This is a genomic window from Vibrio sp. JZG120 (assembly GCF_053890955.1).
In genome coordinates, this window is the sequence record NZ_JBSRRK010000004.1 from 519043 (window position 1) to 576713 (window position 57671).

Sequence of the window (57671 nt, forward strand, 5' to 3'; positions counted from 1 at the left end):
CTCTCCATTTGCCAGAAGCGTTGTTCGCTTAACTTTTCAAAATGATCGAAATCGATTTCTTGAGAAAGAACGATACCTTTCTGCTCCGCCGCCCAGCGACACAAAGATTCAAAGCCTTCACTTAATTGCGACTTACGAATACTGGGGACAGGTTGGTACTCTGCCATGCCTAACGCTCGTCGAGTAATCAAATCGAAGCCAAGACGAAACACCATTTCCTGCTGACGATGGCGACGTACACGCTCTCCCCCTGTCACCGTTTGCTGTAACGGGATACGCAGTTCTTGCTTAGACAATGAGAGAGAAGAAACCCTCCCCGGTTTCGACATCGGCTGGTATTGTTCCGACTTAATCAAGTGATAACAACAAGGTGAGATGGTCATCGCAGCAATCCCATTCTCACTGCCGTACTGCATTAGACGAACATGGAGGTCACCACACGCATGCAGTGCCACCGCGTGTTGCGTTGGCTTGAATACCGCTTTTGCTTTGCTATCGAACGCGTCACCTTGAATAAACGTCATTTTCCAATGGTGTTCATTCGCAGCTTGTTGCCCCGAATCACACAGTACTTGTTGATATTCGAAACTGGTCACAGGCTGATCGGTTTGTGTTGCCAGGATTCGTCCTAAATAACCTTTCCCTGAACACCACTCTAACCATTCTTCGCCACAGTGTTGTTGAATTGCAGCTTCACCCATCGAGCTGATTTGCTCCAGCTTACGTCCGGGAATGCCGTTGTCTAAACCACGAGCGAGTGCCAAACCATTTAAGGTCAAAGACTCTAAACGCGTGTGATAAGCGAGTTGTTCGAGTTGAGGCACGAACGCGCTTATCGCTTTTAAGGCGAGTTCAGGTTCCGCTTTATACTCTTCGATTTGAGAGGGAGAAAGAGACACTAACCACTGGCACAACTGAGGGTGTTGCTCTTGCCAAGGTAATGAGGTGTGAATGCTACTTTTAAATGGTTCAAACCGCCATAGCGATTCGTTTTCCAATAAGCAGTCATTAATAAATTGAAATTGCGTTTTCATAGTTCCCCCTACAACGAGCGCATTGTAGAGGGAATCGAAACATCAATGAAGTGTTATCTCACTGGGAGCTCGATGTCTTTAAACATCTCTTCGATTTCTGCATTAGATTTCAACGAAATCGCCTGCTCTACCACTGGGCGAGTTAAATGAGGAGCAAAGCGTTCCATAAAATCGAACATGTATGAGCGCAGGAATGTGCCGCGACGGAAGCCAATACTTGTCGTACTAGCCCCGAATAAATGGCTCGCATCTATTGCGACTAAATCGCTGTCCTGCTCTTCATCCACAGCCATGCTCGCAATCACACCAACACCAATACCCATTCGAACATACGTTTTAATAACGTCCGCATCAGTTGCAGTGAACACCACTCTCGGGGTTAAACCTTCACGATTAAATGCGGTATCTAACTCTGAACGGCCCGTAAAACCAAACACATAAGTGACCAATGGATAAGCGGCAAGATCGCTGATCGTTACTTTGTCTTTCTTCGCTAATGGATGATCTTTGGGCACGACAATTGAACGGTTCCAGTGATAACAAGGCAGCATGATGGCATCTTGATATAAGTGAAGCGCTTCTGTCGCAATCGCAAAGTTCGCCGTACCTTTGGCAATCGCCTCAGACATTTGTGACGGCGTACCTTGATGCATGTGTAATGACACTTTTGGGTAGCGAGAAGTGAAACCTTTGATGACATCCGGCAAAGCATAACGCGCTTGCGTGTGTGTCGTGGTGATATTCAGCGTCCCCATTTCTGGGTGGGTGTGCTCCCCTGCTACAGCTTTGATACTTTCTACGCGAGCCAGAATCTCTTGGGAAATACGTACAATTTCTTCACCAGCAGGTGTCACCTGTGTTAAGTGCTTACCGCTACGTTCAAAAATCTGAATGCCTAACTCATCTTCCAGCAACCGAACCTGTTTACTGATACCTGGCTGAGAGGTATACAAGCTTTCTGCCGTCGCGGATACATTCAGATTATGGTTTACAACCTCAACAATATACTTCAGCTGCTGCAGTTTCATCGTAATCCCTTACTTGTTCATGAGAGAATTTATTGGCCACTCGGACGAGCGATATAATAATTAGTTATAACGCGTTCAAATCGAAATGAACAGTAATTTCTAACTTATACCTCAATCACATACTGATAATCCTCAACATAGAAACAATATGCACAAAGTTGAGCCAATAAATGACTGAATTTCTATGATGTGACTTCTATCAGTAGCTAAAACGTGGGAGAGACAAAATAATCAAACAAATAGGGTGCCGAGTAAGATAAGATTCATGTATTCTTTAACGCTAGCCGTAGAAAAGTAAAGCAGACGCAAAGATATGAATATTGGTTTAATAATCGCTTTGGTAGCCATCCTACTGGTGTTGATCCTAGGCTATAACATTATGTTGCAGTATAAGGTCAAGGTAGAGACTGCGAAAAGACAGGAGTCCGCACGCTATGTTGCCTTGATTGATGGCACTGAAGAGTTGATTGGTCATGCGCACCATATCCCTTTTAGCAAGGAGCTGTTGCTATGTCTAAACAATCGTATTCTTGACGCGCTAGAAAGCATGCATGAGCTTGACCCGAAGAATAAGCAGCTTGCTCAACGTATCGAAAACATGAAGCAACAGATTGAGCAACTGAAAGAGAATGGTCCCACTGGCGAGAGTACCACGTTCAAAATGCCGAGCAGTGATAAACAAGCCATCGTCATGCTTAAGTTGGTGAAACGCCTCCGCGATACTATCCGTAACGAACACAATAAAGGCCGTATCGACACCCAGACTTATGTCGCTGAAAATGCGCGTTTAGAAACGATGCAGATTCGTATCAACATCGAAAACGTCATTAAAAGAGCAAACGACTCTATTGCTCGAGGTCAACCTGGCACAGCACTTCAACTGCTACGCAAAGGTATCGATGCATTGAGTACAAAGAGCGATCCCTACTCGATTCAAGCGAAACAGAAGCTTGAAGACATGTTGGGCGACCTAGATAAAAAACGCCAAGATAAAAGTGATGCTGAAATGCAGCAGATCGCCGATAAAGAGCGCGACAATGACATGGAAGCACTCTTCGGCGAGAAGAAAAAGTGGTAACATTCACTTAAGGTCAATAAAGGCTGCAATCGCAGCCTTTTTTCTATCCGTAAGATAGCGGATATGCCCAATTAGAATGTGAAGTACTAAAACTAAAATGATGAATCTAGACGCCTATCAAGATCTTCTTGCTCCCATTAACCAATTTCTGCAATGCAGCACACCTGATGAATGGGTAGAGGAAGCAAAGAAACCAGAAAACCTTCAAACCATTTTATTAGACCACCTACTGTGTGAGCTAAAAGCTGGCCAATCTGCGATGTTTTTAATTCGTAAGTATGCCGTTGACCAATCCAGTTCACATGCTCTGCTTGACTGGTTTAAACCCTATGAAGACTTTGCTTATCGCAATGTAGGCTCACTAGAAACGTTAAAAGGTAAGAGCAATATTTCCAAAGCGATCATGGCTAAGTCCAACTCACCTTACAGCCAAGATTTGATCGATAAAATGGTGCTTTTGATTAAAGAGGAGTTACACCACTTTTATCAGGTTTTAGAGATCATGGAAAGTCGTGGAATTGAGTATAAAAATATTCCAGCAAGTCGCTATGCTAAAGGGCTCATTTCGCATATGAAGACTCATGAACCGGAAACGCTGATCGATAAGCTCATCATTGGTGCGTACATCGAAGCCCGATCTTGTGAGCGTTTTGCCAAACTAGCACCACATATGGATGACGATATCGCAAAATTCTACGTTTCTTTACTGCGCTCAGAAGCACGCCACTATCAAGATTATCTTGTATTGGCAGAGCAAATCGCGGGCAAAGACATCAGCGAACGCATAGCCTATTTTGGTCGAGTTGAGGCGGATTTAATTTCTACGCCAGATACAGATTTTAAGTTCCATAGTGGTATTCCAGCCTAGCGAGCATATTCTCCCAAGATTGAGCATGCTCTGAACTTATTTATATAGACAGAGAATAAATAAGCCGGACATTTCGTCCGGCTTATTTTTTGTAGCAATGAGGTTAGGAATAAAGCTGAAACACAACAACTAGAGCTGGAATGAACCCATTCGAGTTTTCAAGTTGTGCGCTAGGCTACTGATCTGCTGGCAAGCCACAGCCGTTTGCGAAGCTCCCTCAGCCATCTCTGTTGAGGCACTATTAATATGCTCCACACTTCGATTCAGCTCTTCGGATACAGAATTCTGCTCACTACAAGCCGTTGCGATTTGTGTGCTCATTTGCGCTATGTTATCGACAGAATGTTCAATTTCTTTTATCTGGCTATCAGCGTCATTGACTTGCTCAACACACTGAGAAATGCCCTCCTGACAATCACGGCTTGAATGCCCTATTTTGCTGCTGCTCTCTTGTAGTTGATTAACAATTTCCACAATTTGTGAAGTGGAGTCTTGAGTGCGTTGCGCCAGAGAACGAACCTCATCTGCCACAACAGCAAACCCACGTCCTTGTTCACCGGCCCGAGCGGCTTCTATTGCGGCGTTCAGTGCTAACAAGTTTGTTTGCTCCGCAATCCCGCGGATCACATCTACGACCACATTGATATTGTTTGAGCTAGATTCAAGCTCACGTGCCAGTTCATCAGACTCTTGGATCGTATGTGATACACGCTCAATTACTGCGATAGTTTGTTGTAACGTCGCCGTTCCTTGTTTAGCCACTTCCGTTGCCGAGTAAGCAGAGGTCGCGCCAACTTCGGTATTTTGTGCCACTTCACTTACAGCAGCTTGCATTTCTGTCATCGCAGAAGCCACCGAACTAAGTTCAATTTGTTGATTTTGCATACCAGAAGCGGTCTGAGAAGAAATAGCACTCACTTCCTCTACTGCTGCCGTTAGCTGAATCGTTGAGTCATTAATCTCAGAAACCAGCGAATGTAAGTTTGTTTGCATACCGACAAGCTCTTTGAGCAACGTTCCTAACTCGTCTTTGCTCAATTCACTTTCGTCGATTTGATTATTCAATTGACCCTTGGCGATTTTAGAAGCGAATTCCAATGCTCGATCAACAGGCCCGCAAATGACTCGAGAAAGCAGCATGGCAGACATTACCATGACCAATGCGACGACGAGCGAACCAACAGCAGCGCTGTATTGTGTAAATGCCGCTTCATTTTGTACTTCTTCGCCAATCAAATTCACCAACTCATCGTTCAACGCGAGGGTATCATCTAAGCTGCTCAACGCTTTTGAGTAGGTATCGAAACTCGATAAAATCACATCATTTGCACTTTCAGCATCACCTTGGCTTAGCAGTGCGTTGTAAGTCTTCGTTTCTTTGATGTATTGATTCCAGGTTTCTTTAAAAACGTTAAAAGACTGCGTTTCACGCTGATTAAGGTCGAGCTTTTCGTATTCTGCAATACCAGCCTGCACATCAGAACGCCATTGGTCGAGGCCTTTTAACCACTCACCAATTTTGGGGTGATTTGCGTTTGGCAATAAAGAGAACTCATCTTTGCGCACTTTAGTAATATCAACTTGGATACCTTTCAAAATCGCAACAGAAGGTAAGCTTTTATCTGTTAGCACTGAGATGTCTTTATTCAGTGTTAACAAACCTTGTACCAACATTACTGACACTAAACCAAACACGGCAAAAACGGTTAAATAACTAACCGATATTTTCTTTACGACGCTTAAGTCTTTAATACGCATGCACTTTCTCCCTGCAGCCTTTCCAAACCTCTCACTTAAGTGAAAGCTTAACCTCTAAAACACACTGTTTTTTGCGCTCGATATCATTGAGCGCTCTTATATACATCGGCCTGAGAGATCAAATCTTGACCAGTAATTGATATTTTTATCACGTGCTATTTTAGAGATAGGCTCGCATGCTCCGTATTGTGTCTACATTTTTTTATGAGCGCTTCCCGGCGCAACTCTAAGATCTCATCGATGAGTTTTTCTTTAGCGTTTATGCCAAAGTGCTGGGCATAATTTTTGACTTTTTCAATTTCATTAGGCTGTAAGCGGTATACCTCTTTCTTTAAACGAGCTTCTGCTTCGCTTCTAATCAAACCTTGGTCTTGTAGTAATTTAATGATGGTTTCATCGATTGGATTTACTGCTCTAGCCATGGTGCTCCATCTATCAATTTAAGTTCTAGCCATGTGGCTGGATGAATGACGCCGCACAACTTATAGAGCGAAGATGACAACTTGATTGCAGTGAGTACGATTCGTTAACCATCGCTATTATTTACAACCGCTTAAGCAACCATTAACTCTCTACCCCGACTCCTCACCATTGAATAAAGATCACATTCTGATAACAATTTTTAGTACTGGCTTCGATGTCATCCATATTTAACGTGCAAGTAATATTTATAAACAAGAATGATTGCTCTAGTTCAAATGATGGAAAAATAAGATGAAATTATCGCAGTGGGGTCTTTTATTAAGTGGCTTGGTGGCATTGCCAAGCATTGCAGATACAGATGTTTATCTAACCAATAACTCTGATCAGCCTTTAACTATTCAAGTAAAGCACGAAGGCAGTGATTTACTTCAATATGGAGAAGAGTGGCAGCAACATGTACAAGTACTTGGTCCGTGGGAAACCAAACCTGTATTGAGCTTCAATCGTTGGGAGGGCGTGAAATCAAACCAAACTTACCGTTTTGAAACTGTGGTTTCTAGCCCTAAAGGTGAAAGCATAACACTCAATCAAGTCATGGAAGGTCATTGGTATAATTCAACCATTGAATATGGCTTATCGGCGGCCGATGTCGATTTATCTCTTAAAGATGATCGTAATATTCATCGTGCCAACACTAACGCTTTTGGCATCCGAGAAACCGAACTGGCATCTAAGTCAGACAGTACCGCTCGATACGACGATCTTTATTACACGATCACACCAAGCAAAGTAAATGAATCTGTCGATAACGAAGAACAAAACCTTAAGTTGATGACTTACAACATCTGGGCTCTTACGGCTATTGCATCGCACATCGGTGATCGTTACGAACTGATTCCTCAACACGTCAAAGGTTATGATGTATTAGCGCTGCAAGAAGTGTTTGCAAGCGGTCGTGAAGCATTCCTACGTGAGTTAGCTAAGGAATATCCGTACCAAACTAAGATGTTAGATAAAGAAGGCGTTAATATTCATGATGGTGGGGTGATCATTGTCAGTCGCTATCCTATCGTGAATGAAGCGCAATATGTCTTCCCCGACTGCTCTGGCACAGACTGCTTTGCCGACAAAGGCGTGAATTATGCGGAAATTATTAAAGGTGGTCAGGCTTACCATGTGTTTGCTACCCATACCGCATCTTTCGATACAGACACCGCTCGCGAGTATCGTCAGCGCCAGTTCAAACAAATCCGCGCACTCGCTAAATCTCTCAACATTCCTTCAAGCGAAACTGTGGTATACAGCGGCGACTTTAACGTAAACAAAAGAAAGTTCCCTGGTGACTACCAACAAATGATCGCTAACTTAAGCGCCATAGAGCCTCAGTATTCTGGTTACACGGAGTCAACCTTTGATCCCCGCATCAATAACTTCGCAGGTGAAGCGTTATCAGGCGGCGAAAACGTGGAATACCTTGACTATGTCATGGTGAGTAGCGAATACGGTGTGAAATCATTCAATGACAACCGTGTGGACGTGCCGCGTACAACTTCAGAAAGTTTATGGAAACACTACAACCTTTCTGACCATTTCCCAGTTAGCGCAACAATCAAGCCATGAAGAAAATCGCGTTGATAATCATGTCCGCCATTATGGCGGGCATGATGTTTTTAACTTTCAGTCAAGATGGGCAGCAAGAAGCGGCCGTGTCCGCTTCTGCTCCAAAGACAAAAAATAAGAACGTCCCCAGTACATCACTAAAAACAAGCAATATCGCTCCCAGTGTAGATACTTCACCACAGACTGCAGAGCTCCCTTCTGCGGTTCAAATAACGACTGAGAGATTAACTCTGCTCAAAGGGAGAAAACTGGTCGCAGAGCTTGAGTCATTTTGGCATGAGTGCATGTCGAACCGCGACTGTGAGGAACAGTTAGCCTTGCTCGAGCCTTATTTATCTTCAGCACGATTTCAACTTTTGGCGAGCTACCATCAACTCAACAGTCAATGGCAAGAAAGTGTGGGTAATTTGTTGTTTGATGAGCAACAACCACTAGCCTCACGTATTGCACAACTTAAAGCCGAGGCAAGAGGCATTTGGGGCGAGTTGGCTGATGTTATTTTCGCGGATGAATTCGCCCTATACGATTTCAATTTAGAGGCCCAACAGCTCAACACGCAAAGTCCAGAAAGCTTTTTGCAAGCTTTCGAGCAACTCATCATAGACTGGCAAGAAAATACAGAGGCTATCGGGCTTACAAACGACCAAGCAAAATATGAGCGTGCAGTCGCCCTGATACCCAATAGCATGAGCTTTCCAGATCGCCAAACTATCATCGCTGAGCTGCAAAAAACTTACTTAACGAAGGACGAAAGCGAAGAGATTCACGCTCGTGAGCAACAAATTGCCCAGCAAAAAGAGCAAGTCAGAGATTACCAACAAGCATTGCAACAACTTGAGTCCAGACTCAGAAAAGAGAGAGCCACCAGCCATGCTAGTTTATCAGAACCGGAATGGCACAGTTATTACCAACAAGAAATAGCGGATTTTCGCCGCGAGTTCTTTTCTTCTTAAATGTCAGCTTTCATTGATGGGAATTGAAAGTCCAAAAGGCACGTTACGAATAAACAGCCGTGCCTTTTATTCAGAACCTTGTTTTTTAATTCAGAACAAATTTAAACCAAATACATCTTTCACATCAAATAGCACTTTTTCAGTTTTCTCGCGAGAACGCTCACTACCTTGTTTTAAAATATCAATCAGCTGCGCTTTATCATTCAAATACATAGCGCGCTTTTCTCGAATAGGGCGAAGCATCTCTTGTAAGCATTCTTCTAACACTTTCTTGGTCAAACCATCACCTAACCCACCTCGTCGATAATGGTCTTTTAGCTGTTCGACGTAATCTTTATCAGGGTGAAAGGCATCGAGGTAGATGAATACAATATTCCCTTCGACTTGGCCAGGGTCCTCAATTTTCAGATGATTGGGATCGGTATACATAGATTTCACTGCCGCGGAAATCTCCTTTTCGGAGGCCCCTAAGTTGATTGCATTCCCCATGCTTTTAGACATCTTATTTTTGCCATCAGTACTCGGCAAACGAGGTGCATCACTAAGTAATGGACGGCATTCTCTAAGAACCTCTTTTCCACCCAGGTAGTTTATTTTTCTTACGATTTCATTAGTTTGCTCCAACATCGGCAGTTGGTCATCACCTACCGGAACCAACGTCGCGTGGAACCCCGTAATATCGGCAGCTTGAGAAATTGGATACGTTAAAAAACCAGCGGGAATAGAGCGTTCAAAGCCTTTACTTTGAATCTCATTTTTAACCGTGGGATTACGCTCTAAACGCGCAATAGAGACAAGATTGCTGTAATACATCGTTAACTCTGCTAACGCTGGTATTTGAGATTGCAACGTGATCGTGGTTTGTGTGGGGTCGATACCAACGGCCAAATAATCCGCAACGACATTGAGAATATTGGAGGATACTTTTGATGGATTGTGGGCGTTATCCGTCAACCCTTGCATGTCTGCGACTAAGATCGTTTGCTCATGCTCCGTTTGCAATTTGACTCGTTGTTGCAATGAACCGACATAGTGCCCGAGGTGTAACGGACCTGTCGCTCGATCGCCGGTCAGGATAATTTCACGCTGTGGTGTACTTTGAATGGTGTTCATATTTATCTCCAAGTATTTAATAGATCGCTACTGGAGATAAAAAGATCAAACACTCTTAGCTACCATCCAGCAGCTTAAGAATGTGACTATTCCGTGCCGCTCTATTTAGAGCGCCACCAAAAGAAGGTTGTTGATGAAGGGCTAACGTGTATTTTCATGTTTTCAAACTAACAGTACATCAAGCTGAACTCAATCTGTTTTTGTATTGAATTAGCGTGAGTATTCAAAGAGCCTACAGAAACGATTACATTGGTAAAGACATCGCAATGACTAAAGCTGCACCAAACACCGAACCTGAGACAAATGCACAAAGTACGGTTTTGTTGTGTTTCCTTTTCATCGATGAACTCCTATCCATAACCACAATGACCAACCCTTTTATTTAATACGCATGTGGATGCATCACGACAAGTAGTAAACCAACATATCGCGCATAGAACCAGTGCAGCTTTGTTAAACTGGGACCTCGTCCATAACTTGGAATGCAAATGCTTCTGGAAACAACAAAAGAGGAAAATTTCATCACTTTTCTGTCCTGTCTCCCGGAGTTTATGGCTTAATAGACAGCAGGAATATTTTTCTTTTGCTGCGGGTACTTACATGGAAGCTGTTCTACATCAGTTGCAATTCTCTTTGTCGATAACCGGCCCTATCTGCTTAATGTTAATACTTGGCGTGGTGTTCAAACGCATTGGACTGATCAACGATAATTTTATCGAAGTGGGCTCTAAACTGGTGTTTCAAGTTACGCTACCTGCGATGTTATTTGTCAGTATTGTGGCTTCAGAACACGATTTTTCCGCGGCGAGTGGCTTTGTCAATTTCGGCGTCATCGCTAGCATTTCGTTTTTCATTTTCACCTACCTTTCGGTCAAGCTTCTGTTCAAAGCATCGCCTGACCAAGGTGTTCTTATCCAGGGTGGGTTCCGAGCAAACACAGGTATTATTGGCATCGCTTACGTTGCCAATGCGTATGGTTCTCAAGGTGTGGCGTTAGCAGCGCTTTATGTCGCGGTCACCACGTTTATTTACAACGTCCAAGCGGTTATTTGCTTATCTCCCAAAGGCGCAACTTCTGTCCCACAAGCCGCAAAAATGATGGGCCGAACACTGACGAGGAATCCACTGATAATCTCAATAGTCCTAGGGATGGCTTTTTATTTACTCGCTATTCCAGTACCGAACGTTGTTATTGATGCAGGGAACTACTTGTCCAAAATGACACTGCCTTTAGCGCTGTTGTGTACGGGTGGCTCACTCGATTTTAGCTTGATGAGAAAAGAGAAAGGTCCATCTTGGTTTGCAAGCAGTTACAAGCTCATCGTGGCACCCGTAATGATCACTATTGGTGCTTACTTAGTAGGTTTTCGAGGAATTGAGTTAGGTATTCTTTTCTTTATGAACGCTTCCCCAGTGGCAGCAGCCAGTTATGTCATGGCACGTTCGATGGGAGGCAATGCCACATTAGCCGCAAATATCATCGCACTCACTACGGTACTTTCTACCGTCACGTGTACTTTGGGCATTCTATTTCTTAAGTTTTACGACTTAATATAATTGATCACCGATAAAGTAAAGGCGCGCTAGATAGCATTAAGATAAGCTACTGGTCGTGATTTGCAAAAGTGAGCTTTCTTACCAAACGAAAAAACTCCCTCGCTTCTGATTCAGACAAACAAGCGAAAAATTCTTTCTGTAAATTCGTCATGATTTGATGCACTTGCTTTAAAGCATTTGACCCCTCTTTTGTCATGCTTAGCATTTTGAGACGCTGATTCGATTTACTTTTAGAAACTTGAACAAACCCTCGCTTTTCCAAATTATCCACCATTCGCTTTGCTACACTTCGCTCAGTTCGAACCGCGTCAGCCAACGCTTGCTGACTCATGGGTTGAAACTCTTCCAAAGCGGCCAGTGCACTTGCCATCTCGAGTGTCATTAAATTTTGCCGAGAGAGCTCAGCTTGAGCACGGTTGCGATACATTCGCTGCATCACACCGCACACAAACATAGGGCTTTGATCCAAAACGGAAATTGGGGAGATTTTCTGATCTTTCATCGTCGTTTGTTCTTCTTTAGGCTTTCATTCGGTCGGAGGAGTAAGCAGATTCTGCATAAGGCAAAACGCTCCCCCTTCAAGTTTGCGTCAAAGACGGTAACCACCAAGTGAAAACATAAAATAAAGAGCGCCGAAGCGCCCTTTTATCGTGTTTATTATCACCAGTATAACTTAGTTACAGCAACCAAGTCTTACTCGCTTTGCTGAGCCGGTTTAGGATTAGTCTCAGACAACTCTGCCTCCGATTCTTTTCTCGCACGTCGATCAAACAATCGCTCAACCACCACAAAGAAGATTGGCACAAAGAATATACCTAAGATCGTCGCACTGATCATGCCACCAAGTACACCAGTACCTACCGCATTTTGACCTGCTGAGCCCACGCCAGAGCTGATAGCAAGCGGTACTACACCTAGACCAAAGGCAAGCGATGTCATAATAATTGGGCGCAGACGAACACGAACGGCATGCAGGGTTGCTTCGATAAGGCCAGCGCCTTTCTCGTAGTAATCTTTCGCAAACTCAACAATCAGAATGGCGTTTTTAGTTGCCAAGCCGACCGTCGTTAATAAACTCACCTGGAAGAACACATCGTTGTCCATACTTCGCGTCATTACCGCGAGCACAGCACCAAGCACACCAAGAGGCACAACTAACACCACGGCGAAAGGCACTGACCAACTTTCATACAAAGCGGCGAGAACTAAGAATACGACGAGGATAGACAGCGCATATAACATTGGCGCTTGGTTTCCGGAAAGGCGCTCTTCATACGAAATACCATTCCAGTTCACCGTGAAGCCTTCTGGTAGCTTTTCTACCATTGCTTCAATTTCTGCCATAGCTTCACCAGTACTGACGCCAGGAGCTGCGCCGCCTTGGATATTCATCGCTGGCAAACCATCAAAACGCTGCAAAAGAGGTGAACCATACGTCCACTCTCCGCTCGCAAAGGCAGAGAAAGGCACCATCTCACCTTTTGAGTTGCGCACGTACCACGAATCGAAGTCTTTTGGCTGCATACGGTATTCCGCATCACTTTGCATCATGACTTTTTTCACTCGACCGCGATCAATATAGTCGTTAATGTACGCCCCGCCCCATGCCGCTGACAGGATTTGGTTGACGTCATTAATGCTAACATCCAGAGCACGCAGTTTAACGTGGTCAATGTTCACTTTGTACATTGGCGCATCTGCTTGGCCGTTCGGACGAACACCGACAAGTTTCGGGTTTTGTGCAGCCATGCCAAGCAGTTGACCTTGCGCAGCGACTAACGCGTCGTGACCTTTGTTCAACGAATCTTGAAGATAGAAATCAAAGCCTGTCGAGTTACCCAATTCTTGAATCGCAGGAGGTGCAAATGCAAAGACCAGTGCTTCTTTAATGGTTGAGAAGTATCCCATCGCTCGACCCGTAATGGAAGCTGCATCAGCACCCGGCGCTTCACGCTCTGACCAATCTTTCAGACCGATAAATGCCATCCCCATGTTTTGGCCTTGGCCTGCAAAACTAAAGCCCGCAACGGAGAAGACGGATTTCACGTTGTCTTTCTCATCCACAAGGTAAAAGTCACGCATTTTCTCAAGTGTTTTTTCCGTCTGTTCTTGTGTTGAGTTAGGCGGCAAAATAGCCATTGAGAATACTGTGCCTTGGTCTTCATCTGGCAAAAATGACGTTGGAAGGTTCATAAATAACCAGCCAGCACCTGCACTCATTGCCAAAAATACAACCAACATGCGACCTGTGCGTTTTAGAAGTTTAGCAACGCCGGTTTCATAGCCTGCTGTCATCGCATCAAACTTGCGGTTAAACCAGCCAAAGAAGCCTTTCTTCTCTAGAAGCTCAGCATCGCCTTTTTTCAGCAACGTAGCACACAATGCTGGAGTCAGAATTATCGCAACCAAAACGGAAAGCGTCATAGCCGCCACAATCGTTATCGAGAACTGACGGTAAATAACCCCGGTAGAACCAGACATAAACGCCATAGGGACGAATACCGCTGAAAGCGTCAACCCCACACCAATCAGGGCACCAGTGATCTGCCCCATCGATTTTTTGGTCGCTTCTTTGGGCTCTAAACCATCTTCATGCATCACACGCTCGACGTTTTCCACCACAACGATGGCGTCATCCACCAGCAAACCGATAGCCAGAACCATCGCGAACATGGTTAACGTGTTTACGCTAAATCCAGTCGCGTACAAAATAGCGAAGGTTCCGAGCAATACGACAGGCACTGCGATCGTTGGAATGATCGTCGCACGGAAGTTCTGCAAGAACAGGTACATGATTAAGAACACAAGAAGAATGGCTTCTAACAGCGTTTTAACCACCTCTTGAATCGAGGCTTTGACGAATGGCGTCGTTTCAAATGGGTAAGCAATCTGCAACCCTTCTGGGAACGTTGCACTCAGTTGTTCTAAACGCTCTTTCACCGCATTGGCTGTCTCAAGCGCATTTGCACCAGTACCTAATGAAATACCTAAACCCGATGCTGGGAAGCCATTATATTGGCCTCGAATATCATAACTTTCTGCACCACGTTCAACACGAGCCACATCTTTCAAATAAACATTCGAACCGCTGGCGTCAGACTTAAGAATGATGTCTTGGAACTCTTCCACACTGCTCAAACGACTTGCAGACGAAATCGTTGCATTCAACAGCTGGCCTTCCTGCGCAGGTGCTGCACCAAGTTGACCTGAAGAAACTTGCGCGTTCTGTTCACTGATAGCATTTGCTACATCGATTGCGGTCAAGTTGAACTGCGTAAGCTTAAATGGATCCAGCCAAACTCGCATCGCATACTGCGCACCAAACGCCTGCACTTGTCCTACGCCAGTTACACGACTTATCGGGTCTTGAATATTCGTTACAACAAAGTCACCGATATCGTTTTCTGTAAAGTCAGGATCTTCAGAATAAACTGCCACCACCATGAGAAACGCCGTATTGGATTTATTCACGACGATACCTTGGTTTTGTACTTCCATCGGCAATGATGTCAATGCCAATTGCAGTTTGTTCTGCACCTGTACTTGCGCGATATCAGGATCAGCTTCGCTATCAAACGTCAGGGTAATTGTCGCATTACCGAATGCATCACTGCTCGATGATAGGTAGCGAAGATAATCTAATCCCGTCATATTTTGCTCGATAACCTGCGTTACCGAGTCTTCAACGGTTTTCGCTGATGCACCTGGATAACGTGCACTGATGGTGATCGTTGTCGGTGAAATCGTTGGGTATTGCGAGACGGGTAAATTGAATAATGACATTACCCCCGCCAACATCGTTAGAATCGCGAGAACCCAAGCAAATACCGGACGATCGATAAAAAATCGTGCCATGATTACTCCTGTTCACCGTTTTGGATAGTTACAGGACTGCCTGGACCTACCTTTTGTAACCCAGCAGTAATGACTTTATCGCCCGCTTTCAAACCATCAATGATACGCCATTGATTATTGATCGCTTCGGCTGTCTTCACTGGTCTCGCTTCAACTTTGTTCTCACCATTCACCATCATCACTGTCGCTTTGCCTGTCGCATCGCGAGAAACGGTATTTTGTGGTATCAGAATCGCGTCAGGGTCAACACCAGTAATAACCGTCGCACGAACAAACATTCCTGGAAGTAACAAACCGTCAGGGTTTGGGAATTCAGCACGAAGCGTCACGCTACCCGTACTTTCGTTCACATTGACCTCGGTAAATTTCATCGTGCCTTTATGTTCGTACGTGCTGCCATCTTCAAGCATCAATGTAACTTGCGCAGAGTCATCTTCTTGCATATGACCTTGGGAAAGAGCCGCTTTTAAACGCAGCAGTTGCGCGGATGATTGCACAATATCAACGTTGATAGGGTCAAGCTGCTGAATGGTCGCTAATTTGGCTGCTTGGTTAGCCGTAACCAACGCACCCGCCGTCACACTCGATTTACCGATCACACCGCTAATCGGAGCTTTCACTTGCGTGTAATCTAAATTGATTTTTGCCGTATTGATCTTAGCTTTTGCGACTAGGACCTGTGCTTGCGCTTCCTTGTATGCTGCTTCTGCTTCATCCAAATCTTGTTGGCTGATGGACTTTTTGGTGATCAAGGTTCTGTAACGCTTCACTGTGGCATGGGTCGATTCTGCCGCTGCTTGAGCTCGGATTAATTCCGCTTCAGCGCTCAGCAAATCCGCTTGAAATGATGAATCATCAATTTGATATAGGGACTGTCCTTGTTCAACAAGGCCGCCTTCAACAAAATTTCGTTCTGAAATAATGCCTGTAACTTGCGGACGAACTTCCGCTTCTTTGAATGCACGGCTACGACCTGGCAACTCAACAGTTAACGCTTGGCGAGTTGGCTCCACCGTTAACACTTCAACTTCGGTTGCGGGCGCAGGACCACTACCTTGACTCGATCCTTCTTCGCTAGGTTGACATCCAACCACAAAAAGGCTCGACGCAATCAGCAGAGATAGCGTGGTTTTACGTCTCATGAATTTTTCTCTCTTTTACCTACAAGCCTTCAAGATTCCTTGCTAAAAACTTCTAGAATGACTTAATGATGACTAACGGATGTATATCCAGAACAAATTAATTAGGATGATAATTACCCAGTGTTGTACATACAACAAAATTTACAGTTCTATACGCTTACGAAAAACGTTTATGGTAAAGGTGTAATGAAGTTCTCAAATTTGAAGATTTTGGGTTGGAAATCACACTTTCCTGTGAGCAATTGCAATGGTTAAAAAGCAGCAAAAGTGATGATAAAAGCATCATCACGCTGTACAGAGTTTGTCACCGCTGTCTAGGATTATTTGCACCTCTGGTATACAAAGTTAAGTAAAAGAGGGATGTAAATATAGTCGAGCCTTCACAAGTCAGGTTCGACCCTTATCTAAAAAATAACCCGCTCAGAAGCGGGTTATTTCGTCAGTGAGACTGCAGTTCTCAGCTTATACTTTGAACTGACTAACCTGATGATCTAAGCGCTGGGTTTGCTCTGATAACATGGCTAAAGATGCTTGCGCTTGGTTTACGATTTCCACAATAGATGTACTGCTATCTGCAATGCCTTGTACGTTGCTATTTACTTCGTCACTTACCGTACTTTGCTGGCTTGCAGCCGTTGCAATGTGTGTGTTCATCTCGTTCATACGTGAAATCGCGTTTAAGATTTCAGAAAGGGATTGACTCGCTCTCCCTGCCGATTGAATTGTTTCATCACTGCTATTTTGGCTACCACGCATCACTTCTACGGCTTGTCCCGCACCAGATTGTAGCTTTTCAATCATGGTTTGGATTTCACCCGTACTCTGTTGTGTGCGACTGGCTAACGAGCGAACCTCATCTGCTACAACAGCAAAGCCTCGCCCTTGCTCTCCTGCACGAGCCGCTTCAATCGCTGCGTTAAGCGCCAATAAGTTCGTTTGCTCTGCGATACCACGAATGACATCCAATACAGAAGCAATGTTACTCACATCATGATCCAATGTGTTAATGACGTGGCTTGCACTTTCGATTTCACTTGCGAGGCTACGAATTGAGCTAACGGTTTGATCCAAAATAACATTGGTATTGGTAAGTTCATCATTCGCAGTCTGGCTTGCAACCGCAGCTTCGTTGGCGCTATCGCTGACATTTCTGCTGGTGACTTGCATCTCATGCACTGCCGCTGCTACCGCCTCGCTGTCTTTTTGCTGTGAAACGGTCGAGTTCGCGATGGTCGTGGTCAACGAGCTAAGATTTTCCATCTCATTACGCAAGGTATTCGAACTTTCAATTACTTGAGAAACTGTCGCTTGGATTTTAGACACAAACTGATTAAACGCGTTCGCTAAATTGCCAATTTCGTCTTGTGTTTTCACGTCGATTCGCTGGCTTAAATCACCTTCACCAGAAGCAATTTCTGTCATCGCATTTTTGATATCGTTGATAGGCTTCACGACGGTTTGCAACAACAAAAACGCCATCGCAATAGCGGCCAGAATAACAATCACAATGCCTGCTTCAAGAATTAACTCTGCTCTTGATGCAGCTGCAGAGATTTCATCTTTCAATAAGCTTTGTTTTTCTTCTATCGCATCTTTCACAACATTAAGTTGCGCTCTTACCTCGATAAACTGATTTTCAAAGGTGTGTTTGTGTTCGTTGTAGTAACCAAGCCATTGTGATTGAGGTAAACGCAACATCGCTTCATAACTCGCCAACCATTTTTCACCTAGGGAGACAAGCTTTCTCACTTCATTACCGTGCGAAGAAGGCATCACGCCAGCTTGCGATAGCTCAATCATTTTCTCCATACGAGGCAGCGCCTTGTATGCGTTGTCTTTGTATTCACCGATGTGGTGGTCAATATCGGTTTGAGTATCAGAAAGAGCAACACCTTGGATTGCAGATGTAGCTTGGTAAAGATCGCGGTAAGCATCCTCAATCGTTAATAAGTTCGGCACTATCTGTTCGTTAAGTGTTTCACTCAACTCAGATTGTTTCCAACTTGTCATAACGTTTAATACAGAGCTCACAATAAACAATCCAATAATCAGTGACAGCGGAATCACTATCTTCTGCTTGATCGTTAAGTTCTGGAACATGAATAGACTCTCTTTAATTATGGTATACAAACTGCCAGAAATTATATCAAACAAATAGAGTATCCCATTAGGTAAAAGACTCTATTAAACATGATATCTGATGACTTTTTGACAAGCGTTCTAATTTCAACAATTAATTGATTTTATGGAAAATTTAATAAGGAACGCTCATCACAACATGCGAATAAAAACGCACTACCTGTACGGAAAATGTGTAACAAAAGATGAATAAAAAAGGAGGCTTTTTGAAGGGCTTGCCGACTCAATGAGTAATTGAGAATCAATACGATATACAGCTCTGGGATTGAACTTGTCGCGTAATACGAAAAAGCCCCAGCATTTCTGCTAGGGCTCAAATGTGGCGGTGAGTGAGAGATTCGAACTCTCGATTGCAAGCCACCAAGTGTAAATTATTTAATATCAACAACTTAAATATATATCAATCTAAAGTTTTGTACCAGTTTTTTGTACCACCTCTAGCATGCCTAAGGAGCACGACAGGTAAGTGGGATACCTCATACATGTATAAAACACCTACTATCATTAAAAACTAGCAAAGACTGAGCTACCAACAACGCATGATTTCTAATTCTTCTAATGAGCTTTTAGGTTAACTGTACTTGCTCAATGCGTCCTTATAAAGACCATCAACTTCATCTAGGAACCCTTGCTTGCCATCTATAAACTCAGTGAATTTAATGTAAATACTCTTATATATAATATTCTGAGCGGGGTTTTTTATTTTCTCACTATCAAACTTGTCTATCTCAACATTATGAGAAATACATAAGTCCAGCAACCTCAAAGTGTCATCCTTATCAATTTCAATAATACTAGCCCATGTACCATCCCCCTTTAAATAAAGTGCATTTCCATTGGGTTCAATTTTTAAGATTTTCATAATCTTTACCTCTCACTGAATATGGTTCAACACCAGCTTCCAAAGAGTTTATTTGTATCTGGTAATTCTCAATTTTTTTGCCGCAATTAGTTTCTAAGTATTTGCTTGTAGGGTGACCATAGTACACATCATGAATCAACTCACCATTTTCAAATGTCTTTGACGTATAAATTAAGTAATCTGGTGAAATTGAAGCACCAACTGTACTGTTGTGTGTAACAACAACTACTGGCATATTCTTTGATAGGTCTTTTATTTTTTTGTTTACGCTTTCAAATAGAAAAACATTATCAAAAGATGACTCTGGCTCATCGATAAGCAAAATATCAAAGTCTTTTGCATCATGTAGGTTTTTCAACAATCTATATTCTGATCTTTCCCCACCTGAGACCGGAGTCCCATATTTATTTAGTATTTTATATGTGACCTTTGTGAAGAGCTTATATATATCCACATCATCTACACCAGCTTCACTAAGCTTATTCATGTATTCAAAAGGTTCATTGTAGCTATTATAAGCTGAGACAAGCGAGGGCTTCTGTGTCCAGACTTTCTTCAACTCAGATGCACCGCTAAACTTGCCTCTCTCAGCAACAACAGAGTATCCGAATAGATCTTTCCTTCCAATTTCTTTTTCCTGTTTTAAGGACTCAACAAGAAACTTAAACTTTTCTGCTTTCGACCTATTAAGTGCAATTTTTCTAAAGTCTATATTTTCTACCACCTTTAAGCTAGCCTTGTAATTAAGCTCCTCTTGAATTTTCGCCACAACACTGTTTACATATTGCTTTTTTCTATTTGATAAAACATCACTCTTATACTTACAAACCAAGTCAGTATATAAACTCTTTAGTGAATCTCTACTTACAGATTTTTCAATAATGTCAGTATATTGAGTATTCTCAAGTAGGACTTCAACAGATGAAATTAATTCCTCAAGAGTTTTAAGCTGCTTTAGCTGATACTCATGCTCTGAAAACATAACAGTTTTTGAGTAAATATCCTGCCTAGCTTGGTTATTAGCATTATCCATTAGAGAAGATAAATAATTTTCCAAATCCTTTTCATCGCTTTTGATATTTACACTACGCACATCATCTACAACGATTTTAAACTGAGACAAAAAACGCTCTGTATAATCACTTTGGTTACGACTTACAGTTTGGTCAAATTCTTTTTGGTCTCTTTCATCATTACGTTCTAATAGCTCAAACTGCTTGATGTATTTTACATCATCTTCTCCACAATTTGCTGCTATTTGCTCTAAAGTAAATGACTTTCCTGATGAGCGTTTACCTAGAATAACATTTAGACCCGTAGATAGTTTAATCCCTGTATCAGCAATTTCAAAAAACTTGTTCCCTTCACTTCTAGTCAAGCTAACATAGTCTTTCTTAGTCAAACCTCTCTTAATATCACTAAATTCTTTGGATTCAATGTTTATGAATGTACACTTACTTTCAAAAGACTCTAAAGAGTCCCTCATCCTTTGGTCACTAAATAAAACAGGAACTAATGAATCACTATCATTGTATTTCTGGATGAATTTTTTTGCTGACTGCACCTCCCCACAAGTAATACCATCTAGCCCCTTAATGATATTAAGAGGGATTTTAGGTGATTTATCATAATGAGGAATAAGGATATACTTACTCAAATCTTTAAATATATCTCTAAATTCTGCAATTGTAATACTAGGGCTTGGGTATCTTATCAACAACCTTACTTGGTCACATTTAGCACTAAAATCTTCAACATCATTATCATTAGCTATGACTAGGATATGACCTCCCTCTAGGTCAACTTCAATACCAGGAAATACTTTAATACTTAATCCACTTCTGATTTCTTCATATTGAAGCCTATCAAATATATTGTGGTTAGTTATAGCAATACAATCCAAGTCTGATGTAAGTACATATCTCTTTAATGTATCAAAAGAATATTCAAAAGCTGGATCTGATTGTGTGTAAACTGTATGTATGTGAAAGTCGATCTTTATCATCGTTCTTTAAATCCATTTTTAGTACATTATCTCAATCAACTAAAGATTATGTTACAATTAACAATCAGCCTGTATCCACCAATCAAAAAGTCATAACACCACACCCAAAGTCCACTTCCTTCAATAAGTTACCTTACCTGAGCCTCAAGTCAAACTCAATATAAGTAGGTTTAGTATACCCATGAGATATACCTATATGGCTACGGTCAAATCATGGCCGAACAGTACCAGTTGAGGTTAATTTAAATTTATAGGTACTATCGTCTTGAGCACTTATAAGAACCTGATGGGCACAATCAACAGCACATATCGCTTACAGCTACGTCTCTATCTGTTACTAATCATCTTTAGTAACTTGGTAGCGATGATATCCACACATTCGATTAGTCTCCCCCAATTCAGATACAAGCTCATCAAGGCTTAGGGGTTCACCACATACAAAACACTTTTGACTCAATAAAGGCTTAACTGATTCATGAAAATGATGTCTCTGATTATTAGAAAGAGAATCATAGCCCCTACCAAGGTACTGCTTTAAAACACCATGAGTAGGAGAACCTCTTTCGATACAACCAATCTCCACCAAAATTTCAATCGCTTGATCATTAAAGTATTTTTCTGATTCCGTATGGTCTTCCATATCATCTTTTCTCATTTTTGCAAGCTCACCTATTTATCATTATAGGTAACTAATAGTGTATGGAGTATTGAGTAATGCGCTTTCTAGCGGCTCAAAACCATTCGTTTTCGAACCTACCCGCATAGTATGAGACAAAAACGTCTCATAAGTACCCTCTTGACATTTTGACCTAGGCTCATAAAATCCATACTACTTTTTCAGAGTGGTATGCGAGGGCTAATGAGTACGAGGACTTATTTCTATTGTCGAGTCTCTACAACAGAGCAGACAACAGCGAACCAAATACAAGCCTTCAAAGACAGAGGATATGAAGTCAACGAAGCTTTTGTAGTTGAAGATGTTGTATCAGGTGGTGTTTGTGCTTTGGAACGTAAAGGCTTCAGGATTCTTATTGAGCACAAGCTTGTTGCAGGTGACACGCTGGTGGTCTTAAAGCTAGACCGTTTAGGACGTGACAACATAGATGTACAACAAACGATCAAGCTTTTGATGGACAAAGGTATCAATATCCACTGTTTAGATTTACCACATAACGACCTAAACAGCCCTGAAGGTCAGTTAATGTTGAAAATGTTTTTAGCTTTTGCTGAGTTTGAAAAAGATCGTATTAGAGAACGAACAATTGAGGGTCAAGCAAGAGCAAGGGCTGAAGGCAAAACTATTGGTCGTCCTGCCAAAGCAAGTGCAGACAAAGTGGCAAAGCTAAGGAATGAAGGATTGTCCATATCCAAAACCGCAGAGAAGCTTAACATCTCTCAATCAACGGTTAAGCGCCTCTACGCAGAATCAAAGAAGAGTAAGGAGAAAAATGGAAACAACAGTAACTAGCAACGCTAAAGAAGTAATTAACGCCTACACAGACGGTTCATGTATTACGCAGAAATGCATAGGCGGCTGGGCATTCATACTAACCAGAGCAGACAAAAAACTAGAACGCTCTGGACATGAAAGAAAGACCACCAGCAACAGAATGGAACTAACGGCAGCAATTAAAGCGTTAGAGGTTATATATAAGAAATATCCGCACAACCCTATAACAGTCCACACAGACAGCCAGTATGTAAAAAATGGCATTACTACATGGATACGTGGCTGGAAGCGTAATGGTTGGCGTAGGAGTGACAGAAAACCCGTCCTTAACGCAGACTTATGGCAGAAATTGGACGAACTGAACGAATCAATGAATGTTTCTTGGGAGTGGGTAAAAGCACACAATGGTCATCCTCTAAACGAGAGAGTTCACATGCTTGCTTACTCTGCTATTCCACAAAAGTAAAATTACAAAGGTATAACAACATGGAACAAACTACATTAGTTGAAGATTTTATCCTACCAGAAGTTGAACTTAACGAGATAGACAACTATCACCGCATACCTGAAGTCAAAGCATGGTTTGTCTGTTCAGTGAAAAATGCAAAGAAAGCGGCAAAAGATGGCCTACCCGTAATCCGAACGCATGTAGGCAACTGGTATGGTCGTCTATTTTAAAAAATGAACTTTTGTAAATCACATTTTGTGTAAACGTCAGGGGGCGATGCAATCGAAGTAGGAACAAACTCGGAAGCTAACGCCCCCCCTACCCACAATTATCAAGAGGTAGAGTGTTTGTGAGGTTCAATCATACTAACCAACCACAAGATAGAGTTATACCAGCAGTAAACGATGATGAAACAGTGCACTTTAGAGCAAATTGACCCTAGACAGCTTGTTCTCGATGAAAGGTTTCAAAGCAGACAAACACAGTTAATAGCTAAAAGAGCAGACAGAGCAGCTTCAGAAAACAGTAGACAAAGGCAACTCAGAAACATTCTTACCAGTTTAGAGAACGGTAATGGCATTAGGGAACCAATAGAAGCCTATGATATTTACGGTGAGTTGTATGTAGTGAGCGGTTTCCACCGCACAGAGGCATGCCACAAGTTCCTTAAAGACAACCCAAGCCAAAACCTTTTAGTCCCCGTGAAAATTTATCGAGGCTATACAGAAGCAGAGGCTTATCTGGATTCTCTTACTAAGAACGTGGAACACGGTACAGCCTTAGATCAGTCTGAGATATGGCAAAACAAGTTTAAGCAGTCTTTGATGCAGGGGGAAAACCTAGAACCACTTTCAAAGCGCAAAACCGCTAAGTTATTTGATTGCAGTGAATCCCAAGGATTACATATTTTGAACGCTCAGAAAGCCTGTATCGAGGTTGGTTTACCTAATGTGAAAGAGTGGTCGAGTGATTATCAAAAGGCGGCAGAAAAGCTTAGAAAAAAGCTATTAAAGAGATTTGAGGTAATGCCTGACGATTTCGATAAGGATGGGTTTCCAATTATCAGCAGATTATCAAAAGCTTATAAAGGTAATAGGTTTGAGGCTGCTTTATCTGAAGAAGAACTAGAACTCAATGAAATAAGTTATCAGAAAGAGTCCCTCAAGGATTTAATCCAAAGAAACCCTATGGCCTTTAGAAAGGCATTAAATACTTTAGATAAAAGAGCTTTAGGAATTGTCGTAAAGCGTAGTTGGGATGAAAACGAAGTCATTCTAAAGTACGGCGAAAGTGATGGATACGAGAAATTCTAACGGCTCATAGCGAAAATCTAGGAATTACAGCAGACAAAACCAACAGAGATCTTAGCGGTATCCCCAAGCTGGTGGCTATCTTTGAGCAAACGCTAGGGTGGTCACTCGTGACCGCTGAGATCTCTAGGTGGTCACTATAGGAGTATTTAAACTTAAAGATATAAATTTAATATTTTAAAAACAACAACTTAAACAAAAACTTTTCAGAAAAGATGTTTAAACAATAGCACCTGTAAACTCTAACTAAGTAATGTTCTTATAGCCTGCTTAAAGCTAAACGAGGGAGACGGTCGATAGCTTCTTTCTTCGTCTCCAACTCAACCGTACCATATGAACCGCCTACACCCGCTGGAGTATGACCAGTAATAGCGTCACTAACAGTGTCAGCAATACCCAGTCTGCGCAGAGCCGTCTTGAAAGTATGCCTAAACGCATGAGCCGGTTGGGTTGTGTGTATACCTAGAGACCTGACTGTTTGACCCCACCACTTACTGAGTGCCGCTGATTTCTTGCCGTATTTGTTCTCTTTAAGCTCAGGGAACAAGAAGCCGCCTGACTCCGCAACATAATCTAAGAAACCTAGTTCTATCAGATGAGCAGGGATAGGTACGTGTCTCAGTGAAGAGTTATTCTTAACGCTTTGCCCCTCACCTCGACGGATATTGAGGTAATGTATGCCTGAGTCTGATTGGGATACATCTGACTTATGTAGTTGAGACATCTCCTCTAGGCGTGCACCTGTATATCTGCACAACAAAGGAACCCAATAACAAGCCATACCATAAGGTTTACGAGCATTAACATCATTAAATACGTCAGCTTGGAACAGTCGACGCATTTCTGAGTCAGTGTAGCCTTTTCCCTCATTAGCTTCAGTCTTCTTCTCCGCCGTGGCAACACGCACACCTACGTGTGGATTAGAGTCGATGATGCCTAGTTCAACGGCATAGCTAAACACAACAGAGGTCTTGCGTAGACAGTTCTTCACCGTAGTAGCACTTAAAGTCTCTAGACCTTGTATCTTTACAAGTTCAATTTGCTCTAGAAGAGGTCTATTCCTGATACTTGCAACTTTAGACTTAGGTAACTGAAGCAATGTATCTCGAAACTCAACGATATGCGCACGAGTTACTTCAGTAACATCCAGATCTCCGATAACTTCGATTAGACGCTCAATCTGAAGGCCTGCCTCATACAATGCTTTAGCGTCTTTGTCCTTAAGAGTTTCAGACTGGTGATACCTCTTAAACACATTAGATATAGAGTATTGAGATGCCTTTTTACGTTTAGGCTGGTGTTTGTTAGCTAAAGGGTTAACTGACAGAGGTTTGTCTGCAATAGGATTAGATACTGCTTCGTAGCCATAGTCACGGTTGTAACGTGCTCTACATAGCGCTTCGATGCGATGAATGTAGTGATAGAAAGCTACTGCTAATTGACGGAAAGACTCACTGTGAGAAGAGACAACTAAACCCTCTCTATCTAGTTGAGCAACAATAAACTCTTTTAGTTCATCTGCTAGCTCTTGAAGCTGGTCAGGAGTAGCAGTATTAACCTCGTTGCCACATATGGACAAAATATCAGACAAGCCAAATTCACGGACTGTGCCTTCCGCATCTACATCCCTTTTTAGGAAAAGATCGTAGTTACCAGAGGTATCAACTTCATTCTTTACGTGTTCATACCAACGCTCTGCGATGATTGCACAGTCTCTAACATTGAGTTCGACATTGGATGAATTAGATAGTTTTAACTGAGCAACGGCGATCTGCTTCTGCGCATCGAATAGACACTCAGTAAATCGTGGTTTAGCTTCAGAAAGGTTTTTCGTTTGAAGAGATTTCTTGAAGACTGTCTTACCGATTATAGGAACCAGCTTTTTGGGGACAGCCATTCTAAAGTAGTAAACACCAGTTTTAGGATGCTTATAAGGACTTGCCATGATGTTCGACATTGTACCTACTCTTTGTACCAGTAGGCAGCTTACATTAAAACACCAAACCCCTGTATTATAAGAAGTTCTTACACTACAAGGGCTTATAGAATGTGGCGGTGAGTGAGAGATTCGAACTCTCGATACGTTGCCGTATACACACTTTCCAGGCGTGCTCCTTCAGCCACTCGGACAACTCACCGAATCAATTTTTGGTTAGCATCATTGGCTAACGAGGCGCTAATTTAATGATTATGTGCCTGATGGTCAAGGCTAAACATAAAAAAAAGCGCCCTTTTCCACTCGATTGCTCACTAAGTAACTAAATTGAGCAAAACTGGGGCATTTAGATGCCTTGAGAATAACCGGGAACACGGAACCAACGGCGGCACATGTCCAAGAAGTACCCATACAACACACCCATACCGCAAGAAATAATGGCGTTACTTGTCACCGCGGTCACTATTTGGTCTGTAGACGCACCAACTGCGAATAAAATTCCCGCATAAACTGGAGACTGAAAAAGCACATAAGCGACCAGATCAGATACGTTTTTCATAAATGAAGACGGCGATACCTTGTTACCCTGACGTAGTACCCAATCACGAAAAACGCCATACGGCCAAGCAATAGCAATATTCACTGGAATAGATAGTGTACGTGATGCTAAAGATTGCTCAAACGTCATCCCTGAAATCAAAATCTCGACAATCATCCCTGTGATAAAGCAAAAAACAACCATAGCAAAGGTATCCGCTGCGGCGTGACGAATACAAAATGGTCCGCGAGACTTCATTAACCAACCCCTAAAATTAAATACCACCAACAATAAACAAAATAAAACTATCAACCGTCAAACAAATACATGACCAGTTAATAAGGCAATTAAATCACATAAAAAGCAGCGTATGGCACTGTATTTGAAATCAAGTTGTAAATTTATAACCATTTTTTAAAATGAAAGTAGTTTTTTTCACCACCAACAACTAAAAACGCCTAAAATGACGTAAAAATGGTAGAAAAATACGGATTTAACTTACACAAAAAGTGGGATAAGTGATTGTTTGGATGGAGGGTTAGGATAAAGTTCAGGGAATAAACGATCATTCTAATAACTTATGCTACTGAGTTGTAAAAATTCAGAGTATTCCCGATGTGAGCGCAACTGAGAGCCGCACCGTTTCTCTTATGACAGAATCTAACAGCAGCGCTAAGCTAATTGAAAGTAAGGAAAAAATAGACGATTCAGCTAAAGGTTAGGTATGAAGAGTAAAGACAATTCATGATTGCATTGAATCGCGCTATATGGATTAAGCTATGATGATACGAGCAAGAGCGTTAAGGTGTCGATATCATCTTGGTTTGGAGACTGCTGACGCTTTAAGTTACGCCTTATTCGCTCGGCAACTAAAGAAACGTCTTTATTAGCATCAGGGGTGACTTGAGCAATAATCGCTGAAATAGCCTCTAACGCTTCGTTGAGATGACCATTATCTAGAGCAACATAGAAGTTTAGTAGCCACTTTTCCGCATCAAGGATATCCGTTGTATTATCACCAAAGTCCGACTGGTATTGGTATAACCGTGCTGCATGGAGATATAACGCATCATTTAATTCAGACTCCACAATTGGTTTCGCAATTATGTGGTCGGCTCCTACATTTATCATGCGCTCTTGTGTTTCTTTGAATACATCCGCTGTGCAGCCAAAGATCAGTACCGACTTTACAGGCGAACTCATCGCTCGAATGGCTGATATCGCCCCAACACCATCAAGAACAGGCATATGATTGTCCATTAATATCAAATCAAATGACTGAACGGCCACCTCATCGACGGCAAGCTGACCATTTTCAACACTTGTGCACTCAAAGCCTTTGGCTCTTAGGAAAGTTTCCATAATGATCGCATTTGTTCGGTTGTCTTCGACAATGAGCGCTTTCAAACCTTTGCAATTCAGCTTATGTGCATTGACTGCTTCCACTTTCCCAGACTCACAAGGCGTAAGCGCGATCTCGACGGTAAAGGTTGTCCCGACATTCTCTTGACTCTGCACAATCACATGCCCTCCCATATGCTCGGCAATTTCTTTTACTATCGCCAAACCAAGCCCTGTACCACCAAACCGCCTAGTCGTCGAGGACTCCGCTTGTTCAAAAGGACGGAAAATGCGTTTTTGCGCTTCTTGAGAAATACCGATACCGGTATCTTTCACCGCGAGAATAAGCTTGGTACCTGCCTTGCTCGATTTCTCGGTCAGCTCTACCTCTACGATGCCTCGGTCGGTGAACTTGACAGCGTTGTTTAGTAGGTTAAACAATACTTGGCGCAGACGGGCTTTGTCATTGTTGTACCAGCGCCCTGTTGGTAAATGAGACACGACTCTAAAGCGAAGGCCTTTTTCTGCACATAGTGTTTGATAAACACTTTTTATGCTGCCGATGATCGACTCAATTGGGAAAGGCGTATTTTCGAATTCAACATGTCCTTGCTCAATTTTTGAGTAATCTAAAATCTCATTAAGTAACGTCATCATATGATCACCTGAGTCATAAAGTGTTCTCAGGTGCTTACGTTGATCATCGGTGAGTGGCGTTTTTAACAATATCTGAGCGGTTCCTAATACACCGTTCATTGGCGTACGAATTTCATGGGATAATGTGGCTAAAAATGCCGTTTTAGCGTTCGTCGAAGCCTGGGCTTTTATTCTCTCTTGCTCTAGATAGATGGTTTTTTCATTGAACTTCTCGATGAGCTGTCCAATTTCATCTTCGCTATCGTAGTCAATGTCTATGATCCCGCCAGTTTTCGAGTCATCAATCTTAGCCGCAATACGGACAATCGGTTCGACAATGTAACGATTCAGCAAGTAATACCCGACCAGTACACACAAGAGTAAGAATGGAATGATCCTCCCCTCAACACTCATGACTTGTTCAAACACTTGATCGGCTACTTTAGCTTTCGCGTTGACAACTTCCATGCGCCAATCGAACTCTCCAAAATCAAGCTCACTGACATAAATTTCGTCTGTTAGTTGGAAGTTGTGCTCAATAATCACGTTCGAGTCAGCATCGCGAACCACCACACCTAAAGAGTGCAGGTTCGTGTGCTCTCGAATAAACTGAAAAAGTGCATCAAGCGATAAGTCTACCGTTACAACGCCAGCGAATTGACCGTTTTGATAATATGGGGAAGACGCAGTAATCATCTGAACCTGAGTAAAAGTGTCGATATAAACCGTAGACCAACTCACAGAACCAACTGGCGCGTCAGCAGCTGCCTTATACCATGGTTCATTATCATAGCCGCCAGATTCAGGATTATTGTAGGAGTGAATTTGGTCAATACCGCCATCACTGTTTTTGTTGAAGAATAGGCTTTTATATCGCCATTGTTCAGCTTTGAGTTCTGGTTTAGGCCATACGCCACCACTGACGAGCATCTCATCACTCAATTGGAGAATATGCGGAATTGTCGTGTTGAGAGATTGAATATTTTCAGTCCCCTGGGCGAGTCCTGCAAGGCTACTCAATACACCGGTAGAGCTAAGGAGAGGCTCTTTAATCTCTAGAGCAAGGAGTTGGGTGCGTAACTCTAGGTTTTGCTCTAGCTTTTGCCTAACCGGAGGCTCGACAACCAAATAAGCAACAGAACCAATCGTTGCGATAAAGAAACACAGGTACAGTGTCAGGGCGAGAATGCTTTTTTTTCTAAGTGATGAGCGAATTTCCATAGATGTCTGTGAATCATTCCCTAATATCGATTTATCACAAATTGATTGGTAAGATGAGCGCAATCAACCAGCCCATTAACAAATGGTATTCTATTTTGAAACTACAAGACATCCTTTCTCTCCCAGAACTTGACGGTAAACTACTAAACCTAGCAAAAACTCAAGGCTTTGTAACAGCGATGGCTGCAGCGCCAAACGTATTAATGCCTCAAGAGTGGTTGCCATTCTTATGGGGTGGTGAAGAAACAGCGCCATTTACTGACGGTGAGCAATTAGAGCAATACATTGATGAGATTGTACAAATGTGGAACCAAACTCGTCCTGCTCTTCTAGAAGGATCTTGGCAGTGGCCTGAAGGATGCGCGTTAGATGAACAAGATATTGTAACAAGCCAGACCCGTGATTTCTGTGAAGGTGTATTACAAGGTTGGCAACTTGCTCGTGATGACTGGGAAACGCTAATGCCAGAGGACAGCGAAGATAATGCTCTGCTCGGCGGTGTTTTGCTTTCTCTTACGATGCTTTACGATCCAGAAACGACCATTGAAACATTGGCAGAACAAGGTATGGAAGGCTTAGAACAGTTTGAAGAGATTTTCAATGCCATGCCAGTGATGCTATGTGGTCTTACTCAGCGCGGTGTTGCATTAGCTGAAGAACAATAAGACACAACGCTGTCGACCATCAAGATTGAACCGCTGAATAGACACAAGCTCTCTGGATGGAGAGCTTTTTTGATCATGTTAAAATCACATGTGGAATATATCGCGCCATATCTTGCGTGACTAAGCTAGTGTCTTCCCGAATCGAAATCCCAGCGGCTCTATCGTTGACTAGCCAGCTGCCAATTAACGTATGGCTTTGCCCAAACTTGGGTAACGGATGATACTGCTGGACGATATTGAATTTAGATTCATAAGGCCCTGCCGTTTTGAGTACGCGTTTCCCACCTTTGACGATCTCAATATTTGCGCCTTCTCGAGAGAATAGTGGTTTGATTACATAGTCTTTCAAACCGTTCGCTTTTGAATCGTTAGCAAAATAGGCAGGTAAAAGATTAGGATGATTCGGAAAGCGCTCCCACAATAACGGTAAAAGTGCTTTGTTGGATAGAATCGACTTCCACATGGGTTCTAACCAATTCACTTTCGCGGTCGCTAAGTATTTCGCATATTCCTCTTCAAACATAAACTCCCACGGATAAAGCTTGAACATCCAACGAATCGCTCTGTCATCTGCATCCACGAACTGACCATCTTCCGTCGCACCAATATCTTCGACATAAACAAACGCCGTCGCTAACCCAGCTTCGCGCGCGCAATCTTCTAAATACTGGACAGTCCCTTTATCTTCTTCAGTGTATTTGCAGCAGCTAAAGTGAAGGGTTTGCCCGGGTTGATATTTGGCTATCTCGGAAAAACGCTCAATCAAAAAATCTTGAAGAATGTTGAATTGATCCGCGCTCTGGTGAATTAGACCTTTATTTACAACATCCTCTAACCACACCCACTGCCAAAAACCCGTTTCAAACAGGCTGGTCGGCGTATCCGCATTGTTCTCCAGTAACTTAGCTGGCGAAGTTCCGTTGTATGCAAAATCCAGACGCGAATAGAGTGAGGGTTCATTTCGGTGCCACGAAGAAGCAACCTGCTCCCACATAAATTCAGGGATCGCACATTGCGTCAGCAACCTATCACTCCGAACTACTTCATCCACAATAGCCAGACACATCTGATGCAGCTCTTCAGTGGGCGCTTCAATATCGTTCTCTATTTGCTCAAGCGTGAATTGATAGTAAGCACTCTCATCCCAATACGGTTGGTCATACATGGAATGGAAGCCAAAACCAAACTGGCGTGCTAAATCACGCCAGTTTTCTCGTTCTTGTATTTCTCGTCGAAACATAGTGCTTATTAACCGCCTCGGCTGACCGATACCGCTTTACCAAACCCGCCTCGAGACATTGCTCTACCAATAGTTCCGCCACCACGTTTATTTAGGTTACTGGTCGCAACCTTCGTCGGCTGATTACGATAGGAACCAAAAAATTGTCCGGCACCATTATAGAATTTGGATTTATAGCGATACATTGGTTCAGAGTAATAGCTCTTGTTGTAACCTTTCAAACCGCTCAGTGCTCGACTGTAAAAGAAGCCCCCAAAGTGAGGCACATAAGCTCGGGAACTGGAACTGTAGTAACAATCGTCTTCGTAAAAATCATTTTCACATTCGAACTCATTGTTGTAGCGAGGGGCATTTCGTTCGGCGCGAGCCAAAGCTTCTTGATAAGCAATGTCACACTGCTCACTGAACTCTGGAGAGTTTGATTTGCATTCATCAGCGTCAGAAAAAATGTAGCCTTCGGTTTTCGATTCTTGTGTCGCAAAGAAGAAAATACCGCCAAAAGCAGCAAAGGGAATAATTTTCCCAAGCTTTAAACTTTTGTCCATGGAAGAACGTTTAACGTTAGAACTCCGCTTCATCGTCCCTCCTAGTACGTCATACAAGCGGCATTTAATACACCGACCGATATAGAAACAGCCGCTAATACAATACCGGCAGGCAGCTCATCTTTTTCGATACGCTCAGTCACTTTTGGAAGTAAAACAAAACGTACAATCGCAAATGCAATGATCTGCGCCAGCATTGCAACAACGCCCCACACCATAAAATCGACAATGTTGACTGAGTTTTTTGCAGCCCCCGAAATCGCAATACAATAACCAAGAAATGCGCCACTTAGTGCAATCGCTGCCGCTGTATTTTGCTTTTCTTTGATCAGGTGCCATTCATCGTAAGGCGTAAGCTTGACGTAGATGAACTTAAACGCCAAAACGAAAATAATAGAAACAGAAAAATAGAGTAAAAAATTGGGAAAACCTGCTAACAGGTCAGCAATCATGTGCATTATTGTTCCTTGTTCATTTCTTTCCATGCAAAATCTTCAATACGTTCATCTGCAATGTAAAACAGCTTGGTACTCGGTGGTACTTCTGCATCTAAATCTGGGTTGAGTTGGATACCATGGCCAATGTCAAAAGCAATTAGCGTGGCATGATGACGTCTTTTGAGAAAAACGAAGAGACTCTCAACAGTAGTTACTGGCAGCCTTTCAGGATAAATGACCGAGTATTGAGTCATACCCCGTGTTGAAGCTAATAGCTCTTGGTGAAGTGCACTTGAGCCTGGATCTACCGCCGCTTTTGCCAACATTTCTGCGCCAACTGCAGGTATGCATTCCGCTTTAGGACAGTGTTGACTTAAAAGACGGCCTAACGCCTCATCTTTAAAGTAAGCGACCAAATGTGCGGAAGGATTCACAGAAGCGCAGTACAGCGCGGCTGACAGCGTAATATCGTCCGAGAGGTTATCAACAATAACGCAAGCTGCTTCAGCAATATTGGCGTTTTTCATCTCTTGCGAATCCGTGTAGCTGGTCACTTTGATAAAACTGATCTCGCCTGGCAACGGGTTTTCTATTTCTGAACGGCTGCATAAAACAATCGGACGCTTCCCCTCTTCTTCATGTTGTAACATGCGAATAAGGTGCATCGTTCTCGATCCATTCCAACCCAACAATACAATATGGTTTTCCACTCTTACTCTCCGTTTTCCTAAAATACCCGCTCGCCAGTAATCCATCGCTGCTCCAGCGACACGTCCCAATAATGCAGCGAATAGGCTCAAACCGCCTGGGATCACAAACAGAACAACAACCCATTTACCCAAATCTGTCACTGGAGAATGATCGCCATAGCCAACCGTACTCGCCGTAACCATAAGGTAATAGATAAAGTTAGAGAAGCTGTCTGTTAATGCGGTTTCACCGGCGAGAACGAGCAGTCCCCATGAAAGGCTCACATACAAGCCACTAAAGATGAGAAGACTTCGGTTGCTCAATTTAAAAAGGTGTGAACTAAGCCACTTTTTAACTACTAACCACACCGCCATAAATTTATAACCTCGATATTCATTGATTGCATCAATATTAACTCATTGATAGTAAGACACAAAAAAACCAGCCATATTCGGCTGGTTTTTGAGATTTACTTTCAGTTACGCCTACTTTTTAAGCATTACCTTTCACTTGCATATTTAGCTGCTCAGCAAAGTCCAACATGCGATTTAACGGAATGAGCGATTTAACACGCAATTCTTCATCAACAAAGATCTCGTGTTCTTCACCGCCTTCGCTAAGCGCTTTCTCTATCGCTTTCAAACCGTTCATTGCCATCCAAGGGCAGTGTGCGCAGCTACGACATGTTGCGCCAGCACCTGCGGTTGGAGCTTCGATAAGTTCTTTCTCTGGCACAAGTTGCTGCATTTTAAAGAAAATGCCTTTGTCTGTCGCAACGATCATTTGTTTGTGAGGAAGCGCTTTCGCTGCTTTGATCAACTGACTCGTTGATCCAACGGCATCGGCAAGTTCAACCACGCTTGCTGGTGATTCAGGGTGAACCAAAATAGCCGCATCTGGATACACGCTCTTCATTTTGCGTAGCGCATCAGCAGAAAACTCATCATGAACCACACACTCACCTTGCCATAGCAGCATGTCTGCGCCAGTTTTATTAGCAATGTACGATCCTAAGTGACGGTCTGGTCCCCAGATGATTGGCTTGTCTTCGGCGTCTAAATGTTCCACGATTTCAAGCGCAATGCTTGATGTAACGACCCAATCGGCACGAGCTTTAACTGCGGCAGACGTATTTGCATAAACCACAACCGTGTGATCAGGGTGAGCATCACAGAACTCACTGAACTTATCCGCTGGACAGCCAAGATCGAGCGAGCATTCCGCTTCCAACGTTGGCATTAGAATTCGCTTTTCTGGTGTTAAGATTTTGGCCGACTCGCCCATAAAGCGAACACCGCCAATGATCAGTGTGCTTGCAGGATGACGATTACCAAACTTCGCCATTTCCAACGAGTCACCAACAAAACCACCCGTTTCTTCCGCTAGGGCTTGAATCTCAGGATCGGTATAATAGTGTGCGATAAGTACCGCATCCTTTTCTTTTAGCAGCTTTTTAATGCGCTCAATGTAAGACGCTTTTTCTTCTTCGCTTAATGGAACTGGCTTCGGTGGGAATGGGTAAACAGTGTCGATTTTATCTAATATATGGCTCATTGCTCTTGCTCTACGCAACTTCCTTTAATCCGAGTATTGTAACCTCGTTAATTTTCAAAAACCAACTTGTCGCGGGGATTTCTAGCTATCTAGCCGTATATCTTTGTTACAGGTAGCATTTCTGATTGAAAGGATCCGTTGCAAGATGGGGATAAAAGGCTCGATGCCATTCCTCTCGATTTATTCGATCACCACCGATAAAGAAACGGAAAAGAAAAAGGAAGCCGAAGCTTCCTTTTTAAAACATAACGTCTTACAACTTAGAGCTGGCAAGTTTTGCAGATGCACTACCTGGGTATTCATCAACCACTTGTTGGTAGTACTTTTTCGCTTGAGCTGCATTGTTATTACGCTCAGCGATTTCACCTAACTTGAGCAAAGCATCGGCTCGCTTATTGGAGTCTTTATAAGACACCACCGCAGCAAAGCTCTTTACAGCATCTTTGTCCTGCTTCTTAGCGAAGTACAATTGGCCTAGCCAATAGTGAGAATTCGCTGAGTATGTGGAGTCAGGATAATCTTTCTGGAACTGCTGGAACGCTGCAATTGCGCCAGTGTAGTCACGTTTCTTGAGAATGAGGTCGACTGCATTTTGGTATGCCGTTTGCTCATCAACATTTGGTGTGTACTGACCACCTGTTTTAGCCGGTTTCGCATCTTGCGCAGGCGCGGATTTGATTTCTCCACGCACACGATCTAGCTCGACAAACAACTCTCGTTGACGTTGCAACATTTGCTTCATTTCGTAGCTATTTCGCTCTAATTGACCACGTAACTCACTGATCTCTTGTGACATTTGGTCAATTTGCTGTTGCATTTGGAGCTGAACGCGATTGCGGTTTTGTAGCAAGCGCTCTAGACGCTCTACTTCCGTTTCAGATGAACGGCTCTTAGAGACGGATGATGTGCTGTTGAGATCGGATACTGGAGCTGGTGCAGCGAACGCAAAGTTCGCTGCACTTGCCAGTAACGCAAGCGCAACAGCGCGCTTAGTGTTACTGAACATGAGGATTACCTCGAATTAGTATACTAGAACCGCGCGACGGTTCTTAGCGTAAACTTCATCTGATTGACCTAGAAGAAGTGGCTTCTCTTCACCGTAGCTAACGATTGAGATTTGGTCAGCTTGAACACCTAGTGCTTGCAGGTAGTTCGCTACTGCTTGTGCACGACGCTCACCAAGAGCGATGTTGTACTCAGGAGTACCACGCTCATCAGCGTGACCTTCGATAGTTACGTTAAGAGCTGGGTTCTTGCTTAAGTAAGAAGCATGAGCTGCAAGCATCTCTTCGTAATCTGCTGCAATTGTTGAGTTATCAAAAGCAAAGTAGATTGTTTGAGTTTCACGTAGCGCTTGCTCTTTTAGCTCTTGCTCTGTTAGCTGACCGCTTTGATCAATTGGCGTAGCTACTGTTGTTTCAACTGCGCCATTGTTGTTTGTTGCTGCACCAGTGTTAGAAGCAGCGTCGTCGCTTGAACTACACGCTGTAACAGCCATTACAGGAAGCGCGATTAGTAGCCCTTTTAGAACCTTGTTCAGTTGCATCTTATTTTCCTTTATTAATCAAACTTATTACTACAAAAACGGTGACCATGCAGGCGCTCTAACACGCCCATTTGTTGCCGGTAATCTAGCTTTGAATCGACCATCAATTGACACCATCGATAGTACGTTTTTCTTGTTGTAAATCGAGCTATACACAACCATGCCACCGTTTGGGGCAATACTAGGAGACTCATCAAGCAAGGTCTTAGTTAAGACTTGAAGAGCACCAGTTTCCAAATCTTGTTTCGCCAAGTTAAATCCTGCGTTACTGCGGTTCACCATTACTAGGAATCGCCCATCAGGAGTAATCTGGCCACCCAAATTTTGGCTGCCTTGCCAAGTCAAACGGTCAATAGAACCGCTGCCCAAATTTACTTGATAAATCTGTGGTTTACCACCCCTATCCGATGTGAAAATCAACGATTTTCCATCTGGATGCCAGAACGGTTCAGTATTATTTGATCTGCCACGCGTAATTTGCGTCAGCTTGCGAGTGTTAAGATCGAACGTGTAAACATGAAGCGAGCCTGTCTTAGAGAGAACAATCGCTAACTTATTGCCGTCAGGCGAAAATCTTGGCGCACCATTATGACGTGGGTATGAAGTGATCTTCTCACGCTCACCGGTGTAGATGTTCATGATAAAGATTTCTGCTTGACCATTTTGGAAGCTAACATACGCAAGCTTTTTACCATCTGGCGACCATGCTGGTGACATTAATGGTTGCTTAGAACGTAAAACCAAGCGCTCGTTGTAACCATCGTAATCAGCCACACGAAGTTGGTAAGGAAAACGGTCTTTATCATTCACCACCACGTATGCAATACGGGTCATGAAGGCGCCACGGTCACCCGTTAACTGCTCATACACCAAATCAGAGATGCGGTGAGCGTACTCTCGCATGCGAGGACCTTGAACGGTCGCGACCTTATTGAACAGCACATGATCTTTTGACAGTACTAATTCGCCATCGCTACCAAGCGCTTTACTTTTCCCGCCCGTTAGTTGGCCACGCACAATATCAACAAGTTGGTAGTTGATAACGTAATCACCTTGAGCATTTTGTTTGATTGAGCCAGTCAGCAGAGCATCTACACCTAAATTAGTCCAGGCATCAAAATTGACTTCTGATTCACTGAACGGAGTTTGTGGCATCTTGCTCGTTGGAACGGGGCTGAACTTACCACTGCGTTGCAAATCCGAGGCAATAACAGCAGAAATATCCGTTGGAAGCGCTTGAGTACCCTCCCACTTAAACGGAACAACAGCAATTGGTCGTGCTGAATCAATACCATCGGTAATGACCAACTCTAATGCGGCATTCGCCACATTTGTCATACTGCTAAACAGTACAAACATTCCTAGTAAAAGGCGTCTAATCACGTCTTATTCCTTTTAGTCCAAAGCAACAGTTATGTTGATGTCTTTTAGTCTTTCGTTTACCGCAGCTTCTGAAGATTTAGGGAACGTCCCTACCTGAGCTATCGCTCGCTTCGCCGCTGCACATACTCGAGTATCGCCACTCAAAACGGTAACACCAGAGACCATCATATCAGTTCCTGTCGGAATCAATTTGATGTTTACCCTACACTCCTTTCCCAGCAAGTAGTCATCCTTAATCAACTTTTGCTGAATATTTTGAGTATAGATGGATGACATTCGAGAAAGTTCGTCGTCAATAAATTGATTTCGAGCAGCACTATTTTTACTAACCTCATCCTCAAGACCCGCAAAAATATCATCTAACGCGGCTTCTTGAGCTTTACGCTCACGCTCGGCACGCTCAGCTGCTTCTCTCGCTTTACGCTCTCGCTCTGCCGCCTCTTTTGCCGCTTTCTCTTTTGCAATGCGCTCTTGTTCAGCTTTTTCAGCAGCTTCACGCTCACGACGTGCTTTTTCTTCCGCTTCTTTTGCTGCTTTTTCACGAGCTAAACGTTCTTGCTCAGCTTTTGCTATAGCCGCCTCTTTTGCTAAACGCTCTTGCTCAGCTTTACGCACGGCTTCTTCTTTTGCCTTGCGCTCTTTTTCTAGCTTAGCAGCTCGCTCTTTTTCTTTGCGAACACGTTCTTCTTCCTGCTTGCGCTCTTGCTCTTTTTTCTTACGTGCAGCTTCTGCTTCTCGTGCCGCTTGAGCATCTTTCGCTTGCTGCTCTTTCAACTTACGAATTTGCTCTTCTTCAGCTTTGCGGTTTTTTTCTAGCTGCTCTGCTTCGCGTCTCAGTTTATCAAGACGCTCTTGTTCTTTTTTCGCTGCCTTTTCGCGTTGCTGGCGAATTTCTTTCGCTTGTTGCTGCACAAGTTTTGGATCGATGACAACAGCTTGAACCATTTGCCCTGTAGGCTCTGGTTTAGACATGTTGAAGTCCGTCCCCCAAAGCAGGGCTGCAACTAGAATTGCATGCAAACCAACCGATATTGCTATCGGTTTGGCGTATTGGTTGGGTTTCTTCTTGTGATCTTTCATAGATAATTGATGTCTATTCCCTGATATCGGTCATTAGACCTACCTTAGGGATACCAGCTCGACTTAGTTCATCTAGCAATAGAACAACATCGGCATATGGTGTTGCCGCGTCGCCACCTACCGCAACTGGTGAATCCGGCTTAACCTCTCGCTCCGCTTTCACTCGCACAATAACATCTTGCAACGACAAACCTCGCTGAACTTCTTCATCATTTACGCTTAGGCCTAAATTACCCTCGCTATCAATTTCGATGATAATAAAGCTACTGTCAGTCTCGCCAGCAAGGTCTTGCATAGATTCTGCGGTCGATGTTTTCGGAAGATCAACGTCGACGCCTTGAGTCACAAATGGAGCGGTCGCCATAAAAATGATCAACAGTACGAGCATTACGTCAATGTACGGAACAACGTTGATCTCCGCTGTCATTTTTCGCTTTTTAGGTTGATAACCCGCCATGCTTTATTCCTTATCCGCGCTGTCTCGGCCAGCCATCGCTTGACGATGAAGGATGCTGTGGAATTCTTCAGAAAATGTTGCGTAAGTGTGCTCTAGTTTGCTCACTTTATTGCTTAGGCGGTTGTAGGCCATTACAGCCGGGATAGCCGCAAATAGACCCATCGCTGTCGCGATCAATGCCTCGGCGATACCCGGTGCAACCATAGACAACGTAGCTTGTTTTACTTCACCCAACGCAATAAAAGCGTGCATGATGCCCCAAACGGTACCAAATAGGCCGATGTAAGGACTGATAGAACCGACTGTCGCTAAGAACGGTAAGCTTGTTTCTAGTTCATCAACTTCACGAGAGACAGCAACGCGCATTGCGCGGCCAGTGCCTTCCATGATGTACGCTGGTGAGTTTGCGTTGCTCTTACGTAGACGAGCAAACTCCGTGAAACCTGCGTAAAAAATTTCTTCTGTGCCTTCAATTTCGTCTTTACGCGCTTTTACTTTTTGGTAAAGCTGAGAAAGATCAGTACCCGACCAGAATTTGTCTTCAAACTGCTCTGCATTCTTTGAGGCTTGAGAAAGCACTTTGCTGCGCTTGATGATCATTGCCCATGACACAATTGACATACCAAGCAACGTCAGCATCACAAGCTTTACCAACAGACTAGCCTGAAGAAAGAGATCTAAAATGGAAATATCAGCAGTCACTATTTGTTAGCTCCGAATTTATAAAGGTTGGAATAGCTATTGGTTTCATTTTCTTATTATCGATACATGCTACCTTAACAGAGGCCTTGCACAATATCTTGCCTTGATCATTGACCAACTCTTGACAGAATTGCAGGGAAGCACGTTTTATTTCTGACACTCGGGTTAATACTGTCAAATGCTCGTCCAGCCTTGCCCCTTGGTTGAAATCAATATCCATGTGTCGGACAACAAAGCCGATATTTTGTTCCAGTAACACATGTTGAGAAATGCCTTTGGCACGTAACATTTCTGTCCGCGCGCGCTCAAAGAATTTTAGATAATTAGAATGATATACAACGCCGCCCGCATCGGTGTCTTCATAGTACACGGTGATCGGCCAGCGAAAGAGATTTGATGTGCCTTGCAAGGGAGTCCCAATATATTCAATTCTTTAAAGTAATTACTATAACTGAAGCGACAGCAATTGGTACCGAGCTAAGGGAATATTTTTGAAATTTGTAGAAAAAATAAAAGCTAGGCGAAATACCTAGCTTTTATTCGATGATTTAGTAACCGACTTTATTACAGCGTATTTCAGCCTAAAAGAAATAAAGTGCCGTTAAATAAATTAAGATAGCTAACGAAAAGTAGGGACTAAACAAAGCTTGCCAGTACCAGTTTCTCGGTTTGAAGCCCACACCGTAAACCATGCTTGAGCATACAGACCAAATCAGTGCTGGTGCGATGATTGAGTTAAAACCACCAATTGCTTGATGGTAAGCTTCAGGATCCCACATCACCAATCCTACATGCATAAAGCCAAGGATGAGAGATAAGACTCTTAACAGAGTCTTATCCATCGGAGCGTGAAGTTGCGCTACCTTATCAGCGAGATTACTCACTGTCTTTGTCCATCATTTCTGAGTGCTCTAACCAAAGAGCGTTGATGATACCGAATGCACAAGCAAGTAGTACACCTAGAATCCATGCGAAATACCACATAGTAAATGCTCCTTAGTAAAGTGAGTTTTTGTTGTCTTCAATGTACTGATCATCAAGGCGACCAAACATCTTGTAGTAAGTCCAAGACGTGTAACCAAGGATGATTGGTACCATAACAAACGCAACGCCTGTCATTAGATTCAGAGTCAGTTCAGATGACGTTGCATCCCACATTGTTAAGCTGTGGCTTGGCATTAAGTCTGAAGGCATGATGAATGGGAACATCGCAAAACCTGCAGTAAAGATAACGCCAGCAACACCCAAGCTTGAAGTAATGAACGAAATCGCACATTTTTCAAGACGAGATGCCAATACGGCAAGAAGCGGCATTGCGACACCTAGTACAGGAGCAGCCCATAGTAGTGGGTAGTTTTCAAAATTCTTCATCCACGCACCAGCTTCACGGATTACCTCTTTGTTTAGAGGGTTAGAAGCTGCATTAGTGTCGATACCGCCAACAATGACGTAACCATCAATATTTTGGATCCAGAAACCAGCAGCTACAAACGCTGCAACCGTCAGTAAACCAGCCAACTGAGCAACGTTGCGAGCACGCACATGCACTTCGCCCGTTGTTTTCATTTGTAGCCAAGTCGAACCTTGCATCAAAATCATGAACAAACTAACTAAGCCACACAGCAGTGCAAATGGGTTTAGAAGACCAAAGAATGAGCCATGGTATGTTGGCATCAAGAACTCACTCAATTGGAATGGTACACCCTGTAGTAGGTTGCCAAACGCTACACCAAAGATGATTGGTGGAACAAAACCACTGATTGAGATACAGATATCCCAGGTATTACGCCACTTTGGATCTTCGATTTTAGAGCGGTAGTCTAGGCCCAGAGGACGAAGCCATAGCGCTGCTAGTGTCAAAATCATCGCTAAGTAGAAGCCTGAAAATGACGTTGCATAAACCAAAGGCCAAGCTGCAAACAATGCACCACCAGCAGTGATAAGCCAAACTTGGTTACCATCCCAGTGAGGGGCTATTGAGTTAATCATGACGCGACGTTGCGTGTCGTTTTTACCGATAATAGGTACAAGCGCGCCTACACCCATATCGAAACCGTCTGTTACTGCAAAACCAACTAGTAGAACACCGATTAGTACCCACCAGATGAGTCGCAAGATTTCGTAATCAAACATCTTGTTATCTCCTTACCTTACGCTTCTACTTGGCGACTAACTTTGTCTTCAACAGAGTCAGCATTTTGCTCGAAGTGGTAGCGACCCGTTTTCAGGCTACTTGGGCCTTTACGAGCGAATTTCAACATTAGGTAAACTTCTGCAACCAGGAATACCGTGTATAGCGCCAGAATTGCGAATAGTGAAGTCCAGATTTCGCCAGCAGTTAATGCAGAAGCTGCAACGTGCACTGGTAAAATTTCACCAACAGCCCATGGCTGACGACCGTACTCAGCGACGAACCAACCCGCTTCAATCGCAATCCACGGTAGTGGGATGCTGAATAGTGCAGCTTTAAGAATCCATTGTTTCTGTTCGATCTTCTGACGACACGTTTGAATAAATGCCGCACCGAAAACGAATAGCATGATGAAACCACAAGCAACCATGATACGGAATGACCAGAATAGCGGCCATACTGTTGGGATTGAGTCATCCGCAGCAGCTTGGATTTGCTCTTCTGTCGCATCAACAACATTGTCTGTGTAGCGTTTTAGAAGTAGACCGTAACCTAGGTCACCCTTCACTTCATCAAACGCAGTCATGTTTTCTTCTGACTTGTCGCCCGCACGAAGCTTCTCGAGAAGTTCATAAGCGTACATACCGTCACGAATACGATCGACGTGCTCATCACGTAGGTCACGAAGACCTGTTACTTGCTCATCAAAAGAACGTGTCGCGATGATACCCATTACGTAAGGGATCTTGATTGCGTAATCGGTGTGCATGGTTTCTTGGTTAGGAACACCAAACAACGTAAACGCTGCTGGAGCTGGTTCTGTGTGCCACTCTGCTTCAATTGCAGCAAGCTTCACTTTTTGAACTTCACCAAGCTCGTAGCCAGATTCATCGCCAAGAACGATGGTAGATAAGATAGCCGCAATACCGAAAGAAGCAGCGATAGCAAATGAACGACGAGCAAACGCAATGTCACGACCTTTTAATAGGTAGTATGAACTGATGCCTAGAATAAACATTGCGCCACAAGTGTAGCCAGAAGCAACCGTATGCACGAACTTAACCTGAGCAACTGGGTTTAGTACAACTTCAGAGAAGCTTACCATTTCCATTCGCATGGTTTCGAAGTTGAAGTCCGCGCCTACTGGGTTTTGCATCCAGCCGTTTGCGATAAGAATCCAAAGTGCAGAGAAGTTAGAGCCCAGCGCCACAAGCCAAGTAACCGCTAAGTGTTGACGTTTAGATAGACGATCCCACCCGAAGAAGAATAGACCAACAAAAGTTGACTCCAGGAAGAATGCGACAAGGGCTTCGATCGCTAGCGGCGCACCGAAGATGTCACCTACATAGTGGGAGTAGTAAGACCAGTTCGTACCAAACTGGAATTCCATGGTAAGGCCTGTCGCCACACCAAGTGCAAAGTTAATACCGAATAGCTTACCCCAGAACTTGGTCATGTCCTTGTAGATTTGCTTGTTCGTCATTACGTACATCGATTCCATAATGGCCAGAAGGAAGGCCATACCAAGGGTCAATGGTACGAATAGGAAGTGATACATCGCTGTCAGTGCAAACTGCAACCGCGATAGATCAACTACGTCAATCATGGTAACTCCTATGTGTCGGCTGAATGACACTCTCTACATATTGCAATCCATATTCAAGTGTTATTTACACTTGAAAAATGTTGAATTATCACAACTCATTGTTGCAAAAATGTGCTTCATTGGTTAGTTAATTGTTAAGCATCAGCTAATATAGCTAGGGCTAATATTACTTGTAAAAACAGATTGTTTCAAAAGGTTTATAGCCGGAATGCGCTTTGATATACATCAATGTTTATGCGCGGAATTTGCACAAAAATCCATCACATTGATCCAGATCAACCAGTATTAGATACGGATGTTAAGAGAGAGTAATCAGGAGAGAAATTAACCAGTTGCGAGCAAACATAGAGTTAACAATCAATGCTTTTTACTCACTAAACTGGTATGAGAAGAAATTCAAAAAATGTGAGTTTGGTCAACTTTAATGAAGCGCTGGGCAGCAAAGGCCCAGCGCGGGAATCTTATTTTTCAATTCCGAAATGCAAATACGCACGATCTGTCGCGATTCTTCCACGTGGAGTGCGTTGTAAATAACCTTGTTGAATAAGATAAGGCTCAAGAACGTCTTCGATAGTATCCTTTTCTTCACCTATCGCTGCCGCCATGTTATCGAGTCCGACCGGACCACCACCAAATTTCTCCATAATTGCGAGTAGTAGTTTGCGGTCCATATAATCGAAACCTTCGGCGTCCACATCAAGCATATTCAGCGCTTTGTCGGCAACCTCTGCACAAATGTGACCATTTCCTTTCACTTCCGCATAATCGCGAACACGACGTAGTAGGCGGTTAGCAATACGTGGTGTGCCACGTGCACGTCTTGCCACTTCCAATGCACCTTCAGGTTCCATTGACAAACCTAAACAATCCGCGCTGCGCTGCACAATATCTTGGAGGTCTTTTATCTTATAAAACTCAAGACGCTGAGTAATACCAAAACGGTCGCGTAATGGTGACGTTAAAGAGCCTGCTCGGGTCGTTGCACCAATCAAAGTAAACGGCGGCAAATCGATCTTAATAGAACGAGCGGCCGGACCTTCACCGATCATAATATCCAGTTGATAATCTTCCATCGCCGGATACAGAACCTCTTCAACCATCGGGCTTAAGCGGTGAATTTCGTCAATAAATAGAACGTCATTTTCTTCTAGGTTGGTTAGTAACGCGGCTAAATCGCCTGCTTTTTCAAGAACTGGCCCTGAAGTAGTACGGATGTTTACTTCCATCTCGTTGGCGACAATATTTGCTAGCGTGGTTTTACCCAAACCCGGAGGGCCAAAAATTAACAGGTGATCAAGAGCTTCACTACGTAACTGAGCAGCTTTGATGAAGATCTCCATTTGGTCACGAACGTGGTCCTGACCTTGGTAATCCGCCAACTTCTTTGGTCGAATAGCACGATCAATGACATCTTCATCACGAAAGGCAGGGTTTTCTGGAGCGATTAAACGATCGGCTTCAATCATCTTTTTACCTTGAAAAATGGTTACCTGAGAGAATAATGCCGCTCGTTTAACAGCAAGTGGCATATTTCTGTATCTCGTCATCCTGTACAGCGACGAAGGAGCGTGATACAGGATCTTCTATCCGAGCACTTTATGGTCAAAATTGTTTCATTAACCGCTCAGCATGCTGCTATTAGATTCCCAGTCTCGCTAGGCTCGCTGGAATGACACAAAAAACATCGTTAAGCGATTGGCATTAACCTTAGAGAATGAGTTATCTTGAACAAATGCTCACTGTGAAACCAGCGTTACACCATTGATTTTAGAGCTTCACGGATCATTTGCTCACTGCTCATGTCCGGTTTAGCGATCTGAGACACCACTTTCGACGCTTGAGTCGGCTTGTAACCCAAAGCTAGAAGCGCGCTAATTGCCTCTTCTTCCGCGTTGTTGGATGTCGCACCAGAATCCGCAGGAGCAGCATCCGTAAATGGTGTAAATAGATCGCCAGCGCCCCACCCTTTCAAGCGGTCTTTCATTTCAACAACCAATCGCTCTGCGGTTTTCTTGCCAACGCCTGGAAGCTTAACCAGCGTAGAAACGTCTTCATGTTCCACACAAGTAACAAATTGCGTTGCTGTCATACCAGAGAGAATACCAAGACCGAGTTTAGGACCAACGCCATTGGCTTTGATCACTTCACGGAAAAGTGCGCGTTCTTTTACTGTGTTGAAACCGTATAGCAATTGTGCATCTTCACGGACGACAAAGTGAGTATAAATAATGGCTTCTTCGCCAACATTTGGCAGCTCGTAAAAACAGCTCATTGGCATCTGGACTTCATAACCAATGCCATTAACTTCAATTAATACTTCAGGTGGTTGTTTTTCAATCAGTGTGCCACGAAGACGTCCAATCACTATAAATACTCTTTGGAAATGAATTTGCGACAGGATAATAAAGAACTGGATAGACATCCAGTTAATTTTATCGGTAGCGCCCTTTTCTGGCACTGGTTGCTTTGCCCGCTAAGGCAACAAGGGTTTTGTTCGTATTGGCATGACAAATCGCCACACCTAAAGCATCGGCTGCATCTGCTTGAGGCTTGGCGGGCAGTTTAAGCATCTGCTGAACCATATGCTGAACTTGTGCTTTGTCCGCACCACCAGTACCGACTACAGCTTGCTTAATAAGACGCGCGGCGTATTCGTATACCGGCAACTCTGCATTCACCGCAGCAACAATTGCGCTGCCACGAGCCTGGCCAAGCTTTAATGCTGAATCCGCATTTTTAGCCATAAACACTTGTTCAATCGCAAATACGTCCGGTTGAAACTGAGTAATGATTTCCGTGACGCCAGCGTAAATCTGCTTAAGACGGCCCGGAAGTTCTTTTTCTGAAGTACGAATACAGCCACTACCAAGGTATTGCAAATGGCGTCCATTTTGACGAATGACCCCATAACCGGTAATGCGTGAACCTGGGTCAATGCCCAAAATAATTGACATGAATGTTCCTAAAAATGAGGCCGAATGCGGCCTCAATTTCTTATTATTACTTTCTAATTTCGGAGCGAATACCGCTCACTGCACATTGAGTTTACTCTAGAGAGGCCGCAACGTCGTCAGAGATGTCACCGTTGTGATAAACCTCCTGAACATCGTCCAGATCTTCTAAAGCGTCAATCAAACGGAGCAGTTTTGGCGCAGTGTCCACATCCAGTTCTGCTTTCGTTGAAGGGATAAGCGACACTTCGGCGTTCTCCGCCTCAAAACCTGCAGCATCAAGGGCATCTTTTACGAGTCCAAAATCGCTTGGCGCGGTGTAAACATCAATCGAGCCATCTTCTGATGTTTCGATGTCATCAGCGCCACTTTCTAACGCCACTTCCATCACCGCATCTTCATCTAAACCTGGGGCATATGAGATCACGCCTTTCTTGTCGAAAAGATAGTTTACACTACCATCCGTACCCAGATTGCCTCCTGACTTCGAGAACGCATGGCGTACGCCTGATACTGTGCGATTTCGGTTATCCGTCATACATTCGACCATAACCGCAGTACCACCCGGACCATAACCTTCATAGATTACGGTTTCCATATTGTCGTCGCCTTCACCACCAGCACCTCGGCTGACAGCGCGGTTGACAGTGTCACGCGTCATGTTGTTAGACAACGCTTTATCAATTGCAGCTCGCAAACGTGGGTTATTTTCTGGCTCACCGCCTCCCTCTTTTGCGGCAACAACGATTTCACGGATTAATTTGGTAAAGATTTTGCCGCGCTTCGCATCTTGCGCTGCTTTACGGTGACGAATATTCGCCCATTTACTATGACCTGCCATAATTCACCTTTTAATGTATTTTGACGCTTAATAGCAAACATGAGCTAAAAAGCGTTGCTTGGGAAATTGCTTTGGAAGTTTCTTGGGTTTATTTAAACAAAAACTCCCGCAGTTGCGGGAGTTTTCTTCAAATGTTGTGCGCTTATTCTGCGTCTTTTTCTTTCGCTGCAGTCACTGCGATTGCTAGCTCTTCTAGCGCTGCTGGGTTCGCAATGCTTGGTGCGTCTGTTAGTAGACACGCCGCTGCTGTTGTTTTCGGGAATGCAATAACATCACGGATGTTCTCGGTACCACATAGCAGCATCACTAGACGGTCAAGACCGAATGCAAGACCAGCGTGTGGAGGCGTACCGAATTTTAGTGCATCAAGCAGGAAGCCGAACTTAAGCTGTTGCTCTTCAGGTGTGATGCCTAGAATATCAAATACGGCTTCTTGCATATCTGCGTTGTGGATACGGACAGAACCGCCGCCAACTTCGTAGCCATTTAGAACCATATCATAAGCGTTAGAGTTTGCCGCAGCTGGGTTCGCTTTTAGCTCTTCCGCAGTCACACCTAAAGGCGATGTGAATGGGTGGTGCATCGCGTGTAGGTTGCCTTCGTCATCTTCTTCGAACATTGGGAAGTCAACAACCCATAATGGAGCCCATGCAGATTCGTCAGTTAGCTCTAGATCTTTACCTAGCTTCAGACGCAGTGCGCCCATAGCTTCTGCAACGATACCCGCTTTATCAGCGCCAAATAGGATGATGTCACCAGATTCCGCTTGAGTGCGATCTAAGATGGCGTTGATCACATCTTCGTTTAGGAACTTAGCTACTGGAGATTGGATACCTTCCATGCCTGCTGCACGATCGTTAACCTTCATCCAAGCTAGACCTTTAGCACCGTAGATACCAACGAATTCACCGTAGCCATCAATTTGCTTACGAGTCAAAGATGCACCACCTGGAACGCGAATAACGGCAACGCGACCTTTCTCATCGTTTGCTGGGCCAGAGAATACTTTGAACTCAACGTCTTTCACTAGGTCAGCGACATCAACTAACTCTAACGGGTTACGTAGGTCTGGCTTGTCAGAACCGAAACGGCGAATCGCTTCGCTGAATGGCATTACTGGGAACTGACCTAGGTCTACGTTTAGTAGCTCTTGCCACATATCGCGAACCATGTTTTCCGTCACTTCACGTACTTGGTCAGCCGTCATGAATGACGTTTCGATATCGATCTGAGTGAATTCTGGCTGACGGTCAGCACGCAAGTCTTCATCACGGAAACACTTAACGATTTGGTAATAACGGTCAAAACCAGACATCATTAGAAGCTGTTTGAATAGCTGTGGAGACTGAGGAAGCGCGTAAAAGCTGCCTTTGTGAACACGGCTAGGTACTAGGTAGTCACGCGCACCTTCTGGTGTCGCTTTCGTTAGTACTGGAGTTTCAATGTCTAGGAAGCCGTTGTCGTCTAGGAAACGACGAACAAAGCTAGACGCTTTAGCACGTAGCTTGATGCGATCGCTCATTTCAGGACGACGAAGGTCTAAGTAACGGTACTTAAGACGTTGCTCTTCAGAGTTCTTTTGGTTGAAATCTAGAGGCAAAACGTCACTGCGGTTGATGATTTCAAGACCTGTCGCAAGGATCTCAACTTCACCTGTTGCCATGTCTTTGTTTGCTTGGCTTTCTGGACGAACGCGTACTTCACCCGTTAGTTTGATACAGAATTCATTACGAAGTGTGTTAGCCACTTCATACGCATCCGCCATATCTGGATCAACAACTACCTGAACGATACCTTCGCGATCTCGCATATCAATAAAAATAAGACCGCCTAAATCACGACGACGGTTAACCCAGCCGCAAAGTTCTACAGTTTGTCCTGCAAGGGACTTGTTCAGGTGACCACAGTAATGGGTACGCATAATGAAATTCCCAATCTCTCAAATGTTGTTAACTACGCTCTGTCAGCCTCATTGCCAAGCAGAGTAAAGATTCAGTTATACGCTGAATGTCCACGAAAATCGACTACTCAACATACAATTACGTGTGTTTTATCATTCACTGGTGCTTTTTAGTACAACAAATGTTCAAAAGCGCACCAAAGCGAAAAAATTGGTGGGGATTATAGCGTGAAATTACCTATTTCAGCAAAACTCTCGTAAAGTATTCACACGAGTAGCAAGCAGTAAAGAATAATGGATAACTTACCTCTTCGACTTGGATTGACGATGTGGTCGCACAATCAATGGCAACAAAGCTTTTACGGCAGCGGGACAAAGCCCGCTGAACGTTTAGAAAAGTATGCACAGGTGTTCCATACCGTGGAAGGCAACACGACATTTTATGCCACGCCGACGCTCAACACGGTGCAAAACTGGAGAGCAGCAACCCACGATGATTTTCGCTTTACTTTCAAACTTCCTAAAGCCATCACTCATGAGCAAATGCTAAGAGGTTGCAGCGAACAACTGAGAGACTTCATGAAAGTCATGGAGCCGTTGCATGACCGTGTGGGGCAATGGACAATTCAATTGCCAGCCGCATTTGGTCCTGAGCACCTTGATCGACTGAAAAATTTCTGTGCGAGCTTTCCACCTAACTTCCCTCTTGGTGTTGAGGTTCGTCATATGGCATTTTTCTCCAAAGGTGAAGAAGAGCGAGCGCTTAACCAATGGTTAGTAGAAAATAACATTGACCGCATTATTATGGATAGCCGCCCTGTCTTTGCCGCTAAGCCAGACAATGAAGCGATCATTGATGCGCAAATGAAAAAACCAAGAGTACCAGTCCACGCCATTGCTACCGCTTCACACCCTTTGATTCGCTTTATTGGTCATCCAGAAGAACAGCAAAATTACGAGTTTTTTACACCATGGCTCAGCAAGTTGCCGCAATGGATTGCCGAAGGTAAGCAGCCGTATGTCATGATCCATACTGCGGACAATATAATTGCGCCGGAGTTGGCAGCCAATCTGTATAAAGACATACAAAAGCGTATAACACTTCCTGACTTGGCATCTTTCCCGGCTAACGATGGCAACTCGCAGTTACAGATGTTCTAACGCAACACATGACAGAGGCGCGAAATTCCCATAAAATACGCGCCTTTTTTGGTGCCTGACATTTTCAGGCGGCTTGTATGCAGAGACTTGGTTATGAACCCTAAGAGCAATCCAGATACTATTTTTTCGGCTCCAATCGATAAAATTGGGGATTTCACGTTCGATGAACGCGTAGCGGAAGTATTTCCTGACATGATTCAACGATCGGTGCCGGGTTACAGCAACATTATTTCTGCAATTGGTATGCTGGCAGAGCGTTTTGTAAAGCCCCACTCAAACATCTATGACCTTGGCTGTTCTTTGGGTGCTGCAACATTGTCTATGCGTCGCCATATCAAACAAGAAGGTTGCCAAATCATCGCAGTGGACAACTCTCCTGCGATGGTTGAGCGTTGCAAATTGCATGTAAACGCGTACCGAAGCGATACTCCTGTAGATGTGGTTGAAGCGGATATTCGTAATATCGATATTGAAAACGCATCAGTTGTCGTACTGAACTTTACTCTGCAATTTCTTTCTCCAGACGATCGTTACGCCCTGCTTGAACGAATCTACGCGGGTCTACGTCCAGGCGGAATTTTGATTTTGTCGGAGAAATTCGTCTTCGAAGATGAAGTGTCAAACGAGCTGTTAATTGACCTTCACCACGACTTTAAACGTGCAAATGGTTATAGCGAACTAGAAATCAGCCAAAAGCGCAGCGCGATAGAAAACGTAATGCGCCCAGATTCAAAGAAAGAGCATAAAGAGCGTTTCGCTAAAATTGGCTTTTCTAGCTACGATGTTTGGTTCCAATGCTTTAACTTTGGCTCTATGTTCGCAATTAAATAAACCTTGCATATAAATGCCCTGAATCACGCCGATTTAGGCTGTTATTTAATAATTTTAATACCATCAACTCAGCGATTAACTAACTATGTTTAACTTTGCAAACTTCTACCAATTGATTGCCCAAGACACACGTCTTCAACCTTGGCTCAATGTGCTACCACAACAGCTAACGGATTGGCAAAATGCAGAGCACGGTGACTTTGGTCGCTGGTTGAAAGCACTGAACAAGATTCCAGAAGGCTCACCGGATCAAATTGACATCAAGAATTCAGTGACCATCAGCAACGACACTCCTTTCCATGAAGGTGAGCTGAAGAAATTAGAGAACTTACTTCGTACATTCCACCCATGGCGCAAAGGGCCATACCACGTACACGGCATTCATATTGATACTGAGTGGCGCAGTGACTGGAAATGGGACCGTGTGCTTCCGCATATTTCTCCATTAAAGAACCGCAGCGTACTCGATGTTGGTTGTGGTAACGGCTACCACATGTGGCGCATGCTGGGTGAAGGTGCACGCTTAACCGTCGGTATCGATCCATCTCACCTGTTCCTAATTCAGTTCGAAGCAATTCGTAAACTAATGGGCGATGACCAACGTGCGCACCTACTGCCGTTGGGTATTGAACAACTACCTAAGTTAGAAGCGTTCGACACGGTATTCAGCATGGGCGTACTTTACCACCGTCGCTCTCCACTGGATCACTTGGTGCAGCTAAAAGATCAATTAGTGTCTGGTGGTGAACTAGTATTGGAAACACTCGTGATTGAAGGTGATGAGAATGCAGTGTTGGTTCCAACTTCTCGTTACGCACAAATGCGTAATGTCTATTTCTTCCCTTCAGCAAAAGCGCTGAAAGTGTGGTTAGAGTTGGTAGGATTTGAAGATGTGCGCATCGTTGATGAAAGCGTCACTTCGGTTGATGAGCAACGTACCACAGATTGGATGACGCATAACTCTCTACCAGACTATCTAGATCCGAACGACCCAAGCAAGACTGTAGAAGGTTACCCTGCCCCTCGCCGCGCGGTTCTTGTCGCTCGCAAACCATAATTCGCTGAGATTCCTGACATTGTCTTAACTCATTTTACGAGTTAAGACATTACCCTCTTTCCTCGTACTGAGCGTGTTTGTTTTTCGAGTCCATTTGTTACATCAAAACATAAGCACGCTCTAAATAAGGATGCGCTTTTATGTCCTTGATTTTTAGCTTTTCATCACTATTCCTCAAACAATAAGTAATAGAGAAACATTCTTACTTGTGAGGCTTTATCGATATGAGCTAAACTCCTAAAAAATAAACAACTTAATCCAATCCCAAGGTTTTCAATGTTATTACGATTGACCCCGATTGTTGCCATCGCCTTACTATCTGGATGCTCACTAACCAAAGGCGAACAGTACCACCAAGAAACGTTAGCGGCTATTCAAACTTCAGAAGCGAATGTCAATAATCGCATTACTAACTTAGAGCTTCAGCTCAGCAACCAATCGGACTATATCGACAGCCTTGAAGAACAAGTCGATAAACTACAGGTTGAACTTCTGACATTTCGTGATGAAGCAATGGCAGAAGTGAAAAAGCCAAAAGAGCCGATTATTGTCCAATCTCCTGCTCCTGTGGAACCAACACCAACTCATGATATTGTCCTTGGCTCAATTGAAAAGGTCACTATCGACTCCATTAAGCAGACTTTTGATGCACGTGTCGACACCGGTGCCGCAACCTCATCTTTAAATGCAGTTGATATTGAAGAGTTCGAAAGAAACGGCAAAAACTGGGTTCGATTCCACCTGGCAGATACCAGTAAATCTGAAGAAGAAAAAAATACTTGGATCGAAGCGCCAGTCATTCGTTACGTAAAAATTCGCCAAGTTACCAGTGAAGAACTAGAACGTCGCGCTGTAGTCGAACTTTGGGTGCGCGTTGGAAAAATTCATGAAAAAGCGCAATTTACGTTGGCAGATCGCTCGCATATGAACCATCCTATTTTACTGGGTAGAGAATTTATGCGCGACATCGCACTTGTCGATGTAAGTCGTACCTATATCCAAACGGACGAAGATAAAAAATAATAAGGTAGATTATGACGTCAAAAATACCGTTTTACCTTTCAATCATCTTATTGGTGATTGCGGGCATTGCTTTGAGTGTTTTCAGACATGAAAACTACGGCGTGCCTTGGACACCAGGCGAAACTCGTCAGGTATGGGATGTAGAGGCACGTATTGAGTTCAATGCTAACGGCAATGAAGTCAAAGCTTCACTCGCAGCACCTCATACACAAAGTGGTTATACGCTTATCGGTGAATCCGCTTCCTCTTCTGGTTATGGCGTTTCCTACATTAATTCTGATTCTGGACGTCGTGCCGAGTGGTCAATTCGTCAGGCCAAAGGTCCTCAAACCATTTACTACAAAGCGCAGTTCTTAGTGGACCCTCAGGCTAAAGTTACGCCTCTACCACCAACTGAAGACATTACGCCACCAACTCTATCAGCGCCACAAGCTGCGGCGGCAAATGCCCTTGTTGAGCGTGCGATGAGTCGCTCTGCCGACAATGTGACCTTCACTCGTGAGCTCATCAAAGCGCTTAATGACCCAGACAGTCAAAACTCATCGCTACTACTGAATGACTTCAGCCGTACTGATGCACTACATAATATTTTGCTTACCGCAGGTATACAGAGCAAAACTGTCGGTGTTATCGAACTAGAAGATGGCCGTCGACGCCAAACCATTCAACCAATGGTTCAGGTTTGGTCAGGTAAAGATTGGGTACTGTTCTCACCAAATTCCGAACAGAAAGCCGTGAAACCAAACTTATTAGTTTGGGATGAGTCGAATGTATCCCTGCTTGATCTTGTTGGTGGTAAAAATAGCCAAGTTCATTTCTCAATGATCAAGCAAGAAATGACTCCACAGCAAGCGACGAACAACAAGATAGAAGCTGATGGGCTTCTGAATATTTCAATTCATAGCTTGCCTCTTGAAGAACAAGCGATGTTTAAGACTATCATGCTGATCCCTATCGGTGCCCTTATCGTGGTGTTCTTGCGTGTGATTATCGGTCTGAAAACATCCGGTACTTTCATGCCAGTACTGATTGCTGTTGCGTTTGTTCAAACCCAGTTATTAACGGGTATTGTCGGTTTCTTACTGATCGTTGGCACAGGCTTGATTATTCGAAGTTACTTATCGAGGTTGAACTTACTGCTTGTAGCACGGATATCAGCGGTCATTATTACCGTTATTATGATCATTTCGGTGTTCACAGTAGTCGCATTTAAGATGGGCTTAACGGAAGGATTAACAATTACGTTCTTCCCGATGATCATCTTGTCTTGGACAATTGAACGTATGTCTATCCTATGGGAAGAAGAAGGCGCGAAAGAAGTCGCTCTGCAAGGTGGGGGCTCACTGCTCACCGCAGTATTGGTTTACTTAGCGATGACGAACTCATACATTCAGCACCTAACCTTTAATTTCATTGGTCTACAGTTGATTGTTCTGGCCGGTATTCTATTGCTAGGTACTTACACAGGTTACCGTCTAACTGAGTTACGTCGTTTCAAACCACTAGCGGAGGACTAAACGATGTTCGAAAGTTTTACTTCGCCAGCTAAGCTTCGCCATAAAGGCATTATGGGGATGAACAAACGTAACCACAGTTATATCGGCCGTTACAATGATCGTTCTAAATACCCATTAGTTGATGACAAGCTCAAGACTAAAATTATTGCGCAGGCAGCAGGGGCGACAGTCCCTGCCCTGATCGGCGTTATTCATAACCAAGCAGAAGTAAAGACAATCCATAGAATGGTGCAAGATTGGCCTGGTTTTGTTATCAAACCCGCTCAAGGTAGTGGTGGTAAGGGTATTTTGGTTATTACCTCGCATAAAGATGGGGTCTATACCAAACCTTCCGGCTCTACAATTGGTAAGGACGAAGTTGAACGTCATATCAGTAATGCGCTTGCAGGCCTTTTCTCTCTTGGTGGTAAAAACGACGTCGCAGTCGTTGAGAACCTGATTAAGTTTGATGATTGTTTCGATGGCTTCAGTTATGAAGGCGTGCCTGATGTTCGAATCATCGTATTTAAAGGCTACCCTGTTATGGCAATGATGCGCTGTTCTACGGCGGCGTCGGACGGTAAAGCAAACCTCCACCAAGGCGCTGTGGGCGTGGGCATTGATATCGCCACAGGTAAAGCAATCCGAGCGGTGCAATTCGACCATCCAGTCACCCACCATCCGGATACCGGCAAAGACCTTTCTACCCTCCAAGTCCCGCACTGGGAGCGCTTGCTTGAGCTTGCGTCTAGTGCGTGGGAGATGACAGGGTTGGGATACATGGGCACTGATATGGTGCTAGATAAAGAGGAAGGGCCTATGGTTTTAGAGCTCAACGCTCGTCCTGGCTTAGCAATCCAAATCGCTAATGGTGCAGGCTTGCTTCCTCGTTTGAAACACATAGAGAGCCTCGGCACACCTGCCGAGTATCCAAAGCCGATTGAACGTGTCGCCTACGCAGCAGAGCAGTTTGGGGTAAAACCGCAGTTCTAATCGCCAATCACAATATCATTCGCCAGTAATTGTTCGGATTGCTGGCGTTTTTTGTTTCCGTTTCCAAAACCGTCTACCTACTCATCTTATTAAACAAACCTATCTCACCTATAACTTGAATCAATGATCGAGCTAACAGAATCAACATAGATCGTTTCTTTTCTCCTTTAACTTTTGAGTATGATGAGGTCTCCCCTTACTCAACTTGAGAGGTTGAGAAATGCTAACAAAAGAAACAGATAACGATGAACCAGAGCTTGAAGAACAAGAGAGCTTAGACCAGCATTTACAACGCTTGTCTGAGCTTTCTGTCCAAGCACTTGAAGAGCTTGCTGAAATGATCGATATCAGAGACGATATTTCAGAGGAATAAAACTTAGCCTCCCCGCTAAGTTCTATTAATAAGCCGAGACTGTCGTCCTACAGTCTCGGCTTATTTTATACGCTTTGAAGCCTCCCGCTAACAAATACAAAAACGCCCGCGTTCATTGCGGGCGTTTTGCTAGATTCGGAGTTTACGATTCAAACTCTTCGATCATCTCTTGCGCTTCGGTCTTAGGCTTATCCGTTTGACCAAAACCACGTAGACCAACTACGTGTACGTGCTCATGGTCTTTAAACACCTTACGCACCAACTTGTAGGTAGTACCTTTCTCTGGGCTGATGTTTTCTGGTGCCGCAATAAGAAGCTGCATATCCAGACGGTCACACAATTCGAACAATGTCGCGATCGATTTCGCATCCAGACGCGCTGCTTCATCCAAGAAGAGCAGACGACAAGGCACAATGTCTTTGCTGCGAAGACGACGAGATTCTTCTTCCCAGCTTTGAACAACCATCAGGAGGATTGACTGACCAGTACCGATCGCTTCACCTGTTGATAGCGCGCCAGACTCGGCCTGTAGCCAACCGTCTGTACCACGGTTCACTTCTACACTTAGCTCTAGGTAGTTACGGTAATCCAGTAGCTCTTCACCCAGAACTTGCGGTGAACGTTGGCCCATATCGATGTGTGGGTTCACGCGTTGGAACAGTTTCGCCATTGCTTCAGAGAAGGTAAAGCGAGT

54 protein-coding genes and 1 tRNA gene (2 of these 55 only partly in view) are annotated in these 57671 nt (G+C 43.7%); 17 read left to right on the top strand and 38 right to left on the bottom strand.

The genetic code is table 11. From position 1 onward, the window contains the following. Nucleotides 1-1034, bottom strand: partial view of a methyltransferase gene (locus ACWPOD_RS10770; RefSeq protein WP_134646911.1) — the 5' portion only. The gene continues 163 nt to the left of window position 1, outside the view; only the first 1034 of its 1197 coding nucleotides appear in the window; the start codon lies at nucleotides 1032-1034; its stop codon lies off the left edge, out of view. A gap of 53 nt (nucleotides 1035-1087) precedes the next feature. Further along, on the bottom strand, nucleotides 1088-2062 hold the full coding sequence (gene cysB / locus ACWPOD_RS10775; RefSeq protein ID WP_006742885.1) for an HTH-type transcriptional regulator CysB: 975 nt from the start codon (nucleotides 2060-2062) through the stop codon (nucleotides 1088-1090). A 313-nt stretch (nucleotides 2063-2375) separates the two neighbouring features. Here cysB and ACWPOD_RS10780 point away from each other — a divergent pair, with 313 nt between their 5' ends. Beyond that, nucleotides 2376-3140, top strand: coding sequence for a hypothetical protein (locus tag ACWPOD_RS10780; RefSeq protein WP_006742886.1), 765 nt, complete (start codon nucleotides 2376-2378; stop codon nucleotides 3138-3140). A gap of 97 nt (nucleotides 3141-3237) precedes the next feature. Then, complete coding sequence (miaE, locus tag ACWPOD_RS10785; protein WP_104974277.1) at nucleotides 3238-4008, top strand: tRNA isopentenyl-2-thiomethyl-A-37 hydroxylase MiaE; 771 nt, start codon at nucleotides 3238-3240, stop codon at nucleotides 4006-4008. Nucleotides 4009-4137: 129 nt separating this feature from the next. Here the strand turns inward: miaE and ACWPOD_RS10790 are convergent, their stop codons facing one another. Then, the gene (locus tag ACWPOD_RS10790; protein ID WP_167426735.1) at nucleotides 4138-5766 is read right to left on the bottom strand and encodes a methyl-accepting chemotaxis protein; all 1629 of its coding nucleotides are present in this window, start codon (nucleotides 5764-5766) and stop codon (nucleotides 4138-4140) included. A 155-nt stretch (nucleotides 5767-5921) separates the two neighbouring features. Next, nucleotides 5922-6188, bottom strand: coding sequence for a hypothetical protein (locus ACWPOD_RS10795; protein WP_012841963.1), 267 nt, complete (start codon nucleotides 6186-6188; stop codon nucleotides 5922-5924). A 292-nt stretch (nucleotides 6189-6480) separates the two neighbouring features. Between ACWPOD_RS10795 and ACWPOD_RS10800 the strand changes: the two genes are divergently transcribed. Together ACWPOD_RS10800 and ACWPOD_RS10805 are read left to right on the top strand one after the other, a co-directional pair. Then, entirely contained in the window at nucleotides 6481-7809 is a 1329-nt protein-coding gene (locus ACWPOD_RS10800; RefSeq protein ID WP_456231888.1) for a sphingomyelin phosphodiesterase, read from the top strand. Next, nucleotides 7806-8762, top strand: coding sequence for an ATP-dependent dsDNA exonuclease (locus tag ACWPOD_RS10805; RefSeq protein ID WP_301613082.1), 957 nt, complete (start codon nucleotides 7806-7808; stop codon nucleotides 8760-8762). Before ACWPOD_RS10800 ends, ACWPOD_RS10805 begins: the two co-directional genes overlap by 4 nt. Before the next feature lie 90 nt (nucleotides 8763-8852). On the opposite strand, the gene trpS is transcribed toward ACWPOD_RS10805, so the two are convergent. Beyond that, on the bottom strand, nucleotides 8853-9875 hold the full coding sequence (gene trpS, locus ACWPOD_RS10810) for a tryptophan--tRNA ligase (protein WP_301613080.1): 1023 nt from the start codon (nucleotides 9873-9875) through the stop codon (nucleotides 8853-8855). A gap of 600 nt (nucleotides 9876-10475) precedes the next feature. Here trpS and ACWPOD_RS10815 point away from each other — a divergent pair. After that, nucleotides 10476-11432: an AEC family transporter gene (locus ACWPOD_RS10815; RefSeq protein ID WP_046874753.1), complete on the top strand. Its 957-nt coding sequence runs from the start codon at nucleotides 10476-10478 to the stop codon at nucleotides 11430-11432. Nucleotides 11433-11478: 46 nt separating this feature from the next. Here ACWPOD_RS10815 and ACWPOD_RS10820 read toward each other — a convergent pair whose 3' ends face one another. The 7 genes from ACWPOD_RS10820 to ACWPOD_RS10850 all read right to left on the bottom strand — a co-directional run bounded on the left by ACWPOD_RS10820 (nucleotide 11479) and on the right by ACWPOD_RS10850 (nucleotide 22090). Beyond that, the gene (locus tag ACWPOD_RS10820) at nucleotides 11479-11934 is read right to left on the bottom strand and encodes a MarR family winged helix-turn-helix transcriptional regulator (protein WP_167426739.1); all 456 of its coding nucleotides are present in this window, start codon (nucleotides 11932-11934) and stop codon (nucleotides 11479-11481) included. A gap of 191 nt (nucleotides 11935-12125) precedes the next feature. Further along, nucleotides 12126-15287, bottom strand: a complete 3162-nt coding sequence (locus tag ACWPOD_RS10825) for an efflux RND transporter permease subunit (RefSeq protein WP_048626202.1) — start codon at nucleotides 15285-15287, stop codon at nucleotides 12126-12128. Nucleotides 15288-15289: 2 nt separating this feature from the next. Continuing rightward, the gene (locus ACWPOD_RS10830; protein WP_005390787.1) at nucleotides 15290-16429 is read right to left on the bottom strand and encodes an efflux RND transporter periplasmic adaptor subunit; all 1140 of its coding nucleotides are present in this window, start codon (nucleotides 16427-16429) and stop codon (nucleotides 15290-15292) included. A gap of 462 nt (nucleotides 16430-16891) precedes the next feature. Further along, entirely contained in the window at nucleotides 16892-18529 is a 1638-nt protein-coding gene (locus ACWPOD_RS10835; RefSeq protein WP_124008689.1) for a methyl-accepting chemotaxis protein, read from the bottom strand. A 610-nt stretch (nucleotides 18530-19139) separates the two neighbouring features. Next, complete coding sequence (locus ACWPOD_RS10840; RefSeq protein WP_447074360.1) at nucleotides 19140-19430, bottom strand: hypothetical protein; 291 nt, start codon at nucleotides 19428-19430, stop codon at nucleotides 19140-19142. Next, nucleotides 19411-21435: a hypothetical protein gene (locus ACWPOD_RS10845; protein WP_456231889.1), complete on the bottom strand. Its 2025-nt coding sequence runs from the start codon at nucleotides 21433-21435 to the stop codon at nucleotides 19411-19413. Before ACWPOD_RS10845 ends, ACWPOD_RS10840 begins: the two co-directional genes overlap by 20 nt. Nucleotides 21436-21772: 337 nt before the next feature. Continuing rightward, entirely contained in the window at nucleotides 21773-22090 is a 318-nt protein-coding gene (locus tag ACWPOD_RS10850; RefSeq protein WP_447074364.1) for a hypothetical protein, read from the bottom strand. Between the two features lie 204 nt (nucleotides 22091-22294). On the opposite strand from ACWPOD_RS10850, the gene ACWPOD_RS10855 reads away from it, so the two are divergent. The 4 genes from ACWPOD_RS10855 (at nucleotide 22295) to ACWPOD_RS10870 (ending at nucleotide 24646) form a co-directional block, all read left to right on the top strand. After that, nucleotides 22295-22903 (top strand): recombinase family protein, encoded by a 609-nt coding sequence (locus ACWPOD_RS10855; protein WP_005459841.1) that lies wholly within the window; start codon nucleotides 22295-22297, stop codon nucleotides 22901-22903. After that, nucleotides 22884-23351 (top strand): ribonuclease HI, encoded by a 468-nt coding sequence (rnhA, locus tag ACWPOD_RS10860; protein ID WP_025626751.1) that lies wholly within the window; start codon nucleotides 22884-22886, stop codon nucleotides 23349-23351. Before ACWPOD_RS10855 ends, rnhA begins: the two co-directional genes overlap by 20 nt. Nucleotides 23352-23371: 20 nt before the next feature. After that, nucleotides 23372-23563, top strand: coding sequence for a hypothetical protein (locus ACWPOD_RS10865; protein WP_140085355.1), 192 nt, complete (start codon nucleotides 23372-23374; stop codon nucleotides 23561-23563). 174 nt (nucleotides 23564-23737) lie between these two features. Continuing rightward, the gene (locus ACWPOD_RS10870; RefSeq protein ID WP_025592912.1) at nucleotides 23738-24646 is read left to right on the top strand and encodes a hypothetical protein; all 909 of its coding nucleotides are present in this window, start codon (nucleotides 23738-23740) and stop codon (nucleotides 24644-24646) included. A 256-nt stretch (nucleotides 24647-24902) separates the two neighbouring features. Here the strand turns inward: ACWPOD_RS10870 and ACWPOD_RS10875 are convergent, their stop codons facing one another. From ACWPOD_RS10875 to ACWPOD_RS10890, 4 genes are all read right to left on the bottom strand, one after another. Further along, on the bottom strand, nucleotides 24903-26600 hold the full coding sequence (locus ACWPOD_RS10875; protein WP_025592911.1) for a site-specific integrase: 1698 nt from the start codon (nucleotides 26598-26600) through the stop codon (nucleotides 24903-24905). Between the two features lie 93 nt (nucleotides 26601-26693). Next, a tRNA-Ser gene (locus ACWPOD_RS10880) sits at nucleotides 26694-26781 on the bottom strand. Nucleotides 26782-26925: 144 nt separating this feature from the next. Continuing rightward, nucleotides 26926-27375: an L-alanine exporter AlaE gene (locus ACWPOD_RS10885; protein ID WP_047008566.1), complete on the bottom strand. Its 450-nt coding sequence runs from the start codon at nucleotides 27373-27375 to the stop codon at nucleotides 26926-26928. 519 nt (nucleotides 27376-27894) lie between these two features. After that, nucleotides 27895-30315 carry an ATP-binding protein gene (locus ACWPOD_RS10890; RefSeq protein WP_456231890.1) on the bottom strand — a complete coding sequence of 807 codons (2421 nt, stop codon included), beginning with the start codon at nucleotides 30313-30315 and terminating at the stop codon, nucleotides 27895-27897. Between the two features lie 53 nt (nucleotides 30316-30368). Between ACWPOD_RS10890 and ACWPOD_RS10895 the strand changes: the two genes are divergently transcribed. Further along, nucleotides 30369-30980 (top strand): YecA/YgfB family protein, encoded by a 612-nt coding sequence (locus tag ACWPOD_RS10895; protein ID WP_005390772.1) that lies wholly within the window; start codon nucleotides 30369-30371, stop codon nucleotides 30978-30980. A gap of 73 nt (nucleotides 30981-31053) precedes the next feature. Here the strand turns inward: ACWPOD_RS10895 and ACWPOD_RS10900 are convergent, their stop codons facing one another. The 21 genes from ACWPOD_RS10900 to aspS form a co-directional block, all read right to left on the bottom strand. Beyond that, nucleotides 31054-32220 carry a glutathionylspermidine synthase family protein gene (locus tag ACWPOD_RS10900; RefSeq protein ID WP_456231891.1) on the bottom strand — a complete coding sequence of 389 codons (1167 nt, stop codon included), beginning with the start codon at nucleotides 32218-32220 and terminating at the stop codon, nucleotides 31054-31056. 8 nt (nucleotides 32221-32228) lie between these two features. After that, a complete protein-coding gene (locus ACWPOD_RS10905; protein ID WP_005390768.1) occupies nucleotides 32229-32798 on the bottom strand; it encodes a DUF1190 domain-containing protein in 570 nt (189 codons plus the stop codon). A gap of 8 nt (nucleotides 32799-32806) precedes the next feature. Beyond that, complete coding sequence (locus tag ACWPOD_RS10910) at nucleotides 32807-33223, bottom strand: DUF350 domain-containing protein (protein ID WP_005390766.1); 417 nt, start codon at nucleotides 33221-33223, stop codon at nucleotides 32807-32809. Then, on the bottom strand, nucleotides 33223-34266 hold the full coding sequence (locus ACWPOD_RS10915; RefSeq protein WP_053807179.1) for a potassium channel protein: 1044 nt from the start codon (nucleotides 34264-34266) through the stop codon (nucleotides 33223-33225). The genes ACWPOD_RS10910 and ACWPOD_RS10915 overlap by 1 nt, the downstream gene beginning before the upstream one ends. 118 nt (nucleotides 34267-34384) lie before the next feature. Further along, on the bottom strand, nucleotides 34385-35446 hold the full coding sequence (nadA, locus tag ACWPOD_RS10920) for a quinolinate synthase NadA (RefSeq protein ID WP_005390762.1): 1062 nt from the start codon (nucleotides 35444-35446) through the stop codon (nucleotides 34385-34387). A gap of 253 nt (nucleotides 35447-35699) precedes the next feature. Then, the gene (gene ybgF / locus ACWPOD_RS10925; protein ID WP_167426748.1) at nucleotides 35700-36452 is read right to left on the bottom strand and encodes a tol-pal system protein YbgF; all 753 of its coding nucleotides are present in this window, start codon (nucleotides 36450-36452) and stop codon (nucleotides 35700-35702) included. A gap of 15 nt (nucleotides 36453-36467) precedes the next feature. Continuing rightward, the gene (gene pal, locus ACWPOD_RS10930; protein ID WP_005378293.1) at nucleotides 36468-36992 is read right to left on the bottom strand and encodes a peptidoglycan-associated lipoprotein Pal; all 525 of its coding nucleotides are present in this window, start codon (nucleotides 36990-36992) and stop codon (nucleotides 36468-36470) included. Between the two features lie 30 nt (nucleotides 36993-37022). Then, the gene (gene tolB / locus ACWPOD_RS10935) at nucleotides 37023-38375 is read right to left on the bottom strand and encodes a Tol-Pal system beta propeller repeat protein TolB (protein ID WP_005390758.1); all 1353 of its coding nucleotides are present in this window, start codon (nucleotides 38373-38375) and stop codon (nucleotides 37023-37025) included. A 12-nt stretch (nucleotides 38376-38387) separates the two neighbouring features. Continuing rightward, nucleotides 38388-39455 (bottom strand): cell envelope integrity protein TolA, encoded by a 1068-nt coding sequence (tolA, locus tag ACWPOD_RS10940; RefSeq protein ID WP_053807177.1) that lies wholly within the window; start codon nucleotides 39453-39455, stop codon nucleotides 38388-38390. A gap of 13 nt (nucleotides 39456-39468) precedes the next feature. After that, entirely contained in the window at nucleotides 39469-39912 is a 444-nt protein-coding gene (locus ACWPOD_RS10945; protein WP_005378298.1) for an ExbD/TolR family protein, read from the bottom strand. Nucleotides 39913-39915: 3 nt separating this feature from the next. Next, nucleotides 39916-40614, bottom strand: coding sequence for a protein TolQ (gene tolQ / locus ACWPOD_RS10950; RefSeq protein WP_005378301.1), 699 nt, complete (start codon nucleotides 40612-40614; stop codon nucleotides 39916-39918). Further along, nucleotides 40604-41023 carry a tol-pal system-associated acyl-CoA thioesterase gene (gene ybgC / locus ACWPOD_RS10955; RefSeq protein WP_012841975.1) on the bottom strand — a complete coding sequence of 140 codons (420 nt, stop codon included), beginning with the start codon at nucleotides 41021-41023 and terminating at the stop codon, nucleotides 40604-40606. Before ybgC ends, tolQ begins: the two co-directional genes overlap by 11 nt. 172 nt (nucleotides 41024-41195) lie before the next feature. Continuing rightward, nucleotides 41196-41498 carry a cyd operon protein YbgE gene (gene ybgE / locus ACWPOD_RS10960; protein ID WP_041852976.1) on the bottom strand — a complete coding sequence of 101 codons (303 nt, stop codon included), beginning with the start codon at nucleotides 41496-41498 and terminating at the stop codon, nucleotides 41196-41198. Next, nucleotides 41491-41598: a cytochrome bd-I oxidase subunit CydX gene (gene cydX / locus ACWPOD_RS10965; RefSeq protein ID WP_000270284.1), complete on the bottom strand. Its 108-nt coding sequence runs from the start codon at nucleotides 41596-41598 to the stop codon at nucleotides 41491-41493. The genes ybgE and cydX overlap by 8 nt, the downstream gene beginning before the upstream one ends. Before the next feature lie 12 nt (nucleotides 41599-41610). Continuing rightward, a complete protein-coding gene (gene cydB, locus ACWPOD_RS10970; protein ID WP_006742909.1) occupies nucleotides 41611-42747 on the bottom strand; it encodes a cytochrome d ubiquinol oxidase subunit II in 1137 nt (378 codons plus the stop codon). 17 nt (nucleotides 42748-42764) lie between these two features. Continuing rightward, complete coding sequence (gene cydA / locus ACWPOD_RS10975; protein ID WP_012841977.1) at nucleotides 42765-44351, bottom strand: cytochrome ubiquinol oxidase subunit I; 1587 nt, start codon at nucleotides 44349-44351, stop codon at nucleotides 42765-42767. Between the two features lie 461 nt (nucleotides 44352-44812). Next, complete coding sequence (gene ruvB, locus ACWPOD_RS10980) at nucleotides 44813-45817, bottom strand: Holliday junction branch migration DNA helicase RuvB (RefSeq protein ID WP_031780162.1); 1005 nt, start codon at nucleotides 45815-45817, stop codon at nucleotides 44813-44815. A gap of 287 nt (nucleotides 45818-46104) precedes the next feature. After that, entirely contained in the window at nucleotides 46105-46716 is a 612-nt protein-coding gene (gene ruvA, locus ACWPOD_RS10985) for a Holliday junction branch migration protein RuvA (RefSeq protein ID WP_012841979.1), read from the bottom strand. 67 nt (nucleotides 46717-46783) lie between these two features. Continuing rightward, a complete protein-coding gene (ruvC, locus tag ACWPOD_RS10990; RefSeq protein WP_012841980.1) occupies nucleotides 46784-47305 on the bottom strand; it encodes a crossover junction endodeoxyribonuclease RuvC in 522 nt (173 codons plus the stop codon). 91 nt (nucleotides 47306-47396) lie between these two features. Beyond that, entirely contained in the window at nucleotides 47397-48143 is a 747-nt protein-coding gene (locus ACWPOD_RS10995; protein WP_005390747.1) for a YebC/PmpR family DNA-binding transcriptional regulator, read from the bottom strand. A 142-nt stretch (nucleotides 48144-48285) separates the two neighbouring features. Then, nucleotides 48286-50064, bottom strand: coding sequence for an aspartate--tRNA ligase (gene aspS, locus ACWPOD_RS11000; RefSeq protein ID WP_046874741.1), 1779 nt, complete (start codon nucleotides 50062-50064; stop codon nucleotides 48286-48288). Nucleotides 50065-50337: 273 nt separating this feature from the next. On the opposite strand from aspS, the gene ACWPOD_RS11005 reads away from it, so the two are divergent. From ACWPOD_RS11005 to ACWPOD_RS11035, 7 genes are all read left to right on the top strand, one after another. Continuing rightward, entirely contained in the window at nucleotides 50338-51204 is an 867-nt protein-coding gene (locus tag ACWPOD_RS11005) for a DUF72 domain-containing protein (protein ID WP_167394146.1), read from the top strand. Nucleotides 51205-51297: 93 nt separating this feature from the next. After that, entirely contained in the window at nucleotides 51298-52035 is a 738-nt protein-coding gene (gene cmoA / locus ACWPOD_RS11010; RefSeq protein WP_012841984.1) for a carboxy-S-adenosyl-L-methionine synthase CmoA, read from the top strand. A gap of 85 nt (nucleotides 52036-52120) precedes the next feature. Further along, complete coding sequence (cmoB, locus tag ACWPOD_RS11015; RefSeq protein WP_167426749.1) at nucleotides 52121-53092, top strand: tRNA 5-methoxyuridine(34)/uridine 5-oxyacetic acid(34) synthase CmoB; 972 nt, start codon at nucleotides 52121-52123, stop codon at nucleotides 53090-53092. Between the two features lie 276 nt (nucleotides 53093-53368). Further along, the gene (locus ACWPOD_RS11020; protein ID WP_012841986.1) at nucleotides 53369-54115 is read left to right on the top strand and encodes an ATP-dependent zinc protease family protein; all 747 of its coding nucleotides are present in this window, start codon (nucleotides 53369-53371) and stop codon (nucleotides 54113-54115) included. Nucleotides 54116-54126: 11 nt separating this feature from the next. Beyond that, nucleotides 54127-55632 (top strand): inactive transglutaminase family protein, encoded by a 1506-nt coding sequence (locus tag ACWPOD_RS11025; RefSeq protein ID WP_005390741.1) that lies wholly within the window; start codon nucleotides 54127-54129, stop codon nucleotides 55630-55632. Between the two features lie 3 nt (nucleotides 55633-55635). Continuing rightward, complete coding sequence (locus ACWPOD_RS11030) at nucleotides 55636-56604, top strand: alpha-L-glutamate ligase-like protein (protein WP_006742116.1); 969 nt, start codon at nucleotides 55636-55638, stop codon at nucleotides 56602-56604. Nucleotides 56605-56824: 220 nt separating this feature from the next. Next, complete coding sequence (locus ACWPOD_RS11035; protein ID WP_005390736.1) at nucleotides 56825-56977, top strand: hypothetical protein; 153 nt, start codon at nucleotides 56825-56827, stop codon at nucleotides 56975-56977. Between the two features lie 142 nt (nucleotides 56978-57119). On the opposite strand, the gene mukB is transcribed toward ACWPOD_RS11035, so the two are convergent. Further along, nucleotides 57120-57671: the end of a chromosome partition protein MukB gene (mukB, locus tag ACWPOD_RS11040; RefSeq protein WP_301610986.1), read on the bottom strand. It continues 3912 nt past the right edge of the window; only the last 552 of its 4464 coding nucleotides appear in the window; its start codon lies beyond the right edge, outside the window; the stop codon is at nucleotides 57120-57122.

Bases quoted from the DNA above. Each gene is read 5' to 3' on its own strand.
- rnhA (WP_025626751.1), top strand. From the start codon at position 22,884: ATGGAAACAACAGTAACTAGCAACGCTAAAGAAGTAATTAACGCCTAC.
- ybgF (WP_167426748.1), bottom strand. From the start codon at position 36,452: ATGTTCAGTAACACTAAGCGCGCTGTTGCGCTTGCGTTACTGGCAAGT.
- ACWPOD_RS10840 (WP_447074360.1), bottom strand. From the start codon at position 19,430: ATGAAAATCTTAAAAATTGAACCCAATGGAAATGCACTTTATTTAAAG.
- ACWPOD_RS11035 (WP_005390736.1), top strand. From the start codon at position 56,825: ATGCTAACAAAAGAAACAGATAACGATGAACCAGAGCTTGAAGAACAA.
- cysB (WP_006742885.1), bottom strand. From the start codon at position 2,062: ATGAAACTGCAGCAGCTGAAGTATATTGTTGAGGTTGTAAACCATAAT.
- cydA (WP_012841977.1), bottom strand. From the start codon at position 44,351: ATGATTGACGTAGTTGATCTATCGCGGTTGCAGTTTGCACTGACAGCG.
- ACWPOD_RS11020 (WP_012841986.1), top strand. From the start codon at position 53,369: ATGTTATTACGATTGACCCCGATTGTTGCCATCGCCTTACTATCTGGA.
- cydX (WP_000270284.1), bottom strand. From the start codon at position 41,598: ATGTGGTATTTCGCATGGATTCTAGGTGTACTACTTGCTTGTGCATTC.
- ACWPOD_RS10865 (WP_140085355.1), top strand. From the start codon at position 23,372: ATGGAACAAACTACATTAGTTGAAGATTTTATCCTACCAGAAGTTGAA.
- nadA (WP_005390762.1), bottom strand. From the start codon at position 35,446: ATGAGCCATATATTAGATAAAATCGACACTGTTTACCCATTCCCACCG.
- ACWPOD_RS10830 (WP_005390787.1), bottom strand. From the start codon at position 16,429: ATGAGACGTAAAACCACGCTATCTCTGCTGATTGCGTCGAGCCTTTTT.
- ACWPOD_RS10815 (WP_046874753.1), top strand. From the start codon at position 10,476: ATGGAAGCTGTTCTACATCAGTTGCAATTCTCTTTGTCGATAACCGGC.
- ACWPOD_RS10850 (WP_447074364.1), bottom strand. From the start codon at position 22,090: ATGAGAAAAGATGATATGGAAGACCATACGGAATCAGAAAAATACTTT.
- ruvC (WP_012841980.1), bottom strand. From the start codon at position 47,305: ATGTCAATTATTTTGGGCATTGACCCAGGTTCACGCATTACCGGTTAT.
- ACWPOD_RS10895 (WP_005390772.1), top strand. From the start codon at position 30,369: ATGAGCGCAATCAACCAGCCCATTAACAAATGGTATTCTATTTTGAAA.
- ACWPOD_RS10915 (WP_053807179.1), bottom strand. From the start codon at position 34,266: ATGGCGGTGTGGTTAGTAGTTAAAAAGTGGCTTAGTTCACACCTTTTT.
- ACWPOD_RS10820 (WP_167426739.1), bottom strand. From the start codon at position 11,934: ATGAAAGATCAGAAAATCTCCCCAATTTCCGTTTTGGATCAAAGCCCT.
- aspS (WP_046874741.1), bottom strand. From the start codon at position 50,064: ATGCGTACCCATTACTGTGGTCACCTGAACAAGTCCCTTGCAGGACAA.
- ACWPOD_RS10890 (WP_456231890.1), bottom strand. From the start codon at position 30,315: ATGGAAATTCGCTCATCACTTAGAAAAAAAAGCATTCTCGCCCTGACA.
- ACWPOD_RS11005 (WP_167394146.1), top strand. From the start codon at position 50,338: ATGGATAACTTACCTCTTCGACTTGGATTGACGATGTGGTCGCACAAT.
- miaE (WP_104974277.1), top strand. From the start codon at position 3,238: ATGATGAATCTAGACGCCTATCAAGATCTTCTTGCTCCCATTAACCAA.
- ACWPOD_RS10900 (WP_456231891.1), bottom strand. From the start codon at position 32,220: ATGTTTCGACGAGAAATACAAGAACGAGAAAACTGGCGTGATTTAGCA.
- ACWPOD_RS10800 (WP_456231888.1), top strand. From the start codon at position 6,481: ATGAAATTATCGCAGTGGGGTCTTTTATTAAGTGGCTTGGTGGCATTG.
- ACWPOD_RS10790 (WP_167426735.1), bottom strand. From the start codon at position 5,766: ATGCGTATTAAAGACTTAAGCGTCGTAAAGAAAATATCGGTTAGTTAT.
- ACWPOD_RS10835 (WP_124008689.1), bottom strand. From the start codon at position 18,529: ATGTTCCAGAACTTAACGATCAAGCAGAAGATAGTGATTCCGCTGTCA.
- ACWPOD_RS10905 (WP_005390768.1), bottom strand. From the start codon at position 32,798: ATGAAGCGGAGTTCTAACGTTAAACGTTCTTCCATGGACAAAAGTTTA.
- ACWPOD_RS10945 (WP_005378298.1), bottom strand. From the start codon at position 39,912: ATGGCGGGTTATCAACCTAAAAAGCGAAAAATGACAGCGGAGATCAAC.
- ACWPOD_RS11030 (WP_006742116.1), top strand. From the start codon at position 55,636: ATGTTCGAAAGTTTTACTTCGCCAGCTAAGCTTCGCCATAAAGGCATT.
- ACWPOD_RS10875 (WP_025592911.1), bottom strand. From the start codon at position 26,600: ATGTCGAACATCATGGCAAGTCCTTATAAGCATCCTAAAACTGGTGTT.
- ruvB (WP_031780162.1), bottom strand. From the start codon at position 45,817: ATGATTGAAGCCGATCGTTTAATCGCTCCAGAAAACCCTGCCTTTCGT.
- ACWPOD_RS10845 (WP_456231889.1), bottom strand. From the start codon at position 21,435: ATGATAAAGATCGACTTTCACATACATACAGTTTACACACAATCAGAT.
- ACWPOD_RS10825 (WP_048626202.1), bottom strand. From the start codon at position 15,287: ATGGCACGATTTTTTATCGATCGTCCGGTATTTGCTTGGGTTCTCGCG.
- ACWPOD_RS10995 (WP_005390747.1), bottom strand. From the start codon at position 48,143: ATGGCAGGTCATAGTAAATGGGCGAATATTCGTCACCGTAAAGCAGCG.
- ACWPOD_RS10910 (WP_005390766.1), bottom strand. From the start codon at position 33,223: ATGCACATGATTGCTGACCTGTTAGCAGGTTTTCCCAATTTTTTACTC.
- ACWPOD_RS10805 (WP_301613082.1), top strand. From the start codon at position 7,806: ATGAAGAAAATCGCGTTGATAATCATGTCCGCCATTATGGCGGGCATG.
- ACWPOD_RS11025 (WP_005390741.1), top strand. From the start codon at position 54,127: ATGACGTCAAAAATACCGTTTTACCTTTCAATCATCTTATTGGTGATT.
- ACWPOD_RS10795 (WP_012841963.1), bottom strand. From the start codon at position 6,188: ATGGCTAGAGCAGTAAATCCAATCGATGAAACCATCATTAAATTACTA.
- cmoB (WP_167426749.1), top strand. From the start codon at position 52,121: ATGTTTAACTTTGCAAACTTCTACCAATTGATTGCCCAAGACACACGT.
- ACWPOD_RS10870 (WP_025592912.1), top strand. From the start codon at position 23,738: ATGATGAAACAGTGCACTTTAGAGCAAATTGACCCTAGACAGCTTGTT.
- pal (WP_005378293.1), bottom strand. From the start codon at position 36,992: ATGCAACTGAACAAGGTTCTAAAAGGGCTACTAATCGCGCTTCCTGTA.
- ACWPOD_RS10855 (WP_005459841.1), top strand. From the start codon at position 22,295: ATGAGTACGAGGACTTATTTCTATTGTCGAGTCTCTACAACAGAGCAG.
- tolA (WP_053807177.1), bottom strand. From the start codon at position 39,455: ATGAAAGATCACAAGAAGAAACCCAACCAATACGCCAAACCGATAGCA.
- trpS (WP_301613080.1), bottom strand. From the start codon at position 9,875: ATGAACACCATTCAAAGTACACCACAGCGTGAAATTATCCTGACCGGC.
- ACWPOD_RS10780 (WP_006742886.1), top strand. From the start codon at position 2,376: ATGAATATTGGTTTAATAATCGCTTTGGTAGCCATCCTACTGGTGTTG.
- cmoA (WP_012841984.1), top strand. From the start codon at position 51,298: ATGAACCCTAAGAGCAATCCAGATACTATTTTTTCGGCTCCAATCGAT.
- cydB (WP_006742909.1), bottom strand. From the start codon at position 42,747: ATGTTTGATTACGAAATCTTGCGACTCATCTGGTGGGTACTAATCGGT.
- ACWPOD_RS10885 (WP_047008566.1), bottom strand. From the start codon at position 27,375: ATGAAGTCTCGCGGACCATTTTGTATTCGTCACGCCGCAGCGGATACC.